We start from the raw sequence: 55847 nt of genomic DNA, 5'->3' as shown, positions 1-55847 counted from the left end.
GGCCTATAGATCACTGGATGGCGGTGTCGTGCGCAGTCGATCCGATGCGTTTGTCGAGACGACGCCGATCCCAACCCAGCCAGATGCCGACTATGTTTTCGTCATCGGAAACTCCGATCCGGACAATCCCGCGCTTTCTCTGACACGGGTGATTTCGGGTTACACATATCGTGGAGCGCAGGTCTTTCTTCTGGCGGAGGCCGCAAGCCGGTATATCAAGGACAAAGGGGCGCAGGATCACGCGACCCACTGGGAGAACGCATCGTTTTTGAGCGAACGTGGCAGCGGGTTTGTCGCCAAGTATTCCATCGCCACCGAACATGGGCCCGTTGTCACCTGCGCTGGTATGGGGTCGACCGTGGATATCGCCTTGGCCTTGATTGGCCGCCATGTTTCGGGAGCGGCCAAAATGACGGTCGCGAACGTGATGCTGCACGAACATATTCGCGACTTCGGCTCGATGCAGCCATATTCTGGTGTCCGGACGAGCGAAACAGGTGACAGTAAACTGGATCAGGCTCTGGAGATCATGCAAGCCAATATCGAAGAACCGGTACCGATCAACGAAATTGTTGCTGCGCTGGACCTGTCGAACCGATCTCTTGAACGCAAGTTCAGAACCTATTTGGGGGCGACACCGAACGGGTACTACAGGGAATTGCGTCTTGCCAAGGCCAACAATCTGCTGCTGAACACGACGATGAGCATCCATGAAATCGGGCTGGCTTGTGGGTTCCCCAACGGTTTTTCGGCGGTCTACAAAAGCGTTTTTGGCATTACGCCCTTTGCCATGCGCAGCAAACGGCGCGCTGGCGGAGCAGGGTGATTTTCCCGATCGTTCTGACGTTTTTGGTGGATTTCTTGCCGTCTTTACATGGCAAGATGCGGTTAAATCAGAATCGGAGTCTTTGAAAATGGCTGACCTTCCCAACAAGGCCCGCGTGGTCATCATCGGTGGTGGTGTGATCGGATGTTCGGTGGCCTATCACCTGACCAAGATAGGCTGGAAGGACGTCGTACTGCTGGAACGCAAGCAGTTGACGTCCGGAACAACTTGGCATGCGGCCGGCCTGATTGCACAGCTGCGCCCGTCGTCGAACATGACCAAGTTGGCCAAATATACGCAGGAACTTTATGGCAGGATCAGCGAAGAAACCGGGGTGGAAACCGGGTTCCGGCGCACAGGATCGATTAACGTGGCCCTGACCAAAGAGCGCCGCGAAGAACTGTTCCGCACGGCGGCTATGGCACGGGCATTCGGCGTTGAAGTGCATGAACTGACCACGGCAGAGGTCAAGGCGAAATACGAATACCTCAACACCGATGACGTGACCGGGGGTGTTTTTCTTCCGTTGGACGGGCAAGGCGATCCGGCCAATATCGCGTTGGCGATGGCCAAGGGCGCACGTCAGAATGGGGCGTTGATCAAGGAGCGCGTCAAGGTAACCGGTATCAAACGGCACAACCGCCGCGTGACCGGAGTGGACTGGGCATCGGATGATGGTACGGAGCAGGGTCACATCGAATGTGATCACATTGTCAACTGTGCTGGTATGTGGGGTCGTGAAGTTGGCAAAATGGCTGGTGTGAACGTTCCGCTGCATGCCTGTGAACATTTCTATATCGTGACCGAAGCGATTCCGGGTCTTAAACAGATGCCTGTGCTGAGGGTGGCGGATGAATGCGCCTATTACAAGGAAGACGCAGGCAAGATCCTTTTGGGCGCGTTTGAACCAAAGTCCAAACCCTGGGGTATGGATGGCATTCCCGACAGCTTTGAGTTCGACCAGCTTCCCGAAGACTTTGACCATTTCGAGCCGATCCTGGAAGCGGCCTGCAACCGGATGCCGATGCTGGCCGAGGCAGGCATCCATACTTTCTTCAACGGTCCGGAGTCCTTTACCCCCGATGATGCTTACCACTTGGGCCTTGCGCCCGAGATGGACAATGTCTGGGTCGCCGCCGGTTTCAACTCTATTGGTATCCAGTCGGCGGGCGGCGCGGGCATGGCATTGGCGCAGTGGATGGAAGATGGTGAAAAACCGTTTGATCTGGGCGATGTGGATATCGGGCGAATGCACCCGTTCCAGGGCAACAAGCACTATCTCTTCGAGCGCTCCAAGGAAACGTTGGGACTGCTTTATGCCGATCACTTCCCCTATCGTCAGATGGCGACGGCTCGAGGGGTGCGGCGCACGCCGTTTCATCATCACCTCAAGGAACAGGGTGCCGTTTTCGGCGAAATCGGCGGATGGGAGCGCGCCAACTGGTTCGCGAAAGAAGGGCAGGAACGCGAATATCGGTATAGCTGGAAGCGGCAGAACTGGTTTGAGAACTCGGCGGCTGAACATCGTGCGGTGCGCGAGAACGTGGGCATGTATGACATGACCTCGTTCGGAAAACTGCGGGTCGAGGGGCCGGACGCCGAGGCGTTTCTGAACAATATCTGCGGCGCGAACTTGAGCGTACCGGTCGGCAAGATCGTCTATACCCAATTCCTCAACACTCGTGGTGGGATCGAGGCGGATGTGACGATCACTCGCCTGTCAGAAACAGCCTTTCTGGTTGTGACCCCGGCTGTAACCCGGTTGGCCGATGAAACGCGTATGCGCCGCCTAGTGGGGGATCACCGCTTGGTCATCACCGATGTCACCAGCACCGAAGGCGTGCTGGCGGTCATGGGGCCGAATTCGCGCGAGTTGCTGAAAAAAGTTTCGCCCAACGACTTTTCCAACGCGGTCAATCCGTTCGGAACCGCGCAACAGATCGAGATCGGTATGGGGATCGCCCGCGCGCACCGGGTTTCTTATGTGGGCGAACTGGGGTGGGAGCTTTATATTCCGACGGAATTTTCGGGTCACGTGTTCGAAACCTTGTGGGAGGCGGGTGAAGATTTGGGCCTGAAACTGTGCGGCATGCACATGATGGACAGCTGCCGCATCGAAAAGGCGTTCCGCCATTTCGGCCACGACATTACCTGCGAAGACAACGTGATCGATGCGGGGCTGGGGTTTGCGGTCGATCTGTCGAAACCTGATTTCATAGGCAAGGCAGCAGTGGCCGAGCGCAAGGAGAGCGGACCGAATTTCCGTATGGTGCAATTTAAACTGACCGATCCCGAGCCTCTTCTGTTCCACAACGAACCTATCGTGCGGGATGGCGAATATATTGGCTATCTGAGTTCGGGTAACTATGGTCACGCACTGGGTGCGGCCATCGGTATGGGCTATGTGCCCTGCCGCGGTGAAAAGGCGGCGGATATTCTCGCCTCGACATACGAGATCGACGTGTGCGGGACCAAGGTCAAGGCCGAGGCTTCGCTCAAGCCGATGTATGATCCTAAATCCGAGCGTGTGAAAGCCTGATCAAACAGAAATTCGAACAACAAAGCCGGGGTTTATGCCCCGGCTATTGCGTGTTCCTAGGTAGTGGTTACATCAGGTCATTTTCCACATCCTCTGCGGAAATACCCAACGCATCCAACCCATTTTCAAGGTGGTCCGACAGATGTGGGGTGCCGATCAGGTAGTCGGCGCATGGTGTAGAAGCTTCAGCCCTGGCAGTCGCGACAGCCTCTGCCAGATCTTCAGCAAAAAAACTCTCGCGACCGATCCACATGATCGCGACCAGCTCGGCCTGTTCATCCTCGCTCATCCGGTCGATAAATGCGCGCAATTCGCCTTCAGCGCGCCCCAATTCCCGCCCCATCAGGGCTACTTGCGCCACTTTTCTGGGCGAAATCTCCAGCATTTTCCGTACTCCTCTGTCCGCTTGGTTGTGTCCATCACAATCAAACCAAGGGCATCCCGTCTTTGATCTTAAGCAAACAGGGGGGCACGGCTCCACTGTGCGTCTGTTATGGCGGACACCTCAGATTAGGCCGTTTAACCTTGTGTCGCCTCATTCACCGGACGCATGACCGCAATCATTTCGGCCACTTTAAAGCCGAATTTACGGAATTGCGACCGGTTCATGAGTGCGCCGCTCGGAGTCAAATACATCCAGTCCACAACATCCAGCACATGCCCGCCAGCGTTATCGGTTAGGCGTATGCGGTATTTCAAATGCGCTGCCGAACCTTTTTGCACGCCGCGACCTGTGCCAAGCAAATCATCGGCAGAGGCTATGATTTCTCCATTTTTGCCGAGGGTCAGGTTCCACACACGTGTAAGCGCATTTCCGGTGTCAAAAAGAAATCGTTCTTCCAGCCGGCCATTGTCGCCCTGCCATTCTGCATGAAAGTCACCGGTGAACCGTGAAACCACACGTCCCATAGGGCCATAAATCATGCCCTCGCAAGCTATAGGACCATTCAGGATCCTTCGAATGTCAATTTGTTTGAAATCCTGATCATAGTCGTCGGGCCGCTGAGCGGTAAAACTCCAACGTCGCCGCACCATGAGACCTGCCAAAACTACGGAAACCACGCCAAGCAAGAACATCAATAGTGAGGCCATATTTCAACTATCCCATCTCGCGCCCTTGGGCGCACTATTCGCGACTTACATCGGGGCTGAGCGGTGCTGGTTGCGTCCGGAATCCTGCGCCTTTGAACCAGAGTTTCAATGCCTGCCAGTGGATCAGCGCTAGAACCCGCCGCGCCCCGAACGGTCGCCGAACGAAAGCCCACAGTACGGCTCGGTTGGTCAGGATTCGCCGGTGTCCGGTCAGCGTCGCGACTAGCCCTCCCTTTTCGCGGCCATAGTCGATCCGGACACCGACGCGATCCTTTTGCAGTTCGAATTGAAATGTGTATTCGCCCTCACGTGGCTGAAAGGGTGAGACGTGCAGCATCTTTCTTGCGCTCAGTCGATCCGAAGGCCCGATCTCAGACAGGTCGGGCTTGTGACAAATATAGCTATGACGCGTTCCAAAGGTATTGGTGACTTCGGCGACGACCGCAAACAGCTTGCTGTTCGCATCGAAGCAGAACCAGAAGCTGACCGGATTAAAACCATGCCCCAGTACACGAGGCTGCGTGAGCAGCGCGAGATGTGAAGGCTGCGTGATTTGGAACTCTGAGAAAAGCCTCCGCAGCCATTTTGCCCCATGGCCTTTGCCGGGGGAGCCACCATGATCAATATCCCGGACGCTCATCAGGTTGAAGGCATCGCGCGAAAACAGAAGAGGCGCTGAACTATCCGTCTCTGGGTCGAACATCACGAAATCAAGCGAATAGCGAAAGGAGTTTTCGACCCTTCCCTTGCGGCCATGAAATGTGTGCGCCGCGATATGTTCTATCGCGCTCATTCGGCCGCTACCCGAAAAGTGTTGGAACGGTTGATTGCCTCGACCACGTCAACTGCGCTGGCAAGACCATCCTCATGAAAACCGTTTCGCATCCAGGCACCGCAAAACCAAGTTGCGTTGGCGCCGTTGAACCTGCCAATGTCCTGTTGAGCGTGCAAGGCGGCGAGATCAAATATCGGGTGCCGGAACACCGCTTCATCATAGATCAATTCGTCACGGATCCGGTGCCGCGAGTTCAAAGTAACGAACATCGGGTCATCCCAAGGGATCGGTTGCAGTGAATTCATCCAATAAGTGATGTCGACCCGGTTGGATTGGGGCATGGCGTCCTCGGTGTGTACCCAACTCGCCCAACACTTGCGCCTTTTCGGCATGACCCCCGGGTCGGCGTGAAGGACAACGTCGTTGCTTTGATATTTGATGGCACCGAGTGCAGAACGCTCCTGAGGTGAAGCATCTTCAAGCAGCAAGAGGGTGTCGTCAGAATGGGTTGCGAACACGACATCATCAAACTGCTCCCATTCATCGGCCACTGCCTTTACCTGCGGACCGCATGAGGTTCGGCGCACAGCGTTGATTGACGCGCCCGTTCGAACCTTTACTCCCTTACGGCGCATCGCTGCCTCAAGCCGACGCACATATTCGACCGATCCTCCCTTTACCGTGTACCACCTATGATCACGCCAGTTGTCGAGCAGCAGGTGGTTATCGAAAAACCGGATCAGGGCATGGGCGGGAAAGTCCAGCATTTTTTCCTTGGGCGACGACCAGATCGCCCCTGAAAACGGTTCGAGATAGTAGGATCTGAACCATTCTCCGGTTTTCAAATGGTTGAGCAGGTCGCGCACGGTGATCGAATGATTTTTAGAAAACTGCAGGGCTCGTGCGTTGAACCGGAACAGATCCCGCACCATTCGCAAAAAATTTGGCTGTACCAGATTGCGCCGCTGAGCAAACAGGGCGTCCGCACCGTGCAGCGCGTACTCGATGGCGCCTCCCTTGGCTGAAACACCAAAACTCATACGACTTTCAGCTATGGGAACGTCCAGCCTTTCGAACAATGAGACGAGATGCGGATACGTAACCTTGTTGAACACGATAAAGCCGGTATCGACCGGTTGATCGCCATGTTTTCCTGCAATTTTCGTGCGCGCGTGTCCACCTAAGCGCCTCTCGGATTCGAAGAGAGTCACTCTGTGGCTGTCAGCCAACAGGTTTGCGGCGCCCATGCCGGAAATGCCTCCGCCGATGACGGCAATCTTGCGGGCTACCGCATCTCTTTGTTCGAATGGCATCCAGGCCTCCGTTTGTTCTCTACTCACACTACGCAGCTCGGGCAGGATTGGATGAAAAAAAACTTTTCCGGCCTTTGATCCAATTTAAGTTTCTTAGCGTATCAAAGGTATGTTTGACGAAACCGGCTTACTTCTGGAAGATAGAGCAACCGACGCGTTGCCGGACGCTGCGCGGCGTCCGAGAAGAATTGAGCTGACAAGAAGGAAGCCGGTGAACAAAACGCAGCAAGTGTGCGACACACAAGGCGATTGGGTCGCCCATGTCCGTCGGATCAGAGAAGCCCGGGATGAAAGGGCGTTTGCCGAACTGTTTGCGTATTTTGCTCCACGGGTGAAAGCGTTCCTGATCCGATCCGGATCGGATCAAACCGTGGCCGAAGAGTGTGCGCAGGAAGTGATGGCGACGCTGTGGCACAAGGCACACCTGTTTGATCCGTCGCGTGCGTCGGTGGCGACATGGGTTTTCACAATCGCAAGAAACAAGCGTATCGATTTCTTGCGCAAACAACGACGACCCGAGCCCGAAGAACTGACTTGGGGGCCGGAAGCGGAACCGAATCAGGATGAGGTTGTAGCGTTGCAGCAGGAAACTGCACAATTGCGCAATGCCATGCGCACCTTGCCCGGCGCTCAGCGTGAACTGGTTGAAAAGGCCTATTTTGGCGACCTGAGCCACCGCGAAATTGCCCTTCAGACAGGTCTGCCGCTGGGAACAATCAAATCGCGAATTAGGTTGGCGTTGGAACGCCTGCGGCACGCCATGCAATGAGATGACGATGGAAACGATAAAACACCACCTGACGGAAGATTTACTCATGGCCTATTCGGCCGGGGTGTTGCCCGAGGCGTTCAGCCTGATGGCGGCGACACACTTGTCATTGTGTGACCATTGCCGCGCACAAGCCGAAAGCTTTGATGCGGTAGGCGGGACCGTGCTTGAAAATCAAGACGATACAGCGCCCATGTCCAGTGCCTCTCTGGAGGCGACGATGGCACTGATCAAAAATGGAGTCCCCGAGCTTTCGAAAGCCCCCTTGAAATGCGGCGTTCTTCCCTCGCCTTTGCAGGACTATGTGGGAGGCGGCATAGATGCCGTGCGGTGGAAACCTGTTGGAATGGGTGTGAAACAGGCGATTTTGCCGACCTCAAGCGAAGCGTCAGCGCGTTTGTTGTTCATCCCCGCTGGGGCCGCAGTTCCGGATCATGGACACAGAGGCACCGAGCTGACGATGGTGTTGCAGGGTGCGTTTTCAGACGAAGTCGACCGGTTTGCACGCGGTGATGTGGAAATCGCGGATCAGGGCCTTGAACATATGCCGGTGGCCGATATCAGCGACGACTGCATCTGTTTGGCCGTAACCGACGCCCCGCTCCGGTTCACCAGCCTGATCCCTCGACTGATCCAACCCTTCCTGCGGATATGAGGTCGCGCGCGTTACAACTCTGATTTGCTCAAGGGTACGACTGTTCCCTTATTTTCCAGAGCCAGTTCTTCAAAATCGAAATTGTCCAGACGCTGCGCCCGTCGTCCGGCTTTTTCCGCGCTGATCTTTATCTCGGCTACATCCTTGGCGGCCTGACCAAAATGTCGGTCCAGATTGGAAACACGGTCGCCCAGCCGCTCGACATCCTTGTGCAGCATGCCCAGTTCCTTGCGAATTGCACCGGCTTGTTCACGCATCCGGGCATCTTTCAGGATCGCCCGCATCGTGTTCAGCGTTGCCATGCAAGTGGTCGGAGAAACGATCCAGACGCGTTTGGAAAAGCTGTCCTGTACCAGTTCAGGAAACTTGGCGTGCAGTTCGGCATAAACCGCCTCGGATGGCAGGAACATCAACGCGCCATCCGCGGTTTCGCCGTCCAGAATGTATTTCTCGGCAATATCGGCAATATGCTTGCGCACAGTGCTGCGGAACATCTGAATCGCTGATTTCAGTTCGATGTCATTGGTGGCTCCGATGAGAGCTTCATAAGCTTCCAGTGGGAACTTGCTGTCGATCACGATAGGGCCGGGTGGGTTCGGCAGACGGATCATACAGTCGGCACGCCGGCCATTCGAAAGCGTGGCCTGCAGCACATAGCTGTCCGAAGGCAGAGCTTTTGATACGATATCGTTGAGTTGAATCTCTCCGAACGCGCCGCGCGTCTGTTTGTTCGAAAGAATGTCCTGCAGGGTCAGCACATCGCCCGAAAGCCGGGTGATGTTGTCCTGCGCCTTGTCGATCACGGCGAGGCGTTCCTGAAGCTGAGTCAGCGAGGTCGCGGTTTGCTTGGAGGACCCGTGCAGTGTTTCCTTCATCCGTTCCTGCATCTCGGCCAGCGCGCGGGCCGATTTCATTGCGTTATCCGCGAGTCTGTCGTTCATGTGCTGCTGCACCGAGGACAGGCGCGCTTCGACCGATTGGATGACCTGAACCTGCGCATTGGCTTGCGTGTCCGAGACATGTTGCAGTCCACCCCGCAGTTGTTCCTGTCCCAGGCTCAGTTGCTGCACATTCTGACCGAGATGGGCCAGTTGCTGCGCCAATGGTTCAGCCATTCGCGCTGAGCGGCTTGAAGCACGTAGCGACAGGAGAAGGAGTAACAGGATTAGAGAAGTAATCCCACCAACGGCAAGGACGACAGGATCGTTCAGTGAATAGCTGGTGCCTGCAATATCGATCATTTGGCCCTGGTTGTTCTTGTTTTGTTTCTACTTGTTCTATTGTTGGTTGTGGCATGCGTCAACTGCGTCCGAAGAGCCGCTCGATGTCGCTGAGTTTCAACTCGACGTATGTGGGTCGTCCGTGATTGCATTGGCCTGAATAGGGCGTCGCCTCCATCTCACGCAACAGAGCGTTCATCTCCTCGGCTCGCATTCTACGGCCAGAACGTACAGAGCCGTGACAGGCGACGCGGGACAGAATCGCCTCGATTCGGGCCTGAACGGTTTGGGATTCGCCCTGATCGGAAAGCTCATCGAGGATATCGAGGACCATGGCGCGGGCATCCACCTTGCCCAGAATGGCGGGTGTTTCACGCACAGCGACGGCGGAGCCGCCAAAAGGTTCAATGACCAGGCCAAGGCGGGCCAAGTCGTTGGTGATCTCCATCAAGCGAGCGCTGTCGCTAGTTGAAAGTTCCACAATTTCGGGAATCAAAAGGACCTGTGCGGCGACACCGTTTTCCGCCATCTGGCGCTTGAGTTTTTCGTAAACCAGCCGTTCATGTGCTGCATGCTGGTCTACAATAACGATCCCGTCGGCGGTTTGGGCGATTATATAGTTCTCATGGACCTGCCCGCGGGCAGCCCCGAGTGGCAGTTGTTCCTGAGCGGTCTCTGGCTCATCCGTCCGATGCGCAGCTTCGTTTGGTGCGCGTTCGACAACCTGGCCACTATACGTGTTTGCAAATTCAGCGAATCCCGGCGCCTGCGCACAATATGCGGCCTGCCGCGCAGCAGGAGACGGGCGGTCCATTTGATATACACGCGCCGGAGTGGAGTAAGTTTGTTCAGGCTTCATTGCCCCGAGAGTTGCTCCGGCGACCGTGGTCGAAGCCCGATGCCCCGCCTCTGCCAAAGCGTGGCGCAGCGCGGAAACAATCAAGCCGCGCGCGATGCCGGGGTCGCGAAAGCGAACCTCAGATTTCGCAGGGTGGACGTTCACATCGACCAGTGTGGGGTCGCAATCAATGAACAGAGCTGCGGCGGGATGGCGGTCGCGGCTGAGGAAATCGAAATAGGCTGCCCTTAGCGCACCGGTAAGCACCTTGTCCCGCACGGGGCGACCGTTGACAAACAGATATTGTGCCACGGCCGCACCGCGCGAATAGGTCGGCAGGGCGGCATAACCATAAAGGCGGATCTCGTAGCGAGAAGCATTTATCCGGAGTGCGTTTTCAGCAAACTCACGTCCCATCACATTCGCCAGGCGCGCATGCAGGGCATCGAACAGATCGCCGTTGTCGCCGTCAGCCCGAAAGACTAGCCGCCCTTCGCCACCTCCTGATACGTCTCGGAGAGCAAAGGTAATCGCAGGCTCGGCCATGGCAAGGCGCTTAACAATGTCCAGGATCGCCTGCGCTTCTGCCCGGTCGGTGCGCATGAACTTCAAACGGGCGGGGGTGGCGAAAAACAGATCGCGCAATTCCACTACCGTACCCGAGCGCAGGGCCGCCGGTTTCACCGCTTCCATCTTGCCGCCCGACACGCGGATCGAAGCCGCTTCTTCACCCGGCACCCGGCTGGTGATTGTCAGACGTCCGACCGCGCCAAGGGAGGGCAGGGCCTCGCCCCGAAATCCGAATGTATGGATGTTGAGCAGGTCCGAGCCATCAATCTTAGAGGTCGCATGTCGCGCCAGCGCAAGCGGCAGGTCCGTCGAGGCGATACCGCAGCCGTCATCGGTCACGCGAATCAACGTTTTGCCGCCGTCCGCAATGTCTATGGCAACTCGACCGGCGCCAGCGTCGATCGCATTTTCGATCAACTCCTTGACGGCCGATGCCGGACGCTCGACAACTTCCCCCGCAGCAATACGGTTGATCGCTGCTTCATCCAGTTGCCGAATGACGGGACGAATTTCGCTGATATTGGGGTTCGATTGTGCCATACCCCTAAACCTAGCATGAGATTGTTCGATTCTGCCACTGGATTCGAAGTTAAAGAACACATACGCCCGACCGCAACGGATCGCTTTCGCCAAACGGATTGGCAACAAGGATCACAGGCTGGGCCGGGCGCTTCTGTGAGTGGTGGGGTGTGATGTATCCCTTCCAATGCGGGCACGTGACCACAGTTTTGACACAATTGCAGCAATACCTATTCCGATATTGGAATCTGGGCAAAGATCAGCCGATTTCTCTGGCGTCAACTTGGCGGGATTATGCCAAACTACGTCTGACTTGGGGCGCCGGTGCGGGTTCGGCAGGGGCCGAAAATGGCGGCGAACGCTAGAATCAGTCCCGATACCGTGGCGATCATGCCTGCGGCGCTGACGGCATCGGTGCCACCGATCCAAAGAGGGCCGTATCCGGCAAGAACATAACCCGACATTGCGGCCGCAACTGCAAAAACGACGCTCCAGGCCACCTGCTGTTCAAGGCGATTGGTCATCATGCGGGCCGCTGCAGGAGGGCAGATGAACATAGCGATCACAATGATCGAGCCCACTGCGTCAAAAGCCGCGACCGCGGCAATTGCGGCCATGACCACGAGCGCCAGACCCAGCAGATTGGTGCGGACGCCAATCGTGCGCGCAAACCCTTCGTCAAAGGTAGAGATCTTGAGCGGACGCCACAGCAACCATGTGAACAGGCAAACGGCGGTCAGCGTCAGCGCCATGCGCGGCAATTCCGCTGGGAGTGCCGCCAATGCTTGAGGATCAAGCAGAGACGACCAACCGGTTGCATCCAGCCAAATCAGGCTTTCTAGGTTGCCATAAAGCGCGTGCTCGACGTCGAGATGCACTGTTGAAGTGTCGGTTTGTTCCAGCAACAAGACACCGCCCGCGAACATCGTGGTAAAAACGACGCCCATTGCGGCGCCCGGTTCGATTTGTCCGAGGCGGCGGATGGACTCAATTAGGGCAACTGCCAGAATTGCCGCGCCGGCGGCCCCTAGCATCATCGGCCCTGCCGCGATGACCCCGGTCAGCAGAAATGCCACAACGATCCCGGGCAAAACCACGTGGCTGATTGCGTCTCCAATCAGGGCCTGCTTACGCAACACCAGAAAATTGCCGGGCAAAGCGCAGGCGACAGCGGCACAGATGCCGATCAGCAGCGGTGTCAGGGACAGGGGGACAAACTCTTCGCCGCTCATGTCAGCATCTCTTTAGGACCACCGATCCGATGGTCAATTTCCGCAATTTGGTCGTGGGTAAGTACAGTTTCGATATCACGCAGACCGTCGTAAAGCGCCGCCGTCGCCTCGTGCGCCAGATCGGCGCGTACGATTTCCCATCGTTTCTCGTCCCTTAGTGCCTTGGCAGCGCGCGCGCGCCCCTGATCGGTCGGAACCCCGTCGCGGCGCACCAGCCCGGCCCGGCGTAACAGGCGCAAGGTCAACGGTTCATAGATCGTCTGCCCCTGCGCCAGTGCCAAAAGCCCCTGACGCATATGTACTCGACGCTGGAACCGCAGATGCCGCATCACCGCGGCCAATACGCCGCGCCCGGGCGCGAGGAACAGGGACAGGGCGAAAAAGGCAAAGCTGACCAGAACGATGATTGGTCCGGTTGGCAAGTTGGGGGCCGAAGCGGACAATGCCGCTCCCAGAAAACCCGCCAGCCCTCCGGTCATACCGCTGAGGAGGACAACCCTGTCCGAGCGTTCCGACCAGAAACGTGCAGTGACCGGGGGAATGATCAGCAGCGCCACAATCAGGATCAGGCCGACGATTTTCAGGCCAACTACGGTTACGGCCATGACCAGGCCCATCATTGCCAAGTCAATTCGATTCACAGGCAATCCGCGCGCAGCGGCGTATTCGGGATCAAAGGCCACCAGCATCATGGGACGACGGATCAACATCACCAGTGCAAGGGTCGCAGCCCCACCGATGGCGATCACCAATGCATCGGCCCAAAGCATGCCTGCCGTCGATCCCAACAGGAACCCTTCCAGCCCGGCCTGACGACCCACGCCCATGGTCTGGATTACTGTCAGCAGAACGATGCCAAGACCAAAAAATACGGACAGAACCGATCCGATTGCCGCATCTTCGGCCAGACGAGTCCGGCTGGTCAGCAAGTTCATGCATAAAAGCCCGATCCACGCCGACAACGCCGAGCCAGCCAGCAACCCAATCAGATTGCGGCCGTCCCCTCCCAACGCCACCATCGCCATGAAGGCCAGACAAACGCCAGGGAGCGTGGCGTGGCTGATCGCATCGCTGACCAGAGCGCGTTTGCGCAAGAACAGAAATGTGCCGGTCACGCCGGCGGCAACCCCCAGCAAAGTCGCACCGATAGCGACCAGAGAAGCATTGTAGCCAAGCTGCAGGGTCAACGCGTCCCAGAGCATGCTATTTCCCTAAGGCGCTTGATATCTGATCGATCTGCGCCGTAGCCAGACGCCCGCCATAAGCCGCCTGCAGGTTCTCGGCGGTGAAGGCCTCGGCTACGGTGCCTTCGGCCACTTTGCTGGTGTTGATCAACAGAACATGGTCGAAATAGTCGGTCACTGTCGCCAGATCGTGATGCACAACAATAACGGTTTTGCCAGCAACCTTAAGCGACTTTAAAACCGCGATAATTGCTTTTTCCGTCGCGGCATCCACGCCTGCGAAAGGTTCATCCAGCAGGTACAGATCGGCATCCTGTGCCAGTGCGCGGGCCAGAAACACACGCTGTTGCTGGCCGCCAGACAACTGCCCGATTTGACGATCCGCAAAGTCGCGCATGCCGACCCGGTTCAAACAATCCATCGCATGTGAAAGATGGCGGTCTCGAACCCGACCCAACAAGCCAAGCTCACGATAAAGCCCCATCAGTACGACGTCGATCACGCGGGTCGGAAAATCCCAGTCCACACTGGCGCGCTGAGGGACATAGGCAATGCGGGCGCGTTGGGCTTCCAAAGGTTTGCCAAAGATGGTGATTTGTCCCGAAAGCGGCTTGATGATCCCTAAAGCGGCCTTGAGCAAAGTCGATTTCCCAGCGCCGTTCGGGCCAATGATTGCTGTCATCGCCCCCTGCTGCACAGTCATGTCCAGCGAGAAAACCGCGGGTTTTTGCCCATAGGATACCGTCATGCCCCGGATTGCCAAGGGGCTGCCGCTCACATCGATGGCTGGAACCGTGGAGCCGTGGCTGGTGGCGAGTTCAAGCATCACTCAAAACCCAGCCGACAATTTGCCGTCCATGCCGCGCGCTGGAACGTCCACTCCCAGTGCTCCGGCAATGACGGTGATGTTGTGGTCGAGCATCCCAAGATAGGTGCCCTCATAGGTGCCGTCGTCGCCCATAGCGTCCGAGAACAACTCGCCCCCGACGGTGACCTTGTGCCCCTTGGCTGCAGCCCCCTCGATCAGGGCGCGCATGGACCTGTCGGAAACCGAGCTTTCGACGAATACGGCCGATATCTTGCGTTCGACAAGCGTATCCACCAATTCGCCTATGCGATTCAGGCCAGCCTCTGACTGGGTCGAGATGCCCTGAATGCCCATTACCTCAAAGCCGAAGCTTTGACCGAAATATCCGAATGCATCATGGGCGGTGACCAAGACCTTGTTGTTCTCGGGCACAGCTTCCAATGTCTGATGTGCATAAGTAGTCAGGCGGTCAATGTCGATAAGATGTTTTGCAGCGTTCGCGGCAAAGAAATCGGCGGATTCCGGACGTGTTTCCGTCAGGGCGACCTGAACCTGTACGACTACGTCTCGCCACAGTTCGGGCGTCATCCACACATGCGGGTCGTATTTGTCGGCATAGTCGTCATGGGCACGCAGCTTGGCCTTGTCGACCCCCTCAGCCACGGCCACCACGTTGCGCTTGCGGTCGAGATCGTGAAAAAACTCTTCCATCTGCGCTTCCAGATAAAGGCCGTGCCACAGAACCAGGTCGGCGCGGGTCATCGCGACGATATCGCTGCGAGTCTGGCGATAGGCATGCGGATCAACACCGGGGCCCATTAGGCCCTTGACCTCAACTTGTTCGCCGCCAACCTGACGAGCCGCATCCGCGATCATGCCAGTTGTGGCAACGACCTTGAGCGGTGTCTCGGCCCAAGCTGCCACAGGCAGAGCTGCGGCCAATCCCATTGCCAACAAAAAGCTGCGGCGAATCATGACGACTCCTGTTTTCGCGCTGTAACCAAACTGAATATGCGAACCATTCGCAAGTAAGTCAACGCAATTGAGAATTAATCGCATAAAAGATTAGTAATTTGTCCGTATGGTCAAAAAATCCCTCAAACTTGCATCTGAGTATCTTCCAATCCTGTTCAGCTCATGCGAATTTGGCAAATGACCCTCCCAAAGGAAGCGACGATGGAAACGCAGAGCCCGTCCAGCCCCGTGCGCACCGCGCATCTGCCACAGGTGACAGAGCCCCGAAATCCCGGCATGAACCTTGATCTGGATTGGATACGTGCGGTGCAGGCCAATACCTCAGCCATCGAACGTCGTGCCGCGACCCTGCCGGGCCGACGTTCAGTGAAGAAGGATTATCAGGCAGCCTGGCTGCTGAAAGCGATCACCATGATTGACCTGACGGCGCTTTCAGGGGACGACACGGTGGGCCGGGTGCGGCGTCTGTGCTCCAAGGCGCGGCAGCCGGTCTCGGCATCGTTGCTGGATGCACTGGGTATGCCAATGATCACCACGGGCGCGGTTTGTGTCTACCATGACATGATCGAAACGGCAGTGGATGCGCTAAAGGGCACCGGAATTCCAGTTGCTGCTGTTTCGACAGGCTTCCCGGCCGGCCTATCGCCGTTCCATCTGCGTGTGGCCGAGATCGAGGAAAGCGTGAAGGTGGGGGCAGACGAGATCGACATCGTGATTTCGCGCCGTCATGTGCTTTCGGGTGACTGGCAGGCGCTTTACGATGAGATGAAAGCATTTCGCGTTGCCTGCGGAAATGCTCATGTCAAAGCGATCCTTGCGACTGGCGAACTTGGTAGCCTACGCAATGTCGCACGCGCCTCGCTTGTGTGCATGATGGCTGGGGCGGATTTCATCAAGACCTCGACCGGCAAAGAAAGCGTCAACGCCACTCTGCCTGTCTCGCTGGTCATGATCCGCGCTATTCGCGACTTCTATGATCGCACCGGATCCCGTGTCGGTTACAAACCTGCCGGAGGCATTTCGAGAGCCAAAGATGCGCTGGTTTACCTTTCACTGATCAAGGACGAGCTGGGCGACCGCTGGCTGGAGCCGGATCTGTTCCGCTTTGGTGCCTCGTCACTGCTTGGCGATATCGAGCGGCAGTTGGAACATCACGTCACCGGCAGATATTCCGCTGGCCACCGTCACTCTATGGGCTGAGGAAAGAACAATGACAGTCAAAGAGATTTTCGAGACCATGGACTACGGACCCGCTCCCGAAAGCGCTGCCGAAGCGCTGGCCTGGCTGGTGGATCAAGGCGACCGGTTCGGTCATTTCATCGACGGCGTTTTTACGAAACCCGGCCAGGGTTTCGAAAGCCGGAACCCCGCGACCGGCGAAGTCCTTGCGATGCTGACACAAGCTACGCAAGCCGATGTGGATGCCGCTGTTGCCGCCGCGCGCAAGGCGCAACCGAAATGGGAACAGCTCGGCGGAGCCGGCCGTGCCCGGTATCTATATGCCCTTGCGCGGCTGCTGCAGAAACACTCGCGCCTGTTTGCGGTGCTGGAGAGCCTGGACAACGGCAAGCCGATCCGCGAGAGCCGGGATATCGACATCCCTCTGGTGCAGCGACATTTCTACTATCACGCCGGAATGGCGCAGCTGATGGAAAGCGAGTTGCCCGAGGCCGAGGCGTTGGGGGTGTGCGGCCAGATCATTCCGTGGAACTTTCCATTGCTGATGCTCGCATGGAAAGTCGCCCCGGCGTTGGCGATGGGTAACACCGTAGTTCTGAAGCCAGCCGAATTCACTTCGCTGACCGCGCTGTTGTTTGCCGATATCTGCACACAAGCCGGGCTGCCCAAGGGCGTGATCAATATAGTTACCGGTGATGGCGCGGTGGGCGAAATGATCGTGGCCTCGGACGTGGACAAGATCGCCTTTACCGGCTCGACCGCCGTGGGCCGGCGCATTCGCGAGGCAACCGCTGGCTCGGGCAAGGAGCTGACCTTGGAGCTGGGCGGCAAGTCCGCCTACATCGTCTTTGATGACGCTGATATTGATTCCGCGATCGAAGGTCTGGTCGATGCGATCTGGTTCAATCAGGGTCAGGTCTGCTGCGCCGGTTCACGCCTGCTGGTGCAGGAGGGCATCGCCGATCGTTTCCACGACAAACTGCGCGCACGAATGGACAAGCTCCGCGTCGGTAATCCGCTGGACAAATGTATCGACGTGGGCGCGGTTGTCGATCCGATCCAGTTGCAGACCGTCAAGAGCATGGTCGAAAGCAATATCGCTGGCCAAGTGTATCATGCGGCTTGTGAGTTGCCAGAAAACGGCTGTTACTACCCTCCGACTCTGATCTCGGGTCTCGAGACGTCGGACCCGTTGATGCAAGAAGAAATCTTTGGGCCGGTTCTGGTGTCATCCACGTTTCGAACACCTGACGAAGCGGTCGAACTGGCCAACAATACCCGCTACGGGCTGGCCGCGACGGTTTGGACCGAGAATGTGAACCTGGCGCTGGATATCGCGCCTAAGCTGGTCGCGGGCGTAGTTTGGGTGAACGCCACCAATCTGTTTGACGCCGCGGCCGGATTCGGCGGTGTGCGCGAAAGCGGTTTTGGTCGCGAAGGCGGCTGGGAGGGGTTGAGCGCCTATACCAAGCCCAAAGGTAAGGTCAGGCGGCTGGAAAAGCTCGAATCCGCAACAGGCGAAGGGGCTCCGGTCGATCCGATCGACCGCACCGCCAAGATGTATGTCGGCGGCAAGCAAGTGCGCCCGGATGGTGGTTATTCGAGGCCTGTTTGGGGCAAGTCCGGGCTATTGGGGCATGTCGGTCTTGCCAACCGAAAGGACGTGCGCAACGCCGTCGAGGCCGCTGCGGGTGCCGCAGGCTGGTCCAAGACCACCGGCCACTTGCGTGCGCAGATCCTGTATTACATTGGTGAGAACCTCTCGGCTCGCGCGGATGAATTTGCGGGCCGCATCGATGCCATGACTGGCAGGAAAGGTGGTGCAACCGAGGTCGCGGCATCAATCCAACGTTTGTTCTCCGCCGCCGCCTGGGCCGACAAATATGACGGTCAGGTGCATGGCGTTCCGATCCGAGGTGTTGCCATCGCAATGAAGGAACCGGTTGGTGTCATCGGTGTTCTCTGTGCGGACGAGGCGCCTTTGTTGGGTCTCGTCTCGGCCATGGCGCCGGCAATTGCCATGGGTAATCGGGTCGTTCTGGCCGCAAGCGAACCCTATCCGCTGGTGGCAACGGATTTTTACCAAGTCCTTGAGACATCAGATGTTCCGGCGGGTGTGGTCAACATCCTGACCGGCAGCCATGCCGAGATTGCCAAGCCACTGGCCTCTCACCTGAACGTAGACGCTGTCTGGAGCTTCTCCTCTTCCGATCTTTCGGCCGAGATAGAAGAGGTCTCGTCAGGCAATCTCAAAAGGACGTGGGTCAATAACGCGACGGCAACCGATTGGAACATCGATCATTCCCGCCGTTTCCTGCAGGCTGCCACCGAGATCAAGAACATTTGGGTGCCCTACGGTGAATAGGGCTCCCAATACGGGAGGCCTGCATGGATTTTTCAGGTAAGTCGGTCGTCGTGATCGGCGGCACCAGTGGTATCAATCGCGGTATTGCCAAAGCATTCGCGGCGTCGGGAGCCAAACTGGCGGTGGCAAGCCGGTCGCGAACCAAGGTTGATTGGTACTGTATTGGCACTTAAGGGCGCTGGTGCGTCGGAGGCCATCGGCGAGGCCTTTGACGTCCGTGACCCCGAAGCCGTCGCCGCCGGCCTCAAACTGTTCCACGACACATTCGGGGACTTCGATGTGCTGATTTCAGGTGCGGCAGGCAACTTTCCAGCGCTGGCGGCTGAGATGTCTGTCAATGCCTTCAAGACCGTCATCGACATTGACCTGATGGGTACGATCCACGTAATGAAAGCGGCCTATCCCCTCCTAAAACGTCCCGGAGCCAGCATCATAAACATCTCGGCCCCGCAATCCTGGCTGCCTTACGAAGGACAGTCCCATGTTTGTGCCGCCAAGGCGGGCGTGGACCAGATCACCCGGACGTTGGCTTTGGAATGGGGCATCGAAGGTATCCGCGTGAATTCGGTTTGCCGGGGTTCATCGAGGGGACCGAAGGGGCAAAGCGTCTGGCTCCGACGCCCGAGGCGGAAAAGATGTTTCTGGCGGACGTTCCCCTTGGGCGCTGGGGAACACTTCAAGATGTCGCCAATGCCTGCCTGTTTCTGGCATCCGACATGGCCGGTTATATCAGCGGAACAGTCCTGTCGGTGGATGGCGCCCTGTACCAGCGCGGATCAGGGTGACCGGGTCAGATGATCGGTCAGATGCTGAGGGGCTCAAAACGCAAATCTTGATCTGCCATGCTCAATTGGTGGTTTCCAGCCCAACCGGTTTTCCCACGACGGTGAAATGCAAACCTTCGGGGTCCAGCAATTCGCGCGCGACGCGATTGACATCATCGAGTGTTACCGCATTCACCTGATCGTTGCGGGTGGTGATATAGTCGATGGGCAATCCCTCCATCTGCATGCCCACCATGATCCCCGCAATCTGGCCGTTGCCGTCAAATCGCAAGGGATAGGCTCCGGTCAGATAGGTTTTGGCATCGGACAATTCTTTCTGGGTAACGCCCTCAACGGCAGCGCGTTTCCATTCGGCCGAAATCACCTCGATCGCCTCGGCTATCCGGTCATTGGCCGATGCAACCGAACCCATATAAACCGAGGCAAGATCCTTGGGCACCAGATAGGAATAGACGCCATAGGTCAGGCCGCGCTTTTCGCGAACCTCCTGCATCAGCCGGCTTTCGAATCCACCACCACCAAGTATGTGATTCAGCAGATAGGCCGCAAAGAAATCGGGATCGTCCCGGTCCATGCCTTTTTGTGCAAACAAGGCCACTGACTGCGGCGTGTCGAAATCGACGACACTGACGCCGCCAGAGATGCTGACTTCGGCCTTTCCTGGGATAGGTGTTCCGGTTTCGGGCAGACCGGAAATCAGCTTGTCCAGCAGCGCGCCAAGCTCTTCGGGAGTGATATCGCCGACCGCCCCAACGTAAAGACGGTCTTTGGCGAACACGCCTTCATAGGCCGCAACGATATCATCGCGGGTAAGAGAGGACACGCTTTCCAGCGTTCCTTTACCGTCGGCACCATAAGGATGATCGCCATAGGCCATCTTGGCAAAGTTGAGACCGGCAATGTCGTTAGGATCTTTTTCATCTGACCTAAGACCCGACAGAACCTGCGCCCGTACCCGGTCGATGGCCGTCTGACCAAAACGCGGTTCGTGGATTGTGGTGTGCAACAGATCGATGACGTCATCGCGGTTTTCAGTCAGGAACCGCGCCGAGATCGCCACGGAATCATCCGTCGCCTGGTAGGAAAACGAAGCCGCCAGCGATTCAAGCGCCCGCGCATAGGTCTGCGCATCCATGTCGCCGGCGCCTTCCTCCAACAACCCGCTCATCAGATAGACTGCGCCACGCTTTTCGGGGTTGTCCAGCGACGTTCCTCCGCGAAACCGCAACTCCAGCGCGGTAAACGGGATGGAGTGATCTTCGACCAACCAAGCCTTGATACCCTTGGGCGACGTGACTTCTTGTATCTGGATCTCCGCCCAGGCGGGCAGAGCAATGAAGACTGCTATCACGGCTGCAAAGAAAGCTCTCATTGCGTCACCTCCCCGTCTCGCATTAACCAACCTGTCACGGATGTTTCGGACCGCAGCACATCACGCGCAGCGGCGACGATGTCTTCGCCGGTTACGGCTTGAAGGATATCCGGCCACACCTGCACGTCCTCGACCGTCAGGCCGCTGGTCAGCGCGGCGCCGTACCGATTGCCTATGCCATCCACATTGTCGCGCTCATAGACCAAAGCGGCGCGCAGTTGCATCTTGATCCGATCCAAGTCTTCCTGCTTGACTCCTTCGGCAATGAAATCAGCAATTGCGTGATCCATCGCCTCTTCAGCCTCTTGCAACGAAACGCCTTCTGCCGGAACAACAATGAAATCAAAGCTGGTGTCGTCCAGCGAGACATCCTTGTAAAACGCGCTGGCATAAACTGCTTTTTGCGTTTCGAACTGCAGTTTTTCGTTCAGATAGGATGTGGTTCCACCGCCCAGCAACTCTGCCAGCATGAACAGCGCTGCGGCCTTTTCCTGATTTCCGGCATCCCGTTCGGGAGCAAGATAGCTGCGTTGAACATAAGGTTGCGACACACGAGGGTCTTTGTAGATCAACCGGCGTTCAGCGGTTTGCGGCGGCTCTTGCGAACGCATTCTGTCCGGAAGGTCCGGGTTGGCCGGAATTGCACCATAGTACTTTTCGGCCAGGTCTTCGACCTCATCCGGGTTGATGTCGCCCGTCACCACGAGGATCGCGTTATTGGGAGAATAGTAGGTCTGATAGAAGGACAACGCATCCTCCAGATCCAGCTCCTCCATCTCGTGCTTCCAACCAATGATCGGCACGCCGTAGCGGTGGTTGAGATACTGGCTGGCATTCATCTGTTCGCCGAACAGGGCACGGGGGTTGTTCTCGGTGCGCTGGTTGCGCTCTTCCAGGATCACGCCGCGTTCTGTCGCTATATCCTGCTCAGTCAGGCGGATGTTGCGCATCCGATCCGACTCCATCCGCATCATCAACTCCAGCCGATCCGCTGCAACCCGCTGATAATACGCCGTGTAGTCGTATGAGGTGAAGGCATTGTCGGTACCGCCATTGGCCGCCACGGTTGCCGAAAACTCGCCGGCCTTCAAGGTGTCTGTGGCCTTGAACAGCAAATGCTCCAGAAAATGCGCAACCCCTGACGATCCGACCGGTTCGTCTGCCGACCCGGCCCTGTACCAGACAGTGTGCTGAACCACGGGTGCGCGGTGATCTTCAATCACCACCACATCCATGCCGTTGTCCAGCGTAAAGGTCGTGACCGCTTCCCGCCCCGTCTCGGCGGATAGCGGGGTTGCGGAAAGCAGGGCGGCTGACAGCGCCAATGCCCGGACCATGCGACGTCCTCCGTGTCGTTACAGGTGTCAACCTACGATGGCGACGCGCGGGTTCAAGAGAGATGACAGAAAGTTAAGAATTATTCATTGAACGGCGGTGGTGCCGATGGTGTGGCATAGCCCTGTCGCCGCAACGCATCGTTCTGAACATCGGGGTCGATTGACTGACTGCGATAGGCCTGCTCGTACCGGTCGACCGGGAGCAAGCGGAGGCTTGAAAGGCGACCCTGACGCTCGCGGAACCGGGCGTCTTCCTCCTGCACAACCTGTCTGGTATTCGCGGGTACACCGTACCGGCTCGATGCCGTTACGAGTGCCGCGTCGGATGAGGGAATGGCTGTTGCGTTTAATGCCGCGGCGCTGCCTCCAAGGGCGACGATTCCATCTTCAACCGGATTCGGGTCCGTCAGGTTGCCGCCACCAGGCGTCGGGGCCGGCAAGTATTGATAATCCTTGGGCGAAGTCAGCGGTTTGACTGGCAGCACCGCAAACTCATCCGGGCCCGGTCCCTGCGCACGGATATTCTTGAGCCCATTGTTCGCACATCCCGTCAAAGCGACGGCAGCAGTCACAACGATTATCGCCAGCGGCATCCGCATGGTTATCTCCAGCCTGTTTCAGGCGCTTTTAGCCCATTTCGTTCAGCCCGTCACGGGGCCTTTTTGCCATCCAGCATCACAAGGCCAACAGCGCCCGCAAAGATGAATACATCGGCGATGTTGAAAACAAAGGGGTTTTGAATGCCGCAGCAGGACATATTCAGGAAATCCTGAACATACCCGAAAACCAGGCGATCCACGACGTTGCCCAAGGCACCGCCGATCAACAGCCCACCGCTGACCAGCATGAGTTTCGACCGTACCCCTCGGCGCAACCAGATCATAACAACGGCACAGATTACGAGTGATAGGCCAATCAGGAGCCAGCGACCAGCATCGCCGTCGCCTTGGAACAGCCCGAAATTGATACCCCGATTTTCACCATAGCGGAAAACAAGCAGTGGCGGCAGCACGTCAATGCTGCCGCGATGGGCCACATCCATGACATGAATGACCAGAAACTTGCTGAACTGGTCAGCCAGCAAAGTCAGTGCCGTGGCCCAGAGAAGAAGACGGAAACGCATCAATGCCGGAAATGCCGCATACCGGTGAAGACCATGGCCAGACCAGCATCGTTGGCGGCTTTGATCACCTCGTCATCGCGCATTGAGCCACCTGGCTGAATGACGCAGGCTCCGCCAGCAGCGGCGGCCTCGAGCAAACCGTCCGGGAAGGGGAAAAACGCATCCGAGGCCACGACGCACCCTTTGGCAAGGCTTTCATTCAGGCCAAGTTCGGCAGCCATGCGTTCTGCCTTGGCAGCGGCCACATTCGCGCTGTCCAGACGCGACATCTGTCCCGCGCCCACACCCACGGTGGCACCGTTTTTGACATAGACAATCGCGTTGGACTTCACATGCTTGGCGACTTTCCACGCGAAAAGCAGATCCTGCATCTGTGCCTCGGTCGGTGCTTTGTCGGTCACGATCTTCAGGTCTTTGATGCCCACGTAACCCACATCCTTGTCCTGCACGAGCATACCCCCCGCGACCTGCTTGTAGGCTACAATCGGTTGGCGAGTGTCAGGCAGACTGTCGGTCAGCAAAAGGCGCAGGTTTTTCTTGGCGGCGAAGATGGCCTTTGCCTCGTCCGATGCGCCGGGGGCGATGACGACTTCGGTAAAGATCTCGACGATCTTGGTTGCGGTTTCCGCGTCGAGTGGCCGGTTCAGTGCGACAATACCGCCAAAGGCCGAAGTTCGGTCACAATCAAATGCCTTTTGATACGCCTCGACCAGCGTCGCGCCTGTCGCCACGCCACAGGGGTTGGCGTGTTTGATGATCGCAACGGCAGCGCTGTCGCGCGGATCGAATTCCGCCACCAGTTCATACGCGGCATCGGTGTCGTTGATATTGTTATAGCTCAGTTCCTTGCCCTGCAGCTGGACAGCCGTGGCCACTCCAGGCCGGTTCGATCCATCGGTATAGAACGCCGCTGTCTGGTGGCTGTTCTCGCCATAACGCAGTGTCTGTTTCAGCTCTCCGGCAAAGGCGCGACGCTTGGGGGCCGTCAACTCCAGCGCACCGGCCAGCCAGTTCGACACGGCCGCGTCATAGGCGGCGGTACGGGCATAGGCCTTTTGCGCCAGCTTGCGACGGAATTTCGGGCAGGTCGCGCCGTTGTGCTGATCCATGTCGCCCAACAGTTTTTCGTAATCTTCGACGTCGACCACCACGTTGACAAAGGCGTGGTTCTTGGCCGCCGCGCGGATCATCGCCGGGCCACCGATGTCGATATTCTCGATGCAGGTGTCATAGTCTGCGCCCTTGGCCACCGTCGCCTCGAACGGATAGAGGTTTACGACCAGCAGGTCGATTGGGCCGATGTCATGTTCCTTCATTGCCGCGACATGGGCGTCATTGTCTCTCAGCGCCAGCAGGCCGCCATGCACCATCGGATGCAATGTCTTTACACGCCCATCCATCATTTCGGGGAACCCGGTCACGTCGCTCACGTCTTTCACGGCCAACCCGGCATCGCGCAATGCCTTGGCGGTGCCGCCGGTCGACAGCAGTTCTACCCCGCGGTCGGCCAAAGCCTGTCCCAGCTCGATCAGTCCGGTCTTGTCGGATACGGAAAGCAACGCGCGGCGCACGGGGTGAAGGTCGGTCATGTGTTCGGGGTCCTTATGCGGATCAGTCGAAATCGGGTTCGTCCCGGCTTACGTCGCGAACGGCAACAGCTGTATCATGGGCCTTGCTCAACGACCACCGGATGCGCGTCGCATACTCCATTGCGCGCCCGGATAGAACGATCTGTTTTGTCGCGCGTGGCTTTAATCGACCTTTTTCAAGATAAACGCTTGGTTTCAATGATAACTCGCAAGGAGTGTCATGCCGAAAGATCCAAATTTCTCCGCTTTTGAGCGCCATCGATACCGCCGCGCCACCCAGATCCAGCGCGGCGTCGATGTCGGGATGCAGGTGAAAACGGACGTCGATTCCAATCCCGGTCAGCCCCGATGCGTCGACCGCCCCGTCAAACCGGCGCTTGGCCGCATCGCCCAAGGCCAGCAAAAGATCCTCGCCCGTCAGCTCCCGGCCGTCAAACGCAAGGTCCAGAGTGCGTGCATGAGTCAGCCCCAAAGCCTTGATGTAACCGTCATGTGCACCCTGAAAACGCACTCCGCCATGGGTCTCTTCGATTTCAACGGGCACGTTTGCCGGTCCATCAGTCAATTCCTCGAACTCGGTACCCTTGTGCGACCCAGTCAGGCGAGCACTGGAATAGCCGTCCAGGCATAAGGTTGAATGTGACGGTGTTGCCCGACCCGCGCGGCGCCACTCCATTCCGAAACTCTCTCCAGAGCCGCAATTGACGATCAAAGGCCGCCGCCCTGATGTCAACTCGAATGCCAGGGTCGAGGCGTGACCGTTATACGATGCGCGCCCGATAGGCGGTGAACTCGCATCGACCACGATGCTTGTGCGGCCCGCCGACAATCTGGCGTATCCCATCACCAATCCAACGGGATGATGTGGCTTGACGCCGCTTTGTGCAAGCGCGTGATCGAGCCGTCCTTCCAGACCGCGCCCGCCGCCGTGGAAGCGGGCCAGACCCCCATCTGTGTGGCGCAGGCTACGAAGGGTGGGCGCAATCCGCTTGATGGCCGCCGTGTGGTCAGAGGGAGTTCCGCGTCCGACGTCATGCAGCGCTGCCGCCGTCCATGTCAATAACGTGAACACTTCCAGTAATTCTTCGGAATTACGGGTGGGAATTCCGCCAGTCTCGTCGATCTGAGTTTTGCATTCCTTTCCCAAAGCCTTGATCGCGGGATCGGCCAAAGCCTCGAAACCTTCCAGTGCCAGGCTGGCATAGATAAGGCCGCACAGAGCCTCGAAACGCGGCAGGCCCGGTGTCGTCTGGTACCAGCGTTTCGACAGGTACCAGGTTTGTTGGGCCAATGAGCGCAAGAATGCCTCGCTGTGGGCGTCATCAGTTCCGCGTAACAGGAAGGCCGAATGATTGATCCAGCGGATCAAACGTCTGCCGGTCAGGTCAGGAGCCCATCCGGAACCGTAGGACTGTCCCTGAGTCTCTATCCAGCCCCACAGCCAAAGTTGCGCTTTTTCGCGAGCATTCGGGTCGCCGACCGCAGCCAGGTCGTCAAGCCAAACGAACCCATGCCTCTCGGCGTCAAAGGCTGCATTCGGGGCCTCGACTTCCCACAAACCACTGTCCTGAGATTCGACGAGGTAGCCAGCGAACAGCAAGTTGCCCGCCACAAGTTGCCGTCCACGCGCGAAGGAACCGACAGTTCGCGGCTCTGGCTGGGACACGAAACCGGCAATTGCCTTTCGACGCTGACTGAGGCGCACATAAAGACGGTTCTGAAACCGCCCCCATCTGCTGGAAATTGTACGCGGGCCGGACATCTCGTTCCCCTGCCTCTTACGCTCTATGGCGTTTGAACGCGAAAATAGCGGGTCATCGGTGCCGTGTCACCGAAAAGAGTCCATCTTAGCCTGCTTTGTGCAAACACGCGACGTAAAATCCGTCCATTCCACCTCGATCAGGCCAGTAGTCCGGGCGCAGACGCAGGCCGCCTTCTTCGGTGATCCAGTTGGTGTCAACACCCGGAAGATTTGATATGCTTCGGTCCGCCGCCATATCGGGGAACAGCTCCAGCGCCTCCTCGACCTGAACCTCGCCTTCGTCGGGCAACAGCGAACAGGTGCAATAGACTAACCGACCACCGGGCCTCACCAGCGTCCAGGCGTGTGCCAACATTTTCGCCTGCAACTCGATCAGCGGACCGAATTCCGAACCGTCCTTGGCAAAGGGCAGGTCGGGATGCCGCCGGATGGTTCCGGTCGCTGAACATGGCGCGTCGAGAAGCACCGCGTCATAGGTACCCCCGTGCTCCAGCGCGTCGCCTATGATCAACTCAGCTTGCAACCCGGTGCGCGCCAGATTCTCCCGCACGCGCGCCATACGGGTCTCGGAAATGTCCAGCGCCGTAACCTTGGCGCCGAAGGAGGCAAGTTGCATCGTCTTGCCGCCCGGTGCCGCGCACAAATCGAGAACACGCTCTCCGGATTGCGCGGCCAATATTTTTACAGGCAATGCAGCCGCAGCATCCTGAACCCACCAGTTTCCGTCGGAAAATCCGGGAAGGACCGACACCTGATGGGTGCCGTGCAATCGGATCGATCCGGTTGGCAGCTTTTCACCGTCGGGCGCTTCGGCGCCCGGCTTCACTGTCAGGTCCAGTGGCGCACCTGCAAAATGTGCGTGCTCGATCCCGGTGACAGCCTCTTTTCCCCATGCCTCAATCAACGGCCCGCGTAACCATTCGGGCATGCGAGGCACCCGCATGCGCGGCCACGCATCAGGCCCTTCTGCGGCGATCTTTCGGAGAACGGCATTGACCAGCCCCTTGAGTCGCCCGTGCTTGCGACTGCGGCCAACGATCTCAACCACCGAATTCACAACGCCGTGCGCTGCCTCGCCCTGACAAAGTTCGACCGTTGCAAGCCGCAACGCATTTTTGACTGTCAGGGCTGGCGCTTTCTTCAGATGACCACTCAGCAACCGGTCGGCGCGCTCAAGCCCGCGTAGGGTCTCCAGCGCCAGCCGCTGCGCGCGCGCCCGATCTTCGGGTAACAACCGATCCAGTGCTCCTGCGGCCAGACATTCGGACATCAGGCGACCCTCACCCAGAATTTGATCCAGCAGATAGATCGCGCTGCGCCGCGCCGAGGTTGCGCTGTCTGCCATGAATACCGCCTTTTTGCATGTGACCTCCGCCCGCATTGTGTCGGACGGACGTGGGCGTATATCAAGTGCAAAGTCGAAAAGGAACCCGATGCAATGAGTGACGACCGCAAAGACCTTTCTCCCGCCGCGAAACGCGCGCTCGCCGAGGCCGAAGAACGTCGCAAGAATGCTGCGGCCGTAGCAAAGGAGTTGCCAAAGGAATTGGGTGGGCGGGACGGCCCCGACCCGGCGCGCTATGGCGATTGGGAAAAAAAGGGCATCGCCATCGACTTCTGACAGGCTCAGTTCTGATCGCGGGGAACTTGCGCGCAATCGACCTGCGAAGACCTGGGGAACTCCGTGCCATCCATCGCGGCCTTCATTCCGCAATATTGCGACTTGCAATCGTGTTGCGGGTCGTTGATCCTGACTCCTTGATCCCGCGTAACTCCCAACTCAAGGCGGCATAACACCCCGTTGGACAGTTGTTCCTGATAGAGCCATCCTGTCGTTGTCGGGGTCAAATTACCTCTGATCCCGCAGAAATGACCGGTTGCCGCCCAGATTTCGAGGTCGAAGAGACCGGCACCAGTGCTGTCGAGTTCGATCCTCAGCGTCCCTCCATCGTGAACATAACAATATCCGGCAAGCTCGGTTGACGGCGCTGCGACGTTGGCTGCGTCACAAGGTATTTCCGACAAACGCCATCCTTGGCCGGCGATGTCATCGATTCGCCAATGCCCGTCGACCGGGGCAAATTCATAACTCACAATTTCGGGTTTCCCGAAGTTCCGGAACCTTGCATGCACGATCTGGCGGGTGCCTTCGTTCACGGCCTCGATTTGCAGGGTGCGCAAGATCTCTGCAGCGTCATAGTCCTGCCCGGAAACATCGACGCCAAAACCGATGCACGGCGGCTGGTGGTTGGCGTCCTTAAATTCATTCGCGGCAAACAGGCGGATAAGGCGGTCGGAAAAGAACTGCTGCCGACGCTCTGGAGCAGACAGATAGGGAACACCATGAAGTCCCGGTTGCGACAGTGACACATAGATCCACTGCACAAGATCCTGCGGGCTTTGGGCGGCCAGTTTGCCCGCGGGCAGGATAGATATAAGGATGACAGCAAGGAAGTTGAACACAAATGCAGGCATCGGAAATCTCCTGCTTGCAGGATACCGCAACTCGGGATTACCTCAAAACCAAACATTGAAATGGGCCCTGTCAGGCATCCTGTCGAATCAAATCCAGAAACCCGGTAACCAATGCACGCTGCCGCCTGGATTGCAGCCGCCCCTCAGGCCATGTCAGCCAGTATCCGTCGCGGGTTGGCAACGCGGGTAGGCCGAGCAGGTGCAACCGTCTGGCCGCGCAAGCCGTCTTTGCCAAAGCGATTGACCCCAAAACTACACCAAGCCCCTGTTCGGCTGCCGTCAACGCATGCCCCATCGAGTCGACGCTTAGCAAGGCAGGCGCAGTGTCCGGCTGGCCTGCGTTGCGTGCCCATTCGCGCCAGCCGGGCCGTTCGCCGCGCAATTCGATCAACGGTGCACCCCATTCCGTTCCGGGCGCGGCCATGGGGGCCAGCACTTCTTGCGCGATCAGTTGCGCTTCTCGTCTGGGCCACACGCCGCGACCATATCGGACTTGCAGCCAAGTCCTGGCCTCATCCAGTTCCGATCGCAATGCCAAGGATTCGGTGACCAACCGGACCTCGGGATGGTCGATGTGAAACCCCGCACATCGCGCCACTACCAGCGCGTTGATATGTGAACTCATGCCCGCAACGCGCAGCTCTCTGGGGGACTTTCCGAAAAGATCTTCGGTGTTGCGCTCCAACGCAGTCAGGCTTTCCTGAACCAATGGCAGATAGCTTTCTCCCTCAACCGTCAGCGACACGCCGCGCGCCTCGCGAACGAAAAGCGACCGGCCCAGCCAGACCTCGAGGTTGCCGATTCTCTGGCTGACCGCCGCCTGCGTCAGGCCAAACTCACGAGCTGCGGCTGAAAATCCCCCTAAGCGGCCCGCAGCTTCAAATACCCGCAACCAGTCCAGTGGCGGAAGGCCACGCCGTTTTCTATCCATAAGAATTTCCATCCCTTAGTCGAAATAAGGATTAGTTGTCGTAATGTCATGCGCAAGGTATTTCCTCAAGTACAGTTCGCCGAACAGGAGACAACCCATGCTGCGCACAGTCACCCATGACACGTCCATCGTGACGTTGGATTTTGCCAACGGCGCCCGCGCGCGCTTTCATGCTATCTGGTTGCGTGACAACGCGCTCGACCCCGAAACCCGCGCGCCCGGCAATGGTCAGCGGCTGATCACAATCGGCGATATCCCTGCGGATATCTCTGTCGACGCGGCGGACGTGGTGGACGGTGATTTGCAGATCACATTCCAGCCCGAAGGGAAAACGGTCATCTTTCCCGCCGCGTGGTTGGCCGAAAACAGCTATGACCGCGATCAGACGCATGAACCCGGTTGGACCGCCCCCGGCATCACAACTTGGGAACGCGGTATCGCCGCCCCTAGCGCCGACTGGCTCCAGGTGCACGCCAACCCCGAGGTCAAGCGGAACTGGCTGGCCGCTGTGGCCGAGTTCGGCTTTGCCAAGCTGACCGGCGGCCCGACCGAGCCTGAATCGCTGCTGAAGGTCGCTGACCTGTTCGGCTATGTCCGCGAAACCAATTATGGCCCCTATTTCGAGGTGCGAACCGAGGTGAACCCGACCAACCTTGCCTATACCGGGCTTGGCCTTCAGGCGCATACCGACAACCCCTATCGCGACCCGGTGCCGACCTTGCAAATCCTCTATTGTCTGGAAAACTCGGCTGAAGGCGGGGATTCCATCGTTGTTGACGGCTTCCGCGCCATCGAAAAACTGCGTGACGCAAACCCCGAAGGCTTTGCCCTGCTGGCCGGATATCCGGCGCGGTTCGAATACAAGGGCTCGGACGGGGTCTGCCTGCGGTCGCGCCGCCCGATGATCGAGTTGTCACCGGATGGAGAGCTGATCGGCATCCGCTTCAACAACCGCTCTTCTGCCCCTTTCGTAGACGTGCCGTTTGACAAGATGGTGGCTTATTACGCCGCCTATCGCCAATTGGGTGATATCATCGACGACCCGGCCATGGGCGTTTCCTTCAAACTGGAACCGGGGGAAAGCTTTATCGTCGACAACACCCGCGTCCTGCACGCGCGGCTGGGCTATTCCGGGGCCGGATCGCGCTGGTTGCAGGGATGTTACGCCGACAAGGACGGGTTGCTGTCCACACTGGCGGCGATGGAAATGACCCAACCAGAGGCGGCGGAATGAAACCCGATTTCTCGACCCTGAACCGGGACAATATCGTTGCCTTCATCGGCGACATCTTTGCGCGCCGCGGTGGTGAAGAGTATCTGGGCGAGCCTGTCACTATGGCCCAGCACATGCTGCAAGGCGCAACCATCGCCGAACAGAACGGGATGCCAGACGAGATCATTGTCGGCGCATTGCTGCACGATATAGGCCATTTCACATCCGAGTTCGGCACCTACCACCCCGACGACACCGAAGACCGTCATCATGAGGACGCGGGCGCCGAGGTGTTGGAGCAGTTCTTCCCCTCGGTCATCACCGATTGCTGCCGCTATCACGTGGCGGCCAAGCGGTATCTGTGTGCCACCAAGCCCGAGTATTTCAATCGCCTGTCCGCGGCGTCGGTTCACACGTTGGAACTGCAAGGTGGTCCGATGAGCGCCGAAGAAGTTGCCGCGTTCGAAGCCAACCCGAACTTGAAAGAGATCATTCAGGTCCGCTATCTGGATGAGGCCGGGAAACGCGCCGACATGGAACCCCCTGGCTTTGCACATTTTGCGCCGATGGTGCAGCGTATGGTCGACAAGCACATGGAGGCCGCATGAACGCCCCGGAATATATCTTTGAAGCCAGCACCAAACCCTCGCTGCCCTGGCACGAGGTTCCCCTGATCCGCGCGACGGACGCCTCGGTCAAAGGCTATGGGTGCCTGGTTGATGATCCCGAAGGGTTCGAGATCGAGATCACCCGCTGGCCACAGCAGGGGTGGCGACCGATCGATGAAGGCACCGGCGACGAAGGAGGCTGGGTCGAAGGCACCTTTCGTGGCGAGTGGAAGGGTGACGTGCTTTATGGCGAGAACGAAGCGGTCAATGGCCACTATGTCCTCGGATGGTCAACCGATCCGCAGCAGGCACAGACAAGCCGCCAAACAGCGCCCCGCGATCAGGTGCTGCTGTGGCACATGAACTATCACCCGGATGGCGGGCAGATGTTCTGGCCGCTCGACAACAAGCCCTTCATCATTCCTGCCGCGTTGCCCGGCGACAACCTGACACCAGAAAAGGTGGTGGCGTTCTGGTGCGACGGTTCGCGCGGGCTGTATATCCATCCCGGTATCTGGCACGAGGGGATTTTCCCGGTCGAAGACGAGCAACGCTTTCTGGACAGGCAAGGCCGTGTGCATGCCCGCGTCAGCGCAGAAATCGGGCGGGAGTTCGGCGTCTACCTAGCTTGCCCTTTGCGAGCGGACAAGATCAAGGACATTTGAGCACCTATTCGCCGCGTGCTTTTTTTAATGCCTCTAGGCAGCCGACCGACATCTCGGGTTCGTGTTCCTTTAAGCATTCCGCAATAGCACCGCCGCCAATTTTCACGCCCTTGCAAAGACGCTCAACGTCTTCCCTGCAATATTCCTCAAGGGCTTTTTTCTCTGCCTCGCTGGGTTGGGCGTCGGCGGCTGTCGCAAGAATGGCAGACAGAAGTATCATTGGAAATCTAATCATAACGTAATCTCCCGGATACCCGGCTTTCGAAATGATGGCGCCGGTTAGCCGAGCCTATACCCCTGAGTAGTCTCGATACAAGTTTAGGCTATCGCGCTGTGCCCTTGGTCGGACCACAATCCAGATCTGCACCGCGACAAGATAAGGAACAAAAAAAGCAAAATTCTGAATTCGGTCGAAAAGCCCGGAGAATTCGGGCGTGGAACCAAGCCCTCCGGTGATCAAAAACCAAAGCGTATAATGCACACGGTAGAGCCACGACCCCAGCGCCAGCCAGAACAGACGCAGACCCCACACCCAATGGCCAGCACGATCCGCGATCATAGCCATGCGCGCCACCATCAGAGCTGCAGTGAACAGACAGAGCCCATACAAGAAAAACGCTGCAGACATCATCGGTCCACCGATCGTTCCCCGCAGGGGGATATAGGTCATTCCTGCCAGTCCTGTGATCAAAGCTGACGCAATCAGAGCCACACCCAAGCCGCGGTGAAACCGATTGAATTTAAGCCGAAGCCCTTTCAGCAGCTGCAGTGGCACAAGAGCCACTAACACTGTTCCGGAAAGGATATGCAACATCATCGCCGCATTAGCGACACTCTGGTCATAAGCAAACAAGTAGCTTTTTTGTGCCGCGCCCTCAGACAGCCCGACGCCGATCATGTCAATCCCGTGCGCGACGAAGGGCAGCAGCGTCAGATAGAACACCACCAACAGGGCACTGTTGAACACGCGGGATTTCAGGCGTCGCATAGACAGATCTTAGCGCCTGTAACCTGGGCGTCTATGGATTACAGCCCCAACACATCCACCATGTTGTACTGACCCGGTGCCTTGCCCTGGCCCCACAGTGCTGCCTTCAGCGCGCCGCGGGCAAAGATGGCGCGGTCGGTGGCCAGATGGCGCAGAACGATGCGTTCTCCGGGGGCGGCGAACAGAACATCATGTTCCCCCACGATGTCGCCGCCGCGAATAGCGTGAAAGCCGATATCACCGCGCTTGCGCGCGCCGGTGATGCCGTCCCGACCCCGGTCGGAAACGTCCGCCAGTTTGACCCCGCGCCCTTTGGCTGCGGCCTCTCCCAGCATCAAGGCGGTGCCGGATGGGGCATCGACCTTGTGACGGTGGTGACCTTCGATGATCTCGATATCGAAATCCTCATCCAGCGCGGCTGCGACCTTTTTGGTCAATTGCACCAGAAGGTTGACGCCAAGGCTCATGTTTCCGGCTCGTACGATCACCGCATGGCGCGACGCGGGTTCCAGTGCTGCGATCTGTTCGTCGGACATGCCGGTGGTGCCGATCACATGCACACAGCGCGCCTGCGCCGCCAGCGCGGCGAATTCCAGTGTCGCCTCGGGCGCGGTGAAGTCGATCACTGCCTGCGCCTGCGCAAAGGCCTCCAGCGGGTCGTCGGTGACGGTAACGCCCAGCGCCTGCCCGCCCATGACCGTGCCCACATCCTGACCGATCCAGCCATGGTCCTTGCGTTCGACCACGCCGACCAGACGGGCCTGATCGCTGTCCATCACGGTCTTGATCAGCATCTGCCCCATACGGCCCGAAGCCCCTGTGATGACGATCCCCGGAATATGGGTCATTGCGCTGGTCCTTTTCGTTAAGTCGGCTCAAAGCCTCCTACCCGGTTCGCGCCCGCTTGGCAAAGCCCCGCTTTGCGCTTAGATCGGGGATTATGGCAAAGAACAAATTCCATGATGGCCCCGGCCCGTCCCAGCGGCAGCTGCGTGTCGGCGAACTGATCCGTCGCACCCTGTCCGAAGTTCTGGCGCGCGGAGATGTCCACGACCCCGACCTGAATCGCATGTCGATCACCGTGGGTGAGGTGCGCACCTCGCCCGATCTGAAGATCGCCACCGCCTATGTGCTGCCCCTTGGCGGCAGAGGGCAGGAGGACGTGATCGAACTTCTGGCCCGCAACAAGGGTGAACTGCGGCGCATGGTCGGCAAGAAAATCGGCCTGAAATTCGCGCCCGATCTGCGCTTTCGGCTGGATGACACGTTTGACCGTCTGGACGACACCCGGCGCATGTTCGAACAGGACGCGGTGCGCCGCGATCTGGACGAGTGATCCGCACGTTCGTCACATTGGCGACGCTTCTTTGGGCCGCGCAGGCAGGTGCGGTCACTTGTGAAAAGCTGACCCATGAGGACAAACGTTATACGGTTTGCAACGTCGATGCCGCCAATGAAGATCTGCGGCTGTTTCTGAACGGCAAAGACGGTCAGGTATTGGGGCATTTTTCGACGGTCAACGAAGTGCTGGCCCCGGAAGGCAAACGACTGGCATTTGCAATGAACGCGGGCATGTATCACGACGACCGGTCACCCGTTGGCCATTATGTCGAAGACGGGCAGGAGCAGATGCGCGTGATCGCCAACCCCGGTCCCGGCAATTTCGGTTTACTGCCCAACGGCGTGTTCTGCATCCGGGAGGGCCGGGCGGATGTGTTTGAAACGCTTGATTACGTGGATCAGGCCCCCACCTGCCGCTTTGCCACCCAATCCGGCCCAATGCTGGTGATCGACGGAGAACTGCACCCGCGTTTCCTGCCCGATTCGACCTCGCTTTATGTCCGCAATGGGGTCGGCACCAGTTCCGATGGTACACAGGCGGTGTTTGCGATCTCGGAAGATTATGTCACCTTCCACGAGTTCGGGCGTCTGTTCCGCGATGTGCTTGGCACACCAAACGCGCTGTTCTTCGACGGCAATATCTCGCGGATGTATGAGCGGGCCAGCAACCGCTCGGATCTGGGATTCTCGCTGGGGCCGATTGTCGGCGTGGTCGAAGAAACGCCCGCAAATTGACAGCGGCAGAGTGATCCGTTAACTCGCGCGCCTTAGCAAGATTCAAGGTGCATGATGGGACGCAAACGCAAGGGTCGCGACATTTCCGGCTGGCTGGTGGTGGACAAGCCCGCGGGCATGACCTCGACCGCCGTGGTCAACAAGGTGCGTTGGGCGATGGATGCCAAAAAGGCGGGCCATGCAGGCACGCTGGACCCCGAGGCGACCGGCGTTCTGGCGATTGCCTTGGGCGAGGCGACCAAGACCGTTCCCTATATCACCGATGCGCTGAAGGCCTATACCTTTACCGTGCGTCTGGGGCAGGCCACCAACACTGACGATGCCGAGGGCGAAGTGATCGCGCAATGCGATGCGCGCCCCTCGGATGACGATATCAAACAGGCGCTGACGCCGTTTCTGGGTGACATCATGCAGGTGCCGCCCAAATTCTCGGCGGTTAAGATCGACGGCCAACGCGCCTATAAACTGGCCCGCGATGGGGAGGATGTGGAACTGACCGCCCGCCCCCTCTGGGTCGAGGAACTGATCCTTGTCGACCGTCCCGACGAAGACCATGTGGTGCTGGAAATGACCTGCGGCAAAGGTGGTTATGTCCGCTCGATTGCCCGCGATCTGGGCGAAGCGCTGGGCTGTCACGGCCACGTCAAGGAACTGCGCCGCATATGGTCCGGTCCGTTCGAGGCCGAGGACGGGTTAAGCATCGAGCAGATTGACGAAATGGCGAAAACAACCGCGCTGGACGAATATCTGCACCCGTTGGAAACCGGCCTGTCCGACCTGCCGGAACTGAAATGCACCCCCGAAGGCGCCACCCGTCTGCGCAATGGTAATCCGGGTATGGTCTTTGCGTCCGATGTCGAATACGGCGACGAGGCCTGGGCTTCATTGGATGGCCAGGCAGTGGCCGTGGGCATCTACAAATCCGGCGAACTTCATCCAAGCCGGGTGTTTGCGTCCTGACGCCGGATCCGATCACGCGTTTCTGACATAGTATGAACTATTTGGAACCAACATCCTTGTGAATCGCATTTGATGGGGCGTTGACCAAACGTCACTTGTGCCGCGATCCGAATTGGCGAATGCCTTTCGAGTTGTCGCGACATTGGAGCTGTGAAGAGTTCATGGCCATCACAAGGAGAAAATGAGTGATGCAAGTATTCAACAAAGGTGCGACGACTCTTTTTAGCGCCGCCATGTTGTCCATTCTGGCGTCTGGGGTTTATGCCGAAGGCGGAGCCTCGGATGACGATGGCGATGTCGCACCTGCGCCGCCGTCCATTGGTGCCGACATTCCCTTGACCTATTTCGGTCCCGCCCCTTCGGAAGTACAAAAAGAACTGATTGGTCCGTACAAGCTGCTGAAAGCGGGTCAGGTCGATGTCGACGCAGGTACTGTGACGCTGCCCCTCTACAAAGGTCGGATGGAAAGCGGTGAAACGGTCTGGTATGTCGTTCTTGATACCAACGACCAGGGCAATGCCGAAGCGCTGGGGCTGAACTACTCGCCGAAATTAACCTATACCGATGTCGGGCATGCGGTCCGCAAGGCGACGCTCGCCGAAGACCTGCAACTCGTGTTTGCCTCCGGGACTGTCGATTTTTCTCCAGAACGCAGCGTGACGCCGGGCGACGCGCCGAATTTCTTTCCTCCCAAAGCCGTCCAGCCCGGTTCGGTCGGAGATGAAAGCTATAGCCCACTGGTCAAGGTCGAAAACGCAGGCGGGTTTATCTATAATGCGCCGATCATTGCGTTCGACGTTGATGCCGATATTCTGAACGAATTCTGCGACGGCGAAGCCGATCATTCGGTCGTGCATGACAAAGTGATCTCAATTTGCCCCGAGGAAGGCTCTGTCACCCTCGAACTGACCGCCGGGTTCAGCTTTGCACGCCCTGTTCTGTATGTCTCAACCGATGCCAACGACCCCGCTCCGGCAGCACTCGAAGGAGCAACTTATGCGCCAGGTCTGGCCAGCATTCATGTTGGCGCGGATGATAGCCTGTTTTCGCCGGTCGAGCGCATTTTTGTGATGGTGAACGGGCATACAGGCGACGACAATCCGCAACGTCAGGGCCTCAACAGTGCCCTGAGCGACGGCCGGACGCCTTTGAACGTGCTGGGCGGCATTCCTACCGTGGCCACCGACTACAGCCCGCTTTGGGACCTGAACCCGGGTGTCTGGACGCAAGCAGCGATCGAGCAGGGTATTCGGAGCCGCGTAACCGAGGAATTCCAGATCCTCGGCCTCGTCGAACGTGGCTGGATCACAGGGCTTGAAGGCGGTGATTTCGGCTCGGTAGGCTTCGTCGTCAACTGCCCGATCGTTTTCCGGTTCCTCTGATCGTGATCAGACGACCGTTCAGCCAATTGCGGAACGGACATACAATGGATGGCCAGCATTGTCTGGCCATCTATCATCGGGATGTTGTCATTCGATTCGGCTGGCGTCTCTTTTGAGAATGATTGCCGCCGGGATGCATGTGGCGGGCGGATTCCGAGTATGATATGCGCACGAGGATGATCACCCGAAGCCACACCAAGGGCGATGCGCCCTCGACCGCCATCTATTCCGATTGCGAATGCTATCGCTACAGCCTGACCCGCATCTGGGATCAGACGGGGCGCAGGGCGCTTTTCGTCATGCTGAACCCTTCGACCGCAACCGAGGTGCAGAACGACCCCACGGTGGAGCGCTGTGAACGCCGCGCCCGCGCGCTGGGCTTCGGTGCGTTTCAAGTCACGAACATCTTTGCCTGGCGTGACACCGACCCGCGCAAGATGCGCGCCGCCATCGATCCGGTTGGGCCAGAGAACGACGCGGCAATACTGTCGGGTGTAAATTGGGCCGATCAAATCATTGCCGCTTGGGGTACCCACGGATCGCATTTGGAACGCGGGCCGGAAGTGGAACGGTTGCTGCGGGGCACTGGTCAACCCCTGTTTCACCTAGGGCTGACCAAAGAGGGGCACCCAAAACATCCGCTTTACATCGCCTATTCTCAACAACCCGAGCGCTGGGCAACGTCCACGGGTCATTAACCAGTTACACAGATCGGCTTTGACCGAAGTCCTTGAAACATGGGATGTTTCCCTTGTTTGGGCGCTGTTAGTGCGGAGGTCGGGTATGTTCTGGATTGCAGGTTTGCTGGGCGTTGCAGCCCTAGGCGGCGCAGCCTATTTGATCGGTGGCGATACGCCGGATGAGGATGAAAACGCGGATGCCCAGACCGAAGGCGAGTTAGAGGGGGAGGAAGAGCAGGGCAATCTGCTGGAACCTGAGGATCTGTCCGATGCTTCCGGTGTCCTTGACGCCTCTGCCGGGGGGGATACTTCGATTATCAGCGACTTTGACGGCAATCTCGTCATCGCAGGCGATGACGGAGATAACAACTTGGGCGGCGTCGAAGGGAATGACCAGATCAACGGATATGCCGGTGACGACGGAATTTTCGGAGGGGCGGGAAATGATACGTTACAGGGTGCCGAAGGCGACGATTCCATTTCGGGTGAAGAAGATGATGACGAAATCCATGGCGGGTTTGGGGATGATCAACTTGCGGGCGGCAGTGGAAATGATGCGCTTTTTGGGGATTTCGGTGACGATTCGATTGCCGGGGGCGATGGCGAGGACACGTTGACTGGCGGCCAGGGCGATGACGACTTGACCGGTGATGCGGGTAACGATGCTCTGCATGGCTGGGACGGCGACGATAGCCTGTCGGGCGGTGCCGGATCGGACAGCTTGTTTGGCGGTGACGGGCGGGATGTATTGACCGGTCGAGAGGTCGGCGAGACAGAGGTCGACTATCTCAATGGTGGTTCGGGAGAAGATATTATTCTGGCGGGTCAAGGAGATATCGTGACTTCGGGCGAAGATGCGGACAGTATCATTGTCGGCGCAGAGGCGATGGAGAACGCCGTGACGGTGATGGATTTCGAGCCGGGCCAAGACCGACTGCTGGTGACCTGGGATCAGGATGAGCCGCCCGAGATAGAGATCAAGCCGGACGAGGAGAACACGCGTCTGACCCATGTATTGGTTGCCGGGCAGGAAATTGCCTCGCTCTATGGGGATGGTGTGGTTTCGGCTTCGGACATCCAGCTGATACGCGAGAGTGATCTGTCGCAATACGGGTTCGATGCGTAGGCGGCAAAATCCCTTTGCTATCTGCTGTAATTGCGCTTATACGCGCCCATCTGTTCTGGAATCAGGGCGGATTTCTCCACGGGCCTGTGCTGGACGACATCCCGGCCTGCGCCATTCACTCTAACCTCAAAGGAGACCCCGATGTCGATCACTGTTGAAGAAAAAGCACGTGTTATGAAAGAGTTCGCAACCAAGGAAGGTGACACAGGTTCGCCGGAAGTCCAGGTTGCCATCCTGACCTCGCGCATCAACACGCTGACCGAACACTTCAAGACCCACAAGAAAGACAACCATGGACGCCGTGGTCTGTTGAAGATGGTGGCACAGCGCCGCAAGTTGCTGGACTATCTGAAGGGCAAGGAAGAGGCCCGTTATCAGGACCTCATCAAGCGCCTGGGCATTCGCCGCTAAGCGCGCCATTTGTACAATTCGTACAGGTTTTGAAACCGGCATTGTCCGGTTTGTACGCCCGCCAACCGGCGGGCGTTTTCGTTTTGGCCCGCCGTCGCTGATGACAGCCCGAACCGATTTGGTCTAGATTCCGGATCACGGGAGGGGCCAGAGATGAGGCGCAGGCTTGCGGCCATTTTGACTGCGGATGTGGTCGGGTATTCCGGCCTGATGGAGGCGGACCAGGCCGCCACGATCGCGTCGGTGCGCGAACTTTACGAACACTGTCTTGAACCTGCGGTCTCGACCCATGGCGGAGCGGTCCTGAAGCGCATGGGGGATGGCTGGATCGTGGGATTCGACGCCGCGACCCATGCGGTGGAATGCGCGCGCGCGATGCAGACCGAGCTTGGCGGGAACACGTCGATCAATATCCGAACGGCCATCCACATCGGCGAATATGTCGATGATGGAGCGGATTTGTATGGCACCTGCCTGAACATCGCGGCCCGGCTGCAATCCGAAGCCCCGCCGGGCGGGATCATGATTTCGGAGGAGACCCGGCGGCAACTCGACAGGTCGCTGGCGGCGGAGTTTTCCGAAGCGGGGACATTCGAACTCAAGAACATCTCGTATCCGGTGCAGGCGCATCAATGGCGGCCTCAAATCCGCAATCCCGAGGGGCGCGATGAAATTCCGGTCATCGGGGTTGAGCGCACCCGCATCTCACCGGACAGTACGGAACTGAGGGAACCGGCCGACGAGTTTCGCGAGCAGATGATTTATCGCCTGTCCCGTCGCACCGGGATCCAGGTGTCTTCTGTCGCCGAGGGTGCCAGCCCTGCGCCGACGTATCGCTTGCAAAGCCGGTTGAGCCTGCGCAACTCGGCCCAGTTGGTGGTGTCGATGGTCAGGGTGCGCACCGGGCAGGTATTCTGGTCGAACCGGTTCGAGGACAGGCCCGATCGCCTGTATGACCTGATCACGGAGGCGGCGCAGGTCTGTGACGAGGATCTGCGCACCGAAATCAATGCCCGCGATGCAGAGCGAACGTCCGATCTGCCGGATGATGCGCTGAACCCGTCCGAATTGCGGGCGCGGGCGGCGCAGAACTTTTATCGCGGGTCGATCAAGGGGTATCTCAAGGCGATCGAGCTGCTGGAGCGATGTCTGGATCTGTCGCCCAACGACCCAATGGCGCAGGCCATGTGGGTGCATGCCCGGTTGCGCCTGATCCGGTGTGGGGTGCAACCGCCTGCGCCAGATATTCTGGAGCGGATGGTGCAGCTGTCGGATATTGCGATCGAGAACGCCCCGCGCAGCGATTTTGTCTGCAAGGTGCGATCCGAGGTGATGATCAACGTGTTGGGAGATTTCGTTGGGGCGCGGCGCAACAACGCCCGGGTTGCAGCGCTGAACCCGGATTATCACCTGCGGTTCGAGGTCGAGGCCGAACTGGCGCTGGCAGAAGGGGACTTTGCGGGGGTCGAAACGGTGCTGGTCCCTTACTTCCGCAGTTTCAAAAGCGACATGGACCGGCCCTATGTGTGTTTTCTGGCCGCCCTTGCGGCAATGCTGGACGGGCGGTTCGAGGCGGCTTTGGAGCATATCGACACGTCGATCGAACTCAGGTCCACCTGCGGGGTTTTCCCGGCACTCAAGGCCGAAATCCTGCGCCGGGCAGGCCAGCCCGAGGCTGCCGGGCGGGTGAGGTCGCGCACCGCAGAGATCGAGGCCAAGCCCGATATTCTGGCAGTGACACCGATCCTGCCGCCAGGACACCGGGACATTCCGGACCTGTTGGGCATGGCCCCGCCGATCGTGGACCAGGTTGCGGACGCGTGACGGTGCGCGTCGCTCTTGCGACAATTCCAACTTTCAATCCGCATCATTCTCCTGTATGGGCGCTGTCATCTGAGACGTTGTGCCATGACCCCGGCACTCGAATGGAAGATAAAGTGGGGTCGGCGGCAATGGGGCCGCCATGCAAAACGGGAGACCCGCAGGGGCGGGAGTGCTCCCTTCTAGGATACGCATATGTTTGATGTAACGACGAAATCGATGCAGTGGGGCGAGGAAACGCTTACACTGGAAACCGGCAAGGTTGCCCGTCAGGCTGACGGCAGCGTGATTGCCACGCTGGGCGAAACCAGCGTCATGGCAAACGTGACCTTTGCACGGGCGCAAAAACCCGGTCAGGACTTTTTCCCGCTGACCGTACACTACCAAGAGAAATATTATGCCGCCGGTAAGGTTCCGGGTGGCTTCTTCAAGCGCGAGGCGCGCCCGACCGAAAAAGAGACGCTGACCGCGCGTCTGATCGACCGTCCGATCCGCCCGCTGTTCGTTGACGGCTTCAAGAACGAAGTTCTGGTGATGTGCACCGTGCTGAGCCACGATCTGGTCAACGATCCCGACATCGTCGCGATGATTGCCGCTTCGGCTGCGCTGACCATTTCCGGCGCGCCGTTCATGGGCCCGATCGCCGGTGCCCGCGTCGGTTTCGTGGATGGCGAATACGTCCTGAACCCGACCGTGGATGACATGCAGGACCTGCGCCTGAACCCTGAACAGCGTCTGGATCTGGTTGTGGCCGGCACCAAAGACGCCGTGATGATGGTGGAATCGGAAGCGTACGAGTTGTCCGAGGCCGAAATGCTGGGCGCCGTGACCTTTGCGCACGCACAGATCCAGCCGGTGATCGACCTGATCATTTCGCTGGCCGAAGAAGCCGCGAAAGAGCCGTTTGAATTCGTCGCACCCGATTACTCGGACCTCTACGCTGCAGTTAAGGCCGCCGGCGAAGAGCAGATGCGCGCCGCTTTCGCGATCACCGACAAGCAGGAGCGCACCGCCGCTGTTGCCGCTGCCCGTGAAACGATCAAGGAAGCGCTGACCGAGGAACAGCTGGAAGACGCCAACCTTGGTTCGGCGATGAAGAAGCTGGAAGCCGGTATTCTGCGCGGTGACGTCGTCAAGGGCGGCAAGCGCATCGACGGTCGTTCGACCACCGATGTGCGTGCCATCGAAGCCGAAACCTCGCTGCTGCCGCGCACACACGGTTCTGCCCTGTTCACCCGCGGTGAAACTCAGGCGCTGGCCGTGACCACGCTGGGCACCGGCGACGATGAGCAGTTCATCGACGCGCTGCATGGCAACTTCAAATCGAACTTCCTGCTGCACTACAACTTCCCTCCGTATTCGGTTGGCGAAGTTGGCCGCGTGGGTTCGCCCGGCCGCCGCGAAATCGGCCATGGCAAGCTGGCATGGCGCGCGCTGCAGGCGGTTCTGCCTGCGCCGACCGATTTCCCTTACACCATCCGCGTGGTGTCCGAGATCACTGAATCCAACGGCTCAAGCTCGATGGCGTCTGTCTGCGGCGGTTCGCTGTCGATGATGGATGCGGGTGTTCCGCTGAAAGCCCCGGTTGCCGGTGTGGCCATGGGCCTGATCCTGGAAGATGACGGGTCTTATGCAGTTCTGACCGACATCTTGGGTGACGAAGACCACCTGGGCGACATGGACTTCAAGGTTGCGGGTACTGCAAACGGCATCACCTCGCTTCAGATGGACATCAAGGTTGCGGGCATCACGCCTCAGATCATGGAAACCGCCCTGGCACAGGCCAAGGACGGCCGGATGCACATCCTGGGCGAGATGGGCAAAGCCCTGTCCGAGACCAACGAATTCTCGGTCCACGCGCCGCGCATCGAGACCATGAACATCCCGACCGACAAGATCCGTGAAGTGATCGGTTCGGGCGGCAAGGTCATCCGCGAGATCGTCGAGGTTTCGGGTGCCAAGGTCGACATCAACGACGATGGCGTCATCAAGATCGCATCGCCCGATGGGGAATCGATCAAGAAGGCCTATGACATGATCTGGTCGATCGTGGCCGAACCGGAAGAAGGTCAGGTCTATACCGGCAAGGTGGTCAAGATCGTCGATTTCGGTGCCTTCGTGAACTTCTTTGGCAAGCGCGACGGTCTGGTGCACGTGTCCCAGATCGAAAACCGCCGCCTGAACCATCCGTCGGATGTTCTGAAGGAAGGTCAGGAAGTGAAGGTCAAGCTGCTGGGCTTTGACGATCGCGGCAAGGTTCGCCTGTCGATGAAAGTGGTCGATCAGGAAACCGGCGAAGAGATCGTTCCCGAGAAGAAAGAAAAGAATGAGGAAAACGCAGAGTAATCTGCCCCTCGGACCGACTTGCAGGGCCCCGGCAATTGCCGGGGCCCTTTTCGTTTTGGATGCCGGCTCACGCCTGACAAAGCAACCGTGACGGCATGTGATCCGGCCCGTCCTTTTCTTTGGCTTCCGCGTCACCAGATGTGTTTTGCACACTGCACAATCCGGAACAGAGGATCCCCAGACATGATTTCCCGCCCCCTTTCCGCCGCCGCATTTCTGGCGCTGTCGGCCACCGCCTTGTCGGCGCAAAGCCTGCCCGAAGGTACCTATATTCAAGGCTATGCAGGGTTCAGCCAGTTGCAGGACACCGATTTTTCGGGCGTCATCGGCGGCTCGAACCAGAATGTCGATACCGATTTTTACACCGGTTATGGTCTTGGTGTCGCGATTGGCCGGGAAATCCCGCAATGGTCGAACGGCACTGTCGGCACCCGGGTCGAGCTGGAATTGTCCTATCGCGACAACGATGCCGACGGGGTCAATTTCTCGGGCAATGGTCCGGGGGCCGAAGGCAACGTTTCGGGGGATGTGACCCAGACCTCGTTGTTTGCCAACGTGCTTTTCGATTTCAAGCAAAACGGCCGGCTGACGCCTTATGCCGGGTTCGGCATCGGCGCGACCTATTCGGATATCGATGTGGTTTATGGCCCCGGCGTCGCAATTGACGGCGATGATACCAATTTCGCTGCCCAGCTGATCGCCGGTGTTGCCTATGACCTGAACGATGCCACCGCCCTGACGCTGGATGCGCGTTATGCGCGGGCCTTCGATGTCTCGAGCCCGCGCCTGGCGCCCAACGGTGTTTCGACCGGCACGGTCGAGGACGATCTCGATACGTTCAGCGTCAATTTCGGGGTTCGCTTCAATTTCTGATCCCTTGGTGGAAGCCTCCCCTCCCGGTTTCGCTTCCACAGCATGCCCCCGTGTTCTATGCACGGGGGCATGCGATCTTTTATTATTCATATGTCTTCCAGTACGGCGCGGCGTCCGAATGCCGAACGGCTGTGCGCGAACCTGCCCGGTGCCGAGCTGTTCGAGGCGGTCAATGGTCGCGATCCGGCGCAGATAGCCGGGGTCGGTCTGCATGACGGCGACCTGTACCGGCCGCACTATCCCTTCCCGTTGCGCCCGACCGAGATCGGGGTGTTCGAAAGCCACCGGCGTATCTGGCGCAAGCTGGTCGAGGAAGATATCGACCTGGCGATCATTGCCGAAGACGATCTGCAGGTCGATCCCGAAAGGTTCGGGGCGGCGCTGGAAGTGTTGCAGCGTCATGCGACGCCCGACCACTATATCCGCCTGCCGGTGAAACAGCGCGAGGTTCCGGCCCAGGTGCTGGAGGAGCGGGGCGATCTGAAGCTGATTTTGCCCAAAATCATCGCCCTGCAATGCGTCTGCCAGATGGTTGGGAAAAACGCCGCGAAACGGTTGCTGGCGGTGACAGAGCGCATCGACCGGCCGGTGGATACTTTCCTGCAGATGCACTGGATCACCGGACAGCCTATTCACGCCCTGCTGGGGACCGGCAACAAGGAGGTCGCGGGCCAGATCGGCGGATCGACGATCCAGAAAAAAATCCGCCCCGGCGAAAAGCTGGGGCGGGAACTCAGGCGCGGCTGGTATCGGGCGCAGTTGCACCTGCGCCCGCAAAAACCTTAGCCGGGCAATTTCGTGGTGCGTAGATAGGGGAAATGGGTGGTGAATTCACCGTATTTCGCCTTGGCGTCCTCGTTGCTGACGGCAACGGGGATGACCACATCGTCGCCGGGTGTCCAGTTTGCCGGGGTCGCCACGTTCTCGCGGGCGGCGGTCTGCAGCCCGTCCAGCGCCCGCAGTACTTCGGCAAAATTGCGGCCCACATTCATCGGATAGGTCATCGACAGTTTCAGTGTCTTGTCGGGTGCGATGATGAACACGACGCGCACTGTCTGGCTGTCAGCCGGGGTCGGGTTGTCGGGCAGGTAATAGCCGGCGGGCAGCATGTCAAAGGCCTTGGACACTTCCAGCCCCTTGTCCGCGATGATCGGAAAGCCCGGATTGGCCTTGCCATAGGCCTCGATATCGCCCTTCCATTTCTTGTGGTCCTCGGCGCTGTCCACCGAGACGCCGATCACCTTGGTGTTGCGCTTGGCCCATTCATCCGCCAGCTGCGCTACGGCCGAGAATTCGGTGGTGCAGACGGGGGTGAAATCCTTGGGATGCGAGAACAGGATCGCCCAGCTGTCGCCGATCCAGTCGTGGAACTGAATGGTGCCCTGATCTGTTTCCGCGGTGAAATCGGGAACGGTGTCGTTGATGCGCAAACCCATGGCTCATGTCCTTTCGTTGAGATTTCGAGTCGGTTGGTGCCAAACCAATCACTAAGGAGTGAAGTTACAGGACTTGTGGCGAAGAACCACCGGGAATCCGTATCAATCAAGGGGAATTTATTGGGGCAGAAATTTGATCAAATTTTTTGACTCTCCTCTTGCCCCTCCTGTAAGGCAGTGACAGAGTGGCCGCGAAAACCGACCGAGCGGTCGAAAACATCCCGGATCAGGAGGGAGAGCCATGATCGAGAAACGCGACTTTTACATCAACGGCAAATGGGTGGCCCCGGCCGTCGCAAGTGATTTTCAGGTGATCAACCCCTCGACCGAAGAGCCCTGCGCGGTGATTTCTCTGGGGTCCCAAGCGGATACGAACGCCGCCGTTGCCGCCGCCAAGGCGGCGCTTCCGGGCTGGATGGCGACGCCGGTCGAAGAACGGATTGCACTGGTGGAAAAGCTGATCGACATCTACCAGACGCGCGGCGAGGATCTGGCCCAGGCCATGTCGCTGGAAATGGGAGCGCCGATCGACATGTCGCGCACGCAACAGGTGGGTGCGGGCATCTGGCACCTGAAAAACTTCATCCGCGCCGCCAAGGCGTTCCAGTTCGAACGCCCCTTGGGCGATCACGCGCCGGGCGACCGCATCATCTATGAGGCGGTTGGGGTCGCGGCGCTGATCACGCCGTGGAACTGGCCGATGAACCAGATCACGCTCAAGGTGGGTGCGGCGGCGATTGCGGGCTGCACGATGGTTCTGAAGCCGTCGGAACAAAGCCCGCTCAACGCGATGATCTTTGCCGAGATGATGGACGCGGCCGGATTCCCTGCGGGTGTTTTCAACCTGGTGAACGGCGATGGCGCGGGCGTCGGTTCGCAGCTGTCGGCGCATCCTGATATCGACATGGTCAGCTTTACCGGCTCGACCCGCGCGGGCACGGCGATTTCCAAGGCCGCGGCGGACACGTTGAAAAAGGTGCATCTGGAACTGGGTGGCAAGGGCGCGAATGTAGTTTTTGCCGATGCGGACGAAAAGGCGGTCAAGCGCGGCGTGTTGCACATGATGAACAACACCGGCCAAAGCTGCAACGCGCCCAGCCGGATGCTGGTGCAGCGCCCGATTTATGATCAGGCGGTGGAAACCGCGGCGGAAGTCGCGGGCAAAGTCACTGTCGGGAGCGCGCTGGAGGAAGGCCGCCATATCGGCCCGGTGGTGAACGAGGTGCAGTGGACCAAGATCCAGGACCTGATCCAGAAAGGCATCGACGAGGGCGCGCGCCTGGTCGCGGGTGGCACCGGACGGCCCGAGGGGCTGAACAAGGGCTATTATGTGCGCCCCACGGTTTTTGCCGATGCCAACAACCAGATGACCATCGCGCGCGAGGAAATCTTTGGCCCGGTCCTGACCATGATCCCGTTCGACACCGAAGAGGAAGCCGTCGAGATCGCCAACGACACGCCCTATGGTCTGACCAACTATGTCCAGACGCAGGACGCCGGACGCGCCAACCGCATGGCGCGCCGCCTGCGCTCGGGCATGGTCGAGATGAACGGGCAATCCCGTTCTGCCGGTTCCCCGTTCGGGGGCATGAAGCAATCCGGCAACGGGCGCGAAGGAGGCGTCTGGGGCTTGGAGGATTTCCTTGAGGTCAAGGCCGTCGGCGGTTGGGCGGCGGAGTAAAATGAGCGCCGTCGGCGCACTTTTGTTCACATAGGTATGAGGGACGCTGTCCCTCAATACCCCGGGGTGAATTGCCCGCAGGGCAAGAGGGGCAGCGCCCCTGCACTAGAACGTCGCGGCAGCCCGAAATTTCATTGATAGACCCCCTTCGGGATGTTTCAGGCGCAGTTCCTCGGAATGAAGCATCAGGCGGGGAAAGTTGCGCGCAGTCCCCGAGGCATAGAACGGGTCACCCAGAATCGGGTGCCCGAGCGCCTGCATGTGCACGCGCAACTGGTGCGAGCGGCCGGTTTTCGGGGACAGGCGCACGCGGGTCGTGTCGCCTTGGTGTTTCACCACACGCCAGTCGGTCAGCGCCGGCTTGCCTGTGTCGTGACAGACCATCTGCCGTGGCCGGTTTGGCCAGTCCACGATCAGGGGCAGGTCGACAGTGCCAGTCTTGGGTTCCAGCCGCCCCCAGACCCGCGCGACATAGGTCTTGCGGGTTTGCCTGTTCTCGAATTGCAGGCCCAGGTGGCGTTGGGCGTGGGGGGTTTGGGCAAAGACCATCACCCCCGAAGTGTCGCGGTCCAGCCGGTGCACCAGCAGTGCCTGCGGAAAAGCGGTCTGCACCCGCGTCAGCAGGCAATCGGCAAGATGCTCGCCGCGCCCCGGAACCGACAGAAGTCCGGGGGGTTTGTTCACCACGATCAGCTGCGCGTCTTCGTGCAGGATATCCAGCGGCGTTTGCGGGGGCTCATAGGTTTCGCTCATGCGCGCCTGCCTAACGCAGGCGGCGGGGTCCCGCAACGTCGCGCTTGCGCGACGCGCGACGTTTGGCAACTCTCTGGCCAAACGAGAGGAGCCGAGATGCACCCGACAATCAAAAAGATGCAAGAGGTCGTGGCAAAGGGCGATGACAGCCAGCTTCACGCCCTGTTGGCCGAGGATGTGCGGTTTCTGCCGCCGACCTATTACAAGACATGGACCGGGCGCGCGCCGGTTGCGGCGGTGCTGGGCCATGTGGGGCAGGTGTTTTCCGAGTTCCGCTATCGCCGGATCATGGGCGAGGGTCGGGACTGGGCGCTGGAGTTTCAGTGCAAGGTCGGGGAGCTGGATGCGGTGGGCGTGGATCTGATCACCCTGAACGACGCGGGATTGATTCAGGAATTCGAGGTGGTGATGCGGCCCCACAAGACCGTCGGTGCGCTGCGGGGCGCGATGAACGCGCGGGTGTTGACCGATGCCCGCTTCCTGAATTTTCGCGAGGCTCTCTCTTGATTGCTGCCGACCAGATCTTGCGGGTGCCGTTGTTGCCGCTTTTGGCCGCGCAGGGACTGTCGGTGCGGCGCAAGGTGCAGCTGTTGCCCGAGCCGGTTGGCCCGCGCGAGGGGAGCGAGGGGCGAGGCCCGGTGTTGCGGCTGCTGATTGCGGGGGACAGTTCGGCGGCCGGCGTCGGCGCGGGCACGCAGGCGCAGGCATTGTCGGGGCAGCTTGTCCGACATCTGGGGAGGCACCATGCGGTCGAGTGGCGGCTGGAGGCCACAACCGGGCACACCACGCGGGACACGCTGGAGCGGATAATGGGGATGCACGGCACATTCGACGTGGTGGTGACGGCACTGGGCGTCAATGACGTGACGCGGGGGGCGACCAGGGCGCAGTTCATGGTACGGCAGGCGACTTTGCTGCGGCATCTGACCGGGCCGCTGGGCGCGCGACGCGTCGTGGTCACGGGTGTGCCGCAGATGCACCGGTTTCCGGCCCTGCCGCAACCTTTGGCCTGGGTTCTGGGGCGACAGGCCGCGCGGCTGGATCAGGGGTTGCGCGAAGTGGTGGCGGGTTTTCCCGAGGCACGGCATCTGTCGCTGGATCTGCCGCACGACCCGGCACTGGCCGCGCCGGACGGCTATCACCCCAGCCCGCGCGCCTATGCATTGTGGGCCGAGCAATTGGCGCGGGTGATCCTTGCTCAGGCCTGAGCGCGCATGCGCCGGATCATCGGCACGGTATAGATCACCAGCGCCGCCCAGATCATCGGAAAGGCGATCATGCGGGCGCGGTCGAATTCCTCGCCAAAGATGAAGACGGCGGTCAGGAAGATCATCGTCGGCGCAATATATTGCAGGATGCCGATGGTCGAGAGGCGCAGCAGTTTGGCACCGTTGGCATAGACGATCAGCGGCACGGCGGTGACCAGGCCGCAACCGATCAACAGCCAGGTATCGACCATATTGCCGCCAAAGTGGTTTTCGCCATTGGCCGACAGATAGGTCAGATACCCAAGTGCGGGAACCGAAAGGATCAGCACTTCGAGCATGAAACCCTGATTGGGGCCGATGGGCAGGGATTTCTTGAAAAAGGCATAAAAGCCCCATGTCAGGGTCAACCCGATGGCGGCCCAGGGCAGGCGGCCTGCCGCGACGGTCAGCACGATGACGGCTGTGGCCGCGAGGGCGATTGCGACGAGTTGGGCGGGGCTGAGTTTTTCGCGCAGCAAGAGCGCGCCCAAGGCGATGCTGAAGAGCGGGTTGATGTAATATCCCAGTGCCGCATCCAGCGCCTTGCCCGCTCCGATAGCCCAGACATAGATGCCCCAGTTGACCGAAATCAGAGCTGCGGTCAGGCACCCCATCGCCAATGTGCGGGGGTGGGTCAGCGCTGTGCGCAGATCGCGGGTTCGGCGCAGCACGATCAGCAGCGCACCGGCAATCGGGACCGACCAGATGACCCGGTGCGCGACAACCTCGGCTGGCGGGATATGGGCCAGCGCCTTCATGTAGATGGGCAGGAACCCCCACAGCAGATAGGCCGTGATGGCAAAAGCCAGCCCCTGAGGAGTGTCTATGTTGTCGGTTGGTCGGGCGGTGTGCTGCGCCATGGGGCTCTCCGGCAGATGTAGCGGGTGTTTATGGCAGGTCGCAGCCGAAAGGAAACGCCGAATTCTGTGAGCTGCCCCATCACCCGTTGTGATGGGGCAGATTTTCGGTGGGTCAGGCCAGGTGATCGACCACCTGCAGATGCTGGGCCAGCGTGTCGATTTCGCCCATCCATGACTGAACCAGTTTCGGATCGCTGGGTGCAGCGTGCACGCCCGCCGGGATGGCGCGGTTCAGCACTGCCTCGATCGCCAGAGAGACCGGGATCGAAACAAGACGCGCCATGGCGGTGCCGCGCGCGTCGCCCCATGCATCCATGACATAGGTCTTGTGCCAGACCTCGCGCCCGTCCTTTTCGGCCTTCAGCCCGACGCACAGGACAACGCGGTCGGGCTCGCCCTCGTCATAGGCGTTTTCGGCCCAGAACTGGTCGGACATCTCCTTGAGCCGCGCGTCGCCTTCGGGACCGGAAAGGGTTTCGATTTCGCGGAATACATCCGCCCACGCATCGGCCCAGCCGTTCAGGCGCAAGGTGCCTCGGACGAACTCTTTGACCGGCCAGTGGTCTTCGAAATGGTACTGGGCCTTGAAGGGGATCGAGTCGCGGTTGGGGTAGACCTCGAAGCTTTCCGGCGAGGGCAGGGGGGCGACATAGCTGGTGATCGCATCCCAAGGGCGGGCCACGTCGAGCGGTGCGTAGTCGCGGATCGAGCCGGAGGGCGAACGCAGCGCTTTGAGAACGCCCAGCGGCGACCAGCTGAACTTGTAGCGGAACGGGTTGGGGTGCTTGGGAATGCCACCGCAATAGGAAATGAAGCTGAGGTGGTTTTGCGGATCGAACGCGTCGGAGGCGCGGTAGTCATCGACCAGCGCATGCGCCATCAGGTGGTCGATGCCGGGGTCGAGACCCACTTCGTTGACCAGCGCCACGCCCGCCTCGCGCGCCTTGTCATCCAGCGCGCGCATCTCGGGCGCGATGTACGAGGATGAGACGAAATTCGCGCCCTTGGCGATCGCCAGCTCGGCCAGCGGCACGTGCCAGTCGCCCGGCAGCATCGACACGATCACGTCGCCCTTGGCCAGCACCGCGCCAAGCGCGTCGATGTCGAAGGCTCGGATGTCATCGGTCAGGTCGCCGACCTCGGCCCTGGCCTTTTCGACGGTCCGGTTCCAGACGGTGACGGGATGGCCCGCCTCGATCAGCCGCCGCAATCCGGGGATGGCCGACAGGCCGGTGCCACACCAGTGAATGGTCATCGCTCAGATCCTTTCGATATGGGTTGTGAATTCAGCCTCGGCCCGGCCCCAGACACCTGCGGTCAAGTCGTTCAGGGTGGCCAGCGAGGGCAGCAGTTGCGCCGCGTAGTCCTGCGAGCTTTCCACTGGCAGCATCGAGGGCAGGTTGTCGATCGCCATCACGTCCAGCACCGGATTGGTCGCGACGCGCAGGGCCGGGGCCCCCCAGGTGGTGGCGCGGTCATAGACCGGAACCGGGTTGTAATCGCTGTCCGGATCGCAGGCGACGTCACCGATGGCGGTCAGTCTTCGGGGGGCGGTCATCGCGTCACGGGGGACAAAGACCGGCGTGCCGGGACGGGCGAAGATGCAGTTGAGAAAGATGTCATGGGCGAGGATCTCGGGGAAGGGGCCGCCGCTTGCGGTTTCGGCCATGTCCCATTTGGTGACCTGAACGCCCATCGCCTCACAGAGGTCCGAAGCGCCGGTGCCGACCCGGCCCAATGCACCGATAACGATGGCGCGGGGGCGGTCCGCACCGGTGGCGTCCAGTTCGGCCAGCAGCTCGGCGTTCAGCGCATCCTTGCCGGGATAAACGCCCACGGAGCCGCACAATTCGCCACGCTGCTGCGCTGCCCAGGCCTTGAGCGTCACCGCCGCACCCGCATATCCGGCCCAATAGCCGAATGCGGCGACCCGGCGGCCGGTTTCGTCCACCAGATATTCCAGATCATAAAGCGTGCCGCCGCCCGCCTTGAACCGCTGCAGCAGCGCGCGGCCCGAGTGCTGACCCTTGAAGGCGTGGCCGAACATGATGTGGCGATGAGGCAGGGGCGTGCCGTCCTCGGGCAGCTCCTTGAGGCCGAAGATGATCGCATCCCGCGGCGCGTCGGGCCAGCTGTTCTCGGCCGCAATTTCGCACCCTGCGGCCTTGTAACCATCAATCGGAACGGCGCGGACCGAGCTGTCCTCGACCGTCACCCGGATACCGGCCGCGATCAGCTGCGCCGCGCCTTCGGGCGTCAGCCCCACCCGTTCTTCGTTCGGGCGCTGTTCGGCCCGGACCCAGAGATGTGTCATATCCTGTCCTTCTGTCAAAGCATCCCGGCGGCGTGTACCGCCTGAACCGAGGCGCGCGCCTCCATCGTTTTGCGAAACGCGGCGATCCCGGGGAAGGTCGTCACATCGACCCCGTCGCCTTCGAGCCAGCTGCACACCACGTAAAGGTAACAGTCGGCAAGGCTGATCCGGTCGCCCAGAACAAACGGCCCGCGCAGCCCGTTCGCCTCGATATACCTGCATGAGGCGGTCATGGTCTGCGGCACCTTGGCGGTCATGTCCTTCCAGCTTGCTTTTTTGTCGGCCCAGCGGGCGCCGCGCAGCTTGTGGGCATGGTTCACGTGCATGGTTGAGGCGAGATAGTACATCACCTCGCGCATGCGCGCGGCCATCACCGGATCGTCGGGCACCAGCCCCGCTTGCGGAGCCCTGGCCGCGACGTATTCCAGCAACGCGCCGGTTTCGGTCAGGATACCGCCCTGAACCGCCAGCGCAGGCACGCGGCCCTTGGGGTTGATCTGTTTGTAGGCCGGTTTGGTCTGTTCGGCATTGGCGAAGTCGAGGCGGATCGCCTCATACTCCAGCCCGGCCTCTTCCAGGGCGATGGCAACGGCGACCGAGATGGTGCGGGGCGCATAGTAAAGCTGCATGGTGGGCTCCGTCACAGGTGGGTTTGGGCGAATTGCCGGTCGGGCGTTTCCAGATGCGGCACGGCGTTGAACAGGACCGGGCTGAGGTGATCGCCAATCGGGTGCAGACGATGCATCGACGTGTTCATGATGGCAAGGGCGACGCGGGCCATGGCCGGAATCTCCAGCCCCATGGCCTGCCGCACCGCCATTGAGATCAGCCCGCCCGAGGTCACCACGATCGCCGGCCCGCCTTTTGTGCCGATGTCATGCAGCGCTGACGATACGCGGGCCTCGAATTCAGCAAAGGTTTCCGGCGCGTTCTCGATCTCGCCCTTGGCCCATGCGGTGAAGGTCATTGGCAAATGCTGCACAAAGCCCTCGCGGTCGCGCGGGATGGCGACGCCGTGCTGGTCTTCGAACAGCTGGGCAAGGGCGAAATACTCTATCTCGTTCAGGCGCGCGTCCTGCACCGGGTTGGTCAGCCCCATGCTGGCGGCGGTTTCCACGTGACGTTTCAGGGTGCCGCAATAGGCGCGGGGATGATGTGCGCGAGTATCGGCCAGATGCGCGCCCAGCCACCGGGCCTGTTGATGGCCCAGATCGCTCAGTCGGTCATAGCTTTCCTCGTCGCGCGCCTCGGTATTGGCCTGCCCGTGGCGCACCAGCGTGATGTGGGACATATCCGGCTCCTCTTGCGGCAAGTCTTAGGTCAGCTTTCCGCAGGGGGCCAGAGGGGTTTCGCCGCTTTGGCGTGAAAAATCACAGATAAGGCGAGCGCTGGGGGCGCAGCGTCAGTTCGGTGACGCAGGCCGTGTTCGGCAGCGTAATGACGGTCGCTATCATCTGGGATATGTCCGCAAGCTGGATCATGCGCGTGCGGTCCTTGCCGGTGTCGTTGACGTCGGGTGTGTTGACAAATCCCGGATGCACCAGCGTCACGCCGACCCCGTCCTCGCGAACGTCTTCGAACAGCGCCTTGGCGAAGCCGGCCTGTGCGTGTCGAAGGGCGCAGTGGATTGCGTGGTTCTTCCAGCCCAGCCACGAGGTTGGACCGCAAATATAGACAAACGATCCCTGCGACGCCTGAATCTTTGGCAGCACGTGCGCCGTCAGCCTGACCGTCGCCCTGAGAACCTGATCGATGGATCTGTCCCAATCGGCAAAGCGCTCTGTCGAGACCGGGCCATAGGTGAATTTCGCCGCGCAATGCACCATGGCGTCCAGCCGGTCACCCGCCGTTGCCCAATCGGCCAGCGCTGCGACAGCGTCCATATCGCCCATTTCGGCGGCAAAGGATTGGCCGGTTCCACCTGCTGTGCGCACCATGTCGAGCGTTTCGGCAAGCGCGTCCTCGCGGCGACCGTGGGCCAGAATGTGCCAGCCGTCCGAGGCCAGCCGGATGGCGGTTCCGCGCCCGATGCCGCTGGATGCGCCGGTGATGAGTGCCGTCTTTGCCATTTGCCTCTCTCCCTTGGACCTGTCACTTGTTGTGGTGATGTGACACGAATAATGGCCCCTCAGGCCCCGGACTGGAAAGGAAAACCTTATGGCAGTGGACGCAGA

Annotated in this window: 57 protein-coding genes (2 of these 57 only partly in view); 27 read left to right on the top strand and 30 right to left on the bottom strand. The window is 59.4% G+C overall.

Translation table 11 applies throughout. The annotated features are described in order from the left end of the window. Both ACR0LZ_RS13380 and ACR0LZ_RS13375 read left to right on the top strand, forming a co-directional pair. A protein-coding gene (locus ACR0LZ_RS13380) for a GlxA family transcriptional regulator (RefSeq protein WP_480750310.1) crosses the window boundary here: on the top strand, positions 1-826 show its 3' portion. Its footprint begins 158 nt before the window's first position; 826 of the gene's 984 nt are visible here — the last part of the coding sequence; the start codon falls outside the window, past its left edge; the stop codon is at positions 824-826. Positions 827-914: 88 nt separating this feature from the next. Continuing rightward, entirely contained in the window at positions 915-3365 is a 2451-nt protein-coding gene (locus tag ACR0LZ_RS13375; RefSeq protein ID WP_480750309.1) for a GcvT family protein, read from the top strand. Positions 3366-3432: 67 nt separating this feature from the next. Here the strand turns inward: ACR0LZ_RS13375 and ACR0LZ_RS13370 are convergent, their stop codons facing one another. The 4 genes from ACR0LZ_RS13370 to ACR0LZ_RS13355 all read right to left on the bottom strand — a co-directional run bounded on the left by ACR0LZ_RS13370 (position 3433) and on the right by ACR0LZ_RS13355 (position 6545). Then, on the bottom strand, positions 3433-3750 hold the full coding sequence (locus ACR0LZ_RS13370) for a DUF3775 domain-containing protein (protein ID WP_480750308.1): 318 nt from the start codon (positions 3748-3750) through the stop codon (positions 3433-3435). Positions 3751-3884: 134 nt separating this feature from the next. Next, the gene (locus ACR0LZ_RS13365) at positions 3885-4457 is read right to left on the bottom strand and encodes a DUF3833 family protein (RefSeq protein WP_480750307.1); all 573 of its coding nucleotides are present in this window, start codon (positions 4455-4457) and stop codon (positions 3885-3887) included. A gap of 34 nt (positions 4458-4491) precedes the next feature. Next, complete coding sequence (locus ACR0LZ_RS13360; RefSeq protein WP_480750306.1) at positions 4492-5250, bottom strand: DUF1365 domain-containing protein; 759 nt, start codon at positions 5248-5250, stop codon at positions 4492-4494. Continuing rightward, on the bottom strand, positions 5247-6545 hold the full coding sequence (locus tag ACR0LZ_RS13355) for an NAD(P)/FAD-dependent oxidoreductase (protein ID WP_480750305.1): 1299 nt from the start codon (positions 6543-6545) through the stop codon (positions 5247-5249). Before ACR0LZ_RS13355 ends, ACR0LZ_RS13360 begins: the two co-directional genes overlap by 4 nt. 109 nt (positions 6546-6654) lie before the next feature. On the opposite strand from ACR0LZ_RS13355, the gene ACR0LZ_RS13350 reads away from it, so the two are divergent. Together ACR0LZ_RS13350 and ACR0LZ_RS13345 are read left to right on the top strand one after the other, a co-directional pair. Continuing rightward, positions 6655-7314, top strand: coding sequence for a sigma-70 family RNA polymerase sigma factor (locus tag ACR0LZ_RS13350; protein ID WP_480750304.1), 660 nt, complete (start codon positions 6655-6657; stop codon positions 7312-7314). A gap of 1 nt (position 7315) precedes the next feature. Beyond that, positions 7316-7969 carry a ChrR family anti-sigma-E factor gene (locus ACR0LZ_RS13345; RefSeq protein ID WP_480750303.1) on the top strand — a complete coding sequence of 218 codons (654 nt, stop codon included), beginning with the start codon at positions 7316-7318 and terminating at the stop codon, positions 7967-7969. Positions 7970-7980: 11 nt separating this feature from the next. Here the strand turns inward: ACR0LZ_RS13345 and ACR0LZ_RS13340 are convergent, their stop codons facing one another. From ACR0LZ_RS13340 to ACR0LZ_RS13315, 6 genes are all read right to left on the bottom strand, one after another. Then, entirely contained in the window at positions 7981-9210 is a 1230-nt protein-coding gene (locus ACR0LZ_RS13340) for a DNA recombination protein RmuC (protein ID WP_480750302.1), read from the bottom strand. Positions 9211-9268: 58 nt separating this feature from the next. Continuing rightward, positions 9269-11137 carry a DNA mismatch repair endonuclease MutL gene (gene mutL / locus ACR0LZ_RS13335; RefSeq protein ID WP_480750301.1) on the bottom strand — a complete coding sequence of 623 codons (1869 nt, stop codon included), beginning with the start codon at positions 11135-11137 and terminating at the stop codon, positions 9269-9271. A 281-nt stretch (positions 11138-11418) separates the two neighbouring features. Then, complete coding sequence (locus ACR0LZ_RS13330) at positions 11419-12348, bottom strand: metal ABC transporter permease (RefSeq protein ID WP_480750300.1); 930 nt, start codon at positions 12346-12348, stop codon at positions 11419-11421. Beyond that, on the bottom strand, positions 12345-13550 hold the full coding sequence (locus tag ACR0LZ_RS13325; RefSeq protein ID WP_480750299.1) for a metal ABC transporter permease: 1206 nt from the start codon (positions 13548-13550) through the stop codon (positions 12345-12347). Before ACR0LZ_RS13325 ends, ACR0LZ_RS13330 begins: the two co-directional genes overlap by 4 nt. 1 nt (position 13551) lies before the next feature. Beyond that, positions 13552-14358, bottom strand: coding sequence for a metal ABC transporter ATP-binding protein (locus ACR0LZ_RS13320; RefSeq protein WP_480750298.1), 807 nt, complete (start codon positions 14356-14358; stop codon positions 13552-13554). Between the two features lie 3 nt (positions 14359-14361). Continuing rightward, positions 14362-15315 carry a metal ABC transporter solute-binding protein, Zn/Mn family gene (locus tag ACR0LZ_RS13315; protein ID WP_480750297.1) on the bottom strand — a complete coding sequence of 318 codons (954 nt, stop codon included), beginning with the start codon at positions 15313-15315 and terminating at the stop codon, positions 14362-14364. A 201-nt stretch (positions 15316-15516) separates the two neighbouring features. Between ACR0LZ_RS13315 and deoC the strand changes: the two genes are divergently transcribed. The 4 genes from deoC to ACR0LZ_RS13295 are packed head-to-tail and all read left to right on the top strand — an operon-like array spanning position 15517 to position 19657. After that, on the top strand, positions 15517-16515 hold the full coding sequence (deoC, locus tag ACR0LZ_RS13310; RefSeq protein ID WP_480750296.1) for a deoxyribose-phosphate aldolase: 999 nt from the start codon (positions 15517-15519) through the stop codon (positions 16513-16515). Positions 16516-16525: 10 nt separating this feature from the next. Then, complete coding sequence (locus tag ACR0LZ_RS13305; protein WP_480750295.1) at positions 16526-18859, top strand: aldehyde dehydrogenase family protein; 2334 nt, start codon at positions 16526-16528, stop codon at positions 18857-18859. Positions 18860-18882: 23 nt separating this feature from the next. Continuing rightward, the gene (locus ACR0LZ_RS13300) at positions 18883-19032 is read left to right on the top strand and encodes a hypothetical protein (protein WP_480750294.1); all 150 of its coding nucleotides are present in this window, start codon (positions 18883-18885) and stop codon (positions 19030-19032) included. Next, positions 19022-19657: an SDR family oxidoreductase gene (locus ACR0LZ_RS13295; protein WP_480750293.1), complete on the top strand. Its 636-nt coding sequence runs from the start codon at positions 19022-19024 to the stop codon at positions 19655-19657. The genes ACR0LZ_RS13300 and ACR0LZ_RS13295 overlap by 11 nt, the downstream gene beginning before the upstream one ends. 48 nt (positions 19658-19705) lie before the next feature. Here the strand turns inward: ACR0LZ_RS13295 and ACR0LZ_RS13290 are convergent, their stop codons facing one another. From ACR0LZ_RS13290 to ACR0LZ_RS13260, 7 genes are all read right to left on the bottom strand, one after another. After that, complete coding sequence (locus ACR0LZ_RS13290) at positions 19706-21016, bottom strand: M16 family metallopeptidase (protein ID WP_480750292.1); 1311 nt, start codon at positions 21014-21016, stop codon at positions 19706-19708. Then, positions 21013-22353, bottom strand: a complete 1341-nt coding sequence (locus ACR0LZ_RS13285) for a M16 family metallopeptidase (RefSeq protein WP_480750291.1) — start codon at positions 22351-22353, stop codon at positions 21013-21015. Before ACR0LZ_RS13285 ends, ACR0LZ_RS13290 begins: the two co-directional genes overlap by 4 nt. A gap of 80 nt (positions 22354-22433) precedes the next feature. Continuing rightward, positions 22434-22952: a DUF3035 domain-containing protein gene (locus ACR0LZ_RS13280; RefSeq protein ID WP_480750290.1), complete on the bottom strand. Its 519-nt coding sequence runs from the start codon at positions 22950-22952 to the stop codon at positions 22434-22436. 50 nt (positions 22953-23002) lie between these two features. Continuing rightward, positions 23003-23476: a signal peptidase II gene (lspA, locus tag ACR0LZ_RS13275; protein WP_480750289.1), complete on the bottom strand. Its 474-nt coding sequence runs from the start codon at positions 23474-23476 to the stop codon at positions 23003-23005. Beyond that, positions 23476-25065, bottom strand: a complete 1590-nt coding sequence (purH, locus tag ACR0LZ_RS13270; protein ID WP_480750288.1) for a bifunctional phosphoribosylaminoimidazolecarboxamide formyltransferase/IMP cyclohydrolase — start codon at positions 25063-25065, stop codon at positions 23476-23478. Before purH ends, lspA begins: the two co-directional genes overlap by 1 nt. 22 nt (positions 25066-25087) lie before the next feature. After that, positions 25088-26827 (bottom strand): heparinase II/III family protein, encoded by a 1740-nt coding sequence (locus ACR0LZ_RS13265; RefSeq protein ID WP_480750287.1) that lies wholly within the window; start codon positions 26825-26827, stop codon positions 25088-25090. 85 nt (positions 26828-26912) lie between these two features. Further along, positions 26913-28172 (bottom strand): RsmB/NOP family class I SAM-dependent RNA methyltransferase, encoded by a 1260-nt coding sequence (locus ACR0LZ_RS13260; RefSeq protein WP_480750286.1) that lies wholly within the window; start codon positions 28170-28172, stop codon positions 26913-26915. A gap of 93 nt (positions 28173-28265) precedes the next feature. Here ACR0LZ_RS13260 and ACR0LZ_RS13255 point away from each other — a divergent pair, with 93 nt between their 5' ends. Further along, positions 28266-28448 (top strand): DUF1674 domain-containing protein, encoded by a 183-nt coding sequence (locus tag ACR0LZ_RS13255; protein WP_480750285.1) that lies wholly within the window; start codon positions 28266-28268, stop codon positions 28446-28448. A 5-nt stretch (positions 28449-28453) separates the two neighbouring features. Here ACR0LZ_RS13255 and ACR0LZ_RS13250 read toward each other — a convergent pair whose 3' ends face one another. Both ACR0LZ_RS13250 and ACR0LZ_RS13245 read right to left on the bottom strand, forming a co-directional pair. Then, positions 28454-29302: a hypothetical protein gene (locus tag ACR0LZ_RS13250; protein ID WP_480750284.1), complete on the bottom strand. Its 849-nt coding sequence runs from the start codon at positions 29300-29302 to the stop codon at positions 28454-28456. 70 nt (positions 29303-29372) lie between these two features. Then, positions 29373-30233: a LysR family transcriptional regulator gene (locus ACR0LZ_RS13245; RefSeq protein WP_480750283.1), complete on the bottom strand. Its 861-nt coding sequence runs from the start codon at positions 30231-30233 to the stop codon at positions 29373-29375. 97 nt (positions 30234-30330) lie between these two features. Between ACR0LZ_RS13245 and tmpA the strand changes: the two genes are divergently transcribed. The 3 genes from tmpA to ACR0LZ_RS13230 are packed head-to-tail and all read left to right on the top strand — an operon-like array spanning position 30331 to position 32719. Continuing rightward, entirely contained in the window at positions 30331-31467 is a 1137-nt protein-coding gene (gene tmpA, locus ACR0LZ_RS13240) for a 2-trimethylaminoethylphosphonate dioxygenase (RefSeq protein ID WP_480750282.1), read from the top strand. Continuing rightward, on the top strand, positions 31464-32054 hold the full coding sequence (gene tmpB, locus ACR0LZ_RS13235) for a (R)-1-hydroxy-2-trimethylaminoethylphosphonate oxygenase (protein WP_480750281.1): 591 nt from the start codon (positions 31464-31466) through the stop codon (positions 32052-32054). Before tmpA ends, tmpB begins: the two co-directional genes overlap by 4 nt. Next, positions 32051-32719 carry an ureidoglycolate lyase gene (locus ACR0LZ_RS13230; RefSeq protein ID WP_480750280.1) on the top strand — a complete coding sequence of 223 codons (669 nt, stop codon included), beginning with the start codon at positions 32051-32053 and terminating at the stop codon, positions 32717-32719. Before tmpB ends, ACR0LZ_RS13230 begins: the two co-directional genes overlap by 4 nt. Positions 32720-32723: 4 nt before the next feature. Here ACR0LZ_RS13230 and ACR0LZ_RS13225 read toward each other — a convergent pair whose 3' ends face one another. The 3 genes from ACR0LZ_RS13225 to dapB all read right to left on the bottom strand — a co-directional run bounded on the left by ACR0LZ_RS13225 (position 32724) and on the right by dapB (position 34555). Beyond that, positions 32724-32939 (bottom strand): cysteine rich repeat-containing protein, encoded by a 216-nt coding sequence (locus tag ACR0LZ_RS13225; protein ID WP_480750279.1) that lies wholly within the window; start codon positions 32937-32939, stop codon positions 32724-32726. Between the two features lie 69 nt (positions 32940-33008). Beyond that, positions 33009-33707: a DUF2306 domain-containing protein gene (locus ACR0LZ_RS13220; RefSeq protein ID WP_480750278.1), complete on the bottom strand. Its 699-nt coding sequence runs from the start codon at positions 33705-33707 to the stop codon at positions 33009-33011. 38 nt (positions 33708-33745) lie between these two features. After that, positions 33746-34555 (bottom strand): 4-hydroxy-tetrahydrodipicolinate reductase, encoded by an 810-nt coding sequence (gene dapB, locus ACR0LZ_RS13215; protein ID WP_480750277.1) that lies wholly within the window; start codon positions 34553-34555, stop codon positions 33746-33748. Between the two features lie 92 nt (positions 34556-34647). On the opposite strand from dapB, the gene rbfA reads away from it, so the two are divergent. The 11 genes from rbfA to ACR0LZ_RS13160 all read left to right on the top strand — a co-directional run bounded on the left by rbfA (position 34648) and on the right by ACR0LZ_RS13160 (position 46168). Beyond that, on the top strand, positions 34648-35043 hold the full coding sequence (gene rbfA, locus ACR0LZ_RS13210; protein WP_480750276.1) for a 30S ribosome-binding factor RbfA: 396 nt from the start codon (positions 34648-34650) through the stop codon (positions 35041-35043). Beyond that, positions 35040-35783, top strand: a complete 744-nt coding sequence (locus ACR0LZ_RS13205) for a phosphodiester glycosidase family protein (protein ID WP_480750275.1) — start codon at positions 35040-35042, stop codon at positions 35781-35783. Before rbfA ends, ACR0LZ_RS13205 begins: the two co-directional genes overlap by 4 nt. Positions 35784-35837: 54 nt before the next feature. After that, entirely contained in the window at positions 35838-36743 is a 906-nt protein-coding gene (gene truB, locus ACR0LZ_RS13200) for a tRNA pseudouridine(55) synthase TruB (protein ID WP_480750439.1), read from the top strand. 188 nt (positions 36744-36931) lie between these two features. Beyond that, positions 36932-38125 (top strand): hypothetical protein, encoded by a 1194-nt coding sequence (locus tag ACR0LZ_RS13195; RefSeq protein WP_480750274.1) that lies wholly within the window; start codon positions 36932-36934, stop codon positions 38123-38125. Between the two features lie 176 nt (positions 38126-38301). Further along, positions 38302-38823, top strand: coding sequence for a DUF1643 domain-containing protein (locus ACR0LZ_RS13190; RefSeq protein ID WP_480750438.1), 522 nt, complete (start codon positions 38302-38304; stop codon positions 38821-38823). Positions 38824-38908: 85 nt separating this feature from the next. Continuing rightward, complete coding sequence (locus ACR0LZ_RS13185) at positions 38909-39931, top strand: calcium-binding protein (RefSeq protein ID WP_480750273.1); 1023 nt, start codon at positions 38909-38911, stop codon at positions 39929-39931. A 141-nt stretch (positions 39932-40072) separates the two neighbouring features. Then, entirely contained in the window at positions 40073-40342 is a 270-nt protein-coding gene (gene rpsO / locus ACR0LZ_RS13180) for a 30S ribosomal protein S15 (protein ID WP_480750272.1), read from the top strand. A 153-nt stretch (positions 40343-40495) separates the two neighbouring features. Then, positions 40496-42166: an adenylate/guanylate cyclase domain-containing protein gene (locus ACR0LZ_RS13175; RefSeq protein ID WP_480750271.1), complete on the top strand. Its 1671-nt coding sequence runs from the start codon at positions 40496-40498 to the stop codon at positions 42164-42166. A gap of 192 nt (positions 42167-42358) precedes the next feature. Beyond that, on the top strand, positions 42359-44509 hold the full coding sequence (gene pnp / locus ACR0LZ_RS13170; protein ID WP_480750270.1) for a polyribonucleotide nucleotidyltransferase: 2151 nt from the start codon (positions 42359-42361) through the stop codon (positions 44507-44509). Between the two features lie 183 nt (positions 44510-44692). Beyond that, complete coding sequence (locus tag ACR0LZ_RS13165; protein WP_480750269.1) at positions 44693-45382, top strand: outer membrane protein; 690 nt, start codon at positions 44693-44695, stop codon at positions 45380-45382. Positions 45383-45451: 69 nt separating this feature from the next. Further along, complete coding sequence (locus ACR0LZ_RS13160; RefSeq protein ID WP_480750268.1) at positions 45452-46168, top strand: glycosyltransferase family 25 protein; 717 nt, start codon at positions 45452-45454, stop codon at positions 46166-46168. Here the strand turns inward: ACR0LZ_RS13160 and ACR0LZ_RS13155 are convergent. Beyond that, a complete protein-coding gene (locus ACR0LZ_RS13155) occupies positions 46165-46818 on the bottom strand; it encodes a peroxiredoxin (RefSeq protein WP_480750267.1) in 654 nt (217 codons plus the stop codon). The two genes, ACR0LZ_RS13160 and ACR0LZ_RS13155, sit on opposite strands and share 4 nt — an antisense overlap. A gap of 241 nt (positions 46819-47059) precedes the next feature. Here ACR0LZ_RS13155 and ACR0LZ_RS13150 point away from each other — a divergent pair, with 241 nt between their 5' ends. Next, positions 47060-48499, top strand: a complete 1440-nt coding sequence (locus ACR0LZ_RS13150) for an aldehyde dehydrogenase family protein (protein WP_480750266.1) — start codon at positions 47060-47062, stop codon at positions 48497-48499. 105 nt (positions 48500-48604) lie between these two features. Here ACR0LZ_RS13150 and ACR0LZ_RS13145 read toward each other — a convergent pair whose 3' ends face one another. Next, positions 48605-49252, bottom strand: a complete 648-nt coding sequence (locus ACR0LZ_RS13145; RefSeq protein WP_480750265.1) for an RluA family pseudouridine synthase — start codon at positions 49250-49252, stop codon at positions 48605-48607. Positions 49253-49348: 96 nt separating this feature from the next. Between ACR0LZ_RS13145 and ACR0LZ_RS13140 the strand changes: the two genes are divergently transcribed. Continuing rightward, on the top strand, positions 49349-49759 hold the full coding sequence (locus ACR0LZ_RS13140) for a nuclear transport factor 2 family protein (RefSeq protein WP_480750264.1): 411 nt from the start codon (positions 49349-49351) through the stop codon (positions 49757-49759). Beyond that, positions 49756-50460 (top strand): SGNH/GDSL hydrolase family protein, encoded by a 705-nt coding sequence (locus ACR0LZ_RS13135; RefSeq protein ID WP_480750262.1) that lies wholly within the window; start codon positions 49756-49758, stop codon positions 50458-50460. Before ACR0LZ_RS13140 ends, ACR0LZ_RS13135 begins: the two co-directional genes overlap by 4 nt. Here the strand turns inward: ACR0LZ_RS13135 and rarD are convergent. The 6 genes from rarD to ACR0LZ_RS13105 form a co-directional block, all read right to left on the bottom strand. Further along, on the bottom strand, positions 50451-51359 hold the full coding sequence (rarD, locus tag ACR0LZ_RS13130) for an EamA family transporter RarD (protein WP_480750261.1): 909 nt from the start codon (positions 51357-51359) through the stop codon (positions 50451-50453). The two genes, ACR0LZ_RS13135 and rarD, sit on opposite strands and share 10 nt — an antisense overlap. A 112-nt stretch (positions 51360-51471) precedes the next feature. Continuing rightward, positions 51472-52614, bottom strand: a complete 1143-nt coding sequence (locus tag ACR0LZ_RS13125) for a saccharopine dehydrogenase family protein (protein ID WP_480750260.1) — start codon at positions 52612-52614, stop codon at positions 51472-51474. 3 nt (positions 52615-52617) lie between these two features. Continuing rightward, entirely contained in the window at positions 52618-53673 is a 1056-nt protein-coding gene (locus tag ACR0LZ_RS13120) for a saccharopine dehydrogenase (protein WP_480750259.1), read from the bottom strand. 14 nt (positions 53674-53687) lie between these two features. Beyond that, positions 53688-54302, bottom strand: coding sequence for a glutathione S-transferase family protein (locus tag ACR0LZ_RS13115; RefSeq protein WP_480750258.1), 615 nt, complete (start codon positions 54300-54302; stop codon positions 53688-53690). An 11-nt stretch (positions 54303-54313) separates the two neighbouring features. Further along, complete coding sequence (locus ACR0LZ_RS13110; protein ID WP_480750257.1) at positions 54314-54964, bottom strand: histidine phosphatase family protein; 651 nt, start codon at positions 54962-54964, stop codon at positions 54314-54316. 79 nt (positions 54965-55043) lie between these two features. Further along, a complete protein-coding gene (locus ACR0LZ_RS13105; RefSeq protein ID WP_480750256.1) occupies positions 55044-55742 on the bottom strand; it encodes an SDR family oxidoreductase in 699 nt (232 codons plus the stop codon). 88 nt (positions 55743-55830) lie between these two features. Here ACR0LZ_RS13105 and ACR0LZ_RS13100 point away from each other — a divergent pair, with 88 nt between their 5' ends. Continuing rightward, positions 55831-55847 carry the beginning of a Zn-dependent hydrolase gene (locus ACR0LZ_RS13100; RefSeq protein WP_480750255.1) on the top strand. Its footprint extends 1168 nt past the window's final position, so only the first 17 of its 1185 coding nucleotides appear in the window; it begins with the start codon at positions 55831-55833; the stop codon falls past the right edge of the window.

The sequence above is a fragment of the Ruegeria sp. CI1 genome (genome assembly GCF_056536925.1).
Note: the sequence above shows the minus strand (reverse complement) of the source record. Positions and strands in the feature narration are given on the sequence as shown.

Bases quoted from the DNA above. Each gene is read 5' to 3' on its own strand.
- ACR0LZ_RS13375 (WP_480750309.1), top strand. From the start codon at position 915: ATGGCTGACCTTCCCAACAAGGCCCGCGTGGTCATCATCGGTGGTGGT.
- ACR0LZ_RS13370 (WP_480750308.1), bottom strand. From the start codon at position 3,750: ATGCTGGAGATTTCGCCCAGAAAAGTGGCGCAAGTAGCCCTGATGGGG.
- ACR0LZ_RS13365 (WP_480750307.1), bottom strand. From the start codon at position 4,457: ATGGCCTCACTATTGATGTTCTTGCTTGGCGTGGTTTCCGTAGTTTTG.
- ACR0LZ_RS13360 (WP_480750306.1), bottom strand. From the start codon at position 5,250: ATGAGCGCGATAGAACATATCGCGGCGCACACATTTCATGGCCGCAAG.
- ACR0LZ_RS13355 (WP_480750305.1), bottom strand. From the start codon at position 6,545: ATGCCATTCGAACAAAGAGATGCGGTAGCCCGCAAGATTGCCGTCATC.
- ACR0LZ_RS13350 (WP_480750304.1), top strand. From the start codon at position 6,655: ATGTTTGACGAAACCGGCTTACTTCTGGAAGATAGAGCAACCGACGCG.
- ACR0LZ_RS13345 (WP_480750303.1), top strand. From the start codon at position 7,316: ATGACGATGGAAACGATAAAACACCACCTGACGGAAGATTTACTCATG.
- ACR0LZ_RS13340 (WP_480750302.1), bottom strand. From the start codon at position 9,210: ATGATCGATATTGCAGGCACCAGCTATTCACTGAACGATCCTGTCGTC.
- mutL (WP_480750301.1), bottom strand. From the start codon at position 11,137: ATGGCACAATCGAACCCCAATATCAGCGAAATTCGTCCCGTCATTCGG.
- ACR0LZ_RS13330 (WP_480750300.1), bottom strand. From the start codon at position 12,348: ATGAGCGGCGAAGAGTTTGTCCCCCTGTCCCTGACACCGCTGCTGATC.
- ACR0LZ_RS13325 (WP_480750299.1), bottom strand. From the start codon at position 13,550: ATGCTCTGGGACGCGTTGACCCTGCAGCTTGGCTACAATGCTTCTCTG.
- ACR0LZ_RS13320 (WP_480750298.1), bottom strand. From the start codon at position 14,358: ATGCTTGAACTCGCCACCAGCCACGGCTCCACGGTTCCAGCCATCGAT.
- ACR0LZ_RS13315 (WP_480750297.1), bottom strand. From the start codon at position 15,315: ATGATTCGCCGCAGCTTTTTGTTGGCAATGGGATTGGCCGCAGCTCTG.
- deoC (WP_480750296.1), top strand. From the start codon at position 15,517: ATGGAAACGCAGAGCCCGTCCAGCCCCGTGCGCACCGCGCATCTGCCA.
- ACR0LZ_RS13305 (WP_480750295.1), top strand. From the start codon at position 16,526: ATGACAGTCAAAGAGATTTTCGAGACCATGGACTACGGACCCGCTCCC.
- ACR0LZ_RS13300 (WP_480750294.1), top strand. From the start codon at position 18,883: ATGGATTTTTCAGGTAAGTCGGTCGTCGTGATCGGCGGCACCAGTGGT.
- ACR0LZ_RS13290 (WP_480750292.1), bottom strand. From the start codon at position 21,016: ATGAGAGCTTTCTTTGCAGCCGTGATAGCAGTCTTCATTGCTCTGCCC.
- ACR0LZ_RS13285 (WP_480750291.1), bottom strand. From the start codon at position 22,353: ATGGTCCGGGCATTGGCGCTGTCAGCCGCCCTGCTTTCCGCAACCCCG.
- ACR0LZ_RS13280 (WP_480750290.1), bottom strand. From the start codon at position 22,952: ATGCGGATGCCGCTGGCGATAATCGTTGTGACTGCTGCCGTCGCTTTG.
- lspA (WP_480750289.1), bottom strand. From the start codon at position 23,476: ATGCGTTTCCGTCTTCTTCTCTGGGCCACGGCACTGACTTTGCTGGCT.
- purH (WP_480750288.1), bottom strand. From the start codon at position 25,065: ATGACCGACCTTCACCCCGTGCGCCGCGCGTTGCTTTCCGTATCCGAC.
- ACR0LZ_RS13265 (WP_480750287.1), bottom strand. From the start codon at position 26,827: ATGTCCGGCCCGCGTACAATTTCCAGCAGATGGGGGCGGTTTCAGAAC.
- ACR0LZ_RS13260 (WP_480750286.1), bottom strand. From the start codon at position 28,172: ATGGCAGACAGCGCAACCTCGGCGCGGCGCAGCGCGATCTATCTGCTG.
- ACR0LZ_RS13255 (WP_480750285.1), top strand. From the start codon at position 28,266: ATGAGTGACGACCGCAAAGACCTTTCTCCCGCCGCGAAACGCGCGCTC.
- ACR0LZ_RS13250 (WP_480750284.1), bottom strand. From the start codon at position 29,302: ATGCCTGCATTTGTGTTCAACTTCCTTGCTGTCATCCTTATATCTATC.
- ACR0LZ_RS13245 (WP_480750283.1), bottom strand. From the start codon at position 30,233: ATGGATAGAAAACGGCGTGGCCTTCCGCCACTGGACTGGTTGCGGGTA.
- tmpA (WP_480750282.1), top strand. From the start codon at position 30,331: ATGCTGCGCACAGTCACCCATGACACGTCCATCGTGACGTTGGATTTT.
- tmpB (WP_480750281.1), top strand. From the start codon at position 31,464: ATGAAACCCGATTTCTCGACCCTGAACCGGGACAATATCGTTGCCTTC.
- ACR0LZ_RS13230 (WP_480750280.1), top strand. From the start codon at position 32,051: ATGAACGCCCCGGAATATATCTTTGAAGCCAGCACCAAACCCTCGCTG.
- ACR0LZ_RS13225 (WP_480750279.1), bottom strand. From the start codon at position 32,939: ATGATACTTCTGTCTGCCATTCTTGCGACAGCCGCCGACGCCCAACCC.
- ACR0LZ_RS13220 (WP_480750278.1), bottom strand. From the start codon at position 33,707: ATGCGACGCCTGAAATCCCGCGTGTTCAACAGTGCCCTGTTGGTGGTG.
- dapB (WP_480750277.1), bottom strand. From the start codon at position 34,555: ATGACCCATATTCCGGGGATCGTCATCACAGGGGCTTCGGGCCGTATG.
- rbfA (WP_480750276.1), top strand. From the start codon at position 34,648: ATGGCAAAGAACAAATTCCATGATGGCCCCGGCCCGTCCCAGCGGCAG.
- truB (WP_480750439.1), top strand. From the start codon at position 35,838: ATGGGACGCAAACGCAAGGGTCGCGACATTTCCGGCTGGCTGGTGGTG.
- ACR0LZ_RS13195 (WP_480750274.1), top strand. From the start codon at position 36,932: ATGCAAGTATTCAACAAAGGTGCGACGACTCTTTTTAGCGCCGCCATG.
- ACR0LZ_RS13190 (WP_480750438.1), top strand. From the start codon at position 38,302: ATGATCACCCGAAGCCACACCAAGGGCGATGCGCCCTCGACCGCCATC.
- ACR0LZ_RS13185 (WP_480750273.1), top strand. From the start codon at position 38,909: ATGTTCTGGATTGCAGGTTTGCTGGGCGTTGCAGCCCTAGGCGGCGCA.
- rpsO (WP_480750272.1), top strand. From the start codon at position 40,073: ATGTCGATCACTGTTGAAGAAAAAGCACGTGTTATGAAAGAGTTCGCA.
- ACR0LZ_RS13175 (WP_480750271.1), top strand. From the start codon at position 40,496: ATGAGGCGCAGGCTTGCGGCCATTTTGACTGCGGATGTGGTCGGGTAT.
- pnp (WP_480750270.1), top strand. From the start codon at position 42,359: ATGTTTGATGTAACGACGAAATCGATGCAGTGGGGCGAGGAAACGCTT.
- ACR0LZ_RS13165 (WP_480750269.1), top strand. From the start codon at position 44,693: ATGATTTCCCGCCCCCTTTCCGCCGCCGCATTTCTGGCGCTGTCGGCC.
- ACR0LZ_RS13160 (WP_480750268.1), top strand. From the start codon at position 45,452: ATGCGATCTTTTATTATTCATATGTCTTCCAGTACGGCGCGGCGTCCG.
- ACR0LZ_RS13155 (WP_480750267.1), bottom strand. From the start codon at position 46,818: ATGGGTTTGCGCATCAACGACACCGTTCCCGATTTCACCGCGGAAACA.
- ACR0LZ_RS13150 (WP_480750266.1), top strand. From the start codon at position 47,060: ATGATCGAGAAACGCGACTTTTACATCAACGGCAAATGGGTGGCCCCG.
- ACR0LZ_RS13145 (WP_480750265.1), bottom strand. From the start codon at position 49,252: ATGAGCGAAACCTATGAGCCCCCGCAAACGCCGCTGGATATCCTGCAC.
- ACR0LZ_RS13140 (WP_480750264.1), top strand. From the start codon at position 49,349: ATGCACCCGACAATCAAAAAGATGCAAGAGGTCGTGGCAAAGGGCGAT.
- rarD (WP_480750261.1), bottom strand. From the start codon at position 51,359: ATGGCGCAGCACACCGCCCGACCAACCGACAACATAGACACTCCTCAG.
- ACR0LZ_RS13125 (WP_480750260.1), bottom strand. From the start codon at position 52,614: ATGACCATTCACTGGTGTGGCACCGGCCTGTCGGCCATCCCCGGATTG.
- ACR0LZ_RS13120 (WP_480750259.1), bottom strand. From the start codon at position 53,673: ATGACACATCTCTGGGTCCGGGCCGAACAGCGCCCGAACGAAGAACGG.
- ACR0LZ_RS13115 (WP_480750258.1), bottom strand. From the start codon at position 54,302: ATGCAGCTTTACTATGCGCCCCGCACCATCTCGGTCGCCGTTGCCATC.
- ACR0LZ_RS13110 (WP_480750257.1), bottom strand. From the start codon at position 54,964: ATGTCCCACATCACGCTGGTGCGCCACGGGCAGGCCAATACCGAGGCG.
- ACR0LZ_RS13105 (WP_480750256.1), bottom strand. From the start codon at position 55,742: ATGGCAAAGACGGCACTCATCACCGGCGCATCCAGCGGCATCGGGCGC.